59 protein-coding genes (2 of these 59 cut by a window edge) are annotated in these 54371 nt (G+C 69.5%); 20 read left to right on the plus strand and 39 right to left on the minus strand.

Annotated features, from left to right (window positions below; translation table 11 throughout):
* The 3 genes from ACYVIO_RS30625 to ACYVIO_RS30635 form a co-directional block, all read right to left on the minus strand.
* Positions 1 to 10, minus strand: partial view of a hypothetical protein gene (locus tag ACYVIO_RS30625; protein ID WP_460654392.1) — the beginning only. It extends 704 nt beyond the left edge of the window; the window shows 10 of its 714 coding nt (coding positions 1-10); it begins with the start codon at positions 8 to 10; its stop codon lies off the left edge, out of view.
* Between the two features lie 113 nt (positions 11 to 123).
* Positions 124 to 2226, minus strand: a complete 2103-nt coding sequence (locus ACYVIO_RS30630) for a 2,4-dienoyl-CoA reductase FMN-binding domain-containing protein (protein ID WP_460654393.1) — start codon at positions 2224 to 2226, stop codon at positions 124 to 126.
* Positions 2223 to 2768, minus strand: a complete 546-nt coding sequence (locus ACYVIO_RS30635; RefSeq protein WP_460654394.1) for a PadR family transcriptional regulator — start codon at positions 2766 to 2768, stop codon at positions 2223 to 2225. The genes ACYVIO_RS30630 and ACYVIO_RS30635 overlap by 4 nt, the downstream gene beginning before the upstream one ends.
* 145 nt (positions 2769 to 2913) lie before the next feature.
* Here ACYVIO_RS30635 and ACYVIO_RS30640 point away from each other — a divergent pair, with 145 nt between their 5' ends.
* Together ACYVIO_RS30640 and ACYVIO_RS30645 are read left to right on the plus strand one after the other, a co-directional pair.
* Positions 2914 to 3396 carry a cation:proton antiporter regulatory subunit gene (locus ACYVIO_RS30640; protein WP_460654395.1) on the plus strand — a complete coding sequence of 161 codons (483 nt, stop codon included), beginning with the start codon at positions 2914 to 2916 and terminating at the stop codon, positions 3394 to 3396.
* A 10-nt stretch (positions 3397 to 3406) separates the two neighbouring features.
* Positions 3407 to 4633 (plus strand): cation:proton antiporter, encoded by a 1227-nt coding sequence (locus ACYVIO_RS30645; protein WP_460654396.1) that lies wholly within the window; start codon positions 3407 to 3409, stop codon positions 4631 to 4633.
* Here ACYVIO_RS30645 and ACYVIO_RS30650 read toward each other — a convergent pair whose 3' ends face one another.
* Positions 4634 to 5230, minus strand: a complete 597-nt coding sequence (locus ACYVIO_RS30650; protein WP_460654397.1) for a YdeI/OmpD-associated family protein — start codon at positions 5228 to 5230, stop codon at positions 4634 to 4636.
* A gap of 98 nt (positions 5231 to 5328) precedes the next feature.
* Between ACYVIO_RS30650 and ACYVIO_RS30655 the strand changes: the two genes are divergently transcribed.
* Entirely contained in the window at positions 5329 to 5988 is a 660-nt protein-coding gene (locus tag ACYVIO_RS30655; protein ID WP_460654398.1) for a hypothetical protein, read from the plus strand.
* Here the strand turns inward: ACYVIO_RS30655 and ACYVIO_RS30660 are convergent.
* From ACYVIO_RS30660 to ACYVIO_RS30670, 3 genes are read right to left on the minus strand one after another with little or no spacing between them, the layout of a single operon-like run.
* Positions 5985 to 6470: a methylated-DNA--[protein]-cysteine S-methyltransferase gene (locus ACYVIO_RS30660; protein WP_460654399.1), complete on the minus strand. Its 486-nt coding sequence runs from the start codon at positions 6468 to 6470 to the stop codon at positions 5985 to 5987. The two genes, ACYVIO_RS30655 and ACYVIO_RS30660, sit on opposite strands and share 4 nt — an antisense overlap.
* A 1-nt stretch (position 6471) precedes the next feature.
* The gene (locus tag ACYVIO_RS30665; protein ID WP_460654400.1) at positions 6472 to 7011 is read right to left on the minus strand and encodes a GNAT family N-acetyltransferase; all 540 of its coding nucleotides are present in this window, start codon (positions 7009 to 7011) and stop codon (positions 6472 to 6474) included.
* Between the two features lies 1 nt (position 7012).
* Positions 7013 to 8461: an AlkA N-terminal domain-containing protein gene (locus ACYVIO_RS30670; protein ID WP_460654401.1), complete on the minus strand. Its 1449-nt coding sequence runs from the start codon at positions 8459 to 8461 to the stop codon at positions 7013 to 7015.
* Positions 8462 to 8659: 198 nt separating this feature from the next.
* Here ACYVIO_RS30670 and ACYVIO_RS30675 point away from each other — a divergent pair, with 198 nt between their 5' ends.
* The 5 genes from ACYVIO_RS30675 (at position 8660) to ACYVIO_RS30695 (ending at position 14496) form a co-directional block, all read left to right on the plus strand.
* Positions 8660 to 9400 (plus strand): SDR family NAD(P)-dependent oxidoreductase, encoded by a 741-nt coding sequence (locus ACYVIO_RS30675; protein WP_460654402.1) that lies wholly within the window; start codon positions 8660 to 8662, stop codon positions 9398 to 9400.
* A 152-nt stretch (positions 9401 to 9552) separates the two neighbouring features.
* Positions 9553 to 10347, plus strand: a complete 795-nt coding sequence (locus ACYVIO_RS30680) for an LLM class flavin-dependent oxidoreductase (RefSeq protein ID WP_460654403.1) — start codon at positions 9553 to 9555, stop codon at positions 10345 to 10347.
* A gap of 84 nt (positions 10348 to 10431) precedes the next feature.
* Positions 10432 to 10605: a hypothetical protein gene (locus tag ACYVIO_RS30685; protein WP_460654404.1), complete on the plus strand. Its 174-nt coding sequence runs from the start codon at positions 10432 to 10434 to the stop codon at positions 10603 to 10605.
* A 110-nt stretch (positions 10606 to 10715) separates the two neighbouring features.
* On the plus strand, positions 10716 to 11726 hold the full coding sequence (locus ACYVIO_RS30690) for a LacI family DNA-binding transcriptional regulator (protein ID WP_460654405.1): 1011 nt from the start codon (positions 10716 to 10718) through the stop codon (positions 11724 to 11726).
* Positions 11727 to 11769: 43 nt separating this feature from the next.
* Positions 11770 to 14496: a glucosidase family protein gene (locus tag ACYVIO_RS30695; RefSeq protein WP_460654406.1), complete on the plus strand. Its 2727-nt coding sequence runs from the start codon at positions 11770 to 11772 to the stop codon at positions 14494 to 14496.
* Between the two features lie 347 nt (positions 14497 to 14843).
* Here the strand turns inward: ACYVIO_RS30695 and ACYVIO_RS30700 are convergent, their stop codons facing one another.
* The 12 genes from ACYVIO_RS30700 to ACYVIO_RS30755 form a co-directional block, all read right to left on the minus strand.
* Positions 14844 to 15572: an ABC transporter permease gene (locus tag ACYVIO_RS30700; RefSeq protein WP_460654407.1), complete on the minus strand. Its 729-nt coding sequence runs from the start codon at positions 15570 to 15572 to the stop codon at positions 14844 to 14846.
* Positions 15572 to 16507 carry an ABC transporter ATP-binding protein gene (locus ACYVIO_RS30705; protein ID WP_460654408.1) on the minus strand — a complete coding sequence of 312 codons (936 nt, stop codon included), beginning with the start codon at positions 16505 to 16507 and terminating at the stop codon, positions 15572 to 15574. The genes ACYVIO_RS30700 and ACYVIO_RS30705 overlap by 1 nt, the downstream gene beginning before the upstream one ends.
* Before the next feature lie 52 nt (positions 16508 to 16559).
* Complete coding sequence (locus tag ACYVIO_RS30710) at positions 16560 to 17330, minus strand: hypothetical protein (protein ID WP_460654409.1); 771 nt, start codon at positions 17328 to 17330, stop codon at positions 16560 to 16562.
* Positions 17327 to 18238: an ATP-binding cassette domain-containing protein gene (locus ACYVIO_RS30715; protein WP_460654410.1), complete on the minus strand. Its 912-nt coding sequence runs from the start codon at positions 18236 to 18238 to the stop codon at positions 17327 to 17329. The genes ACYVIO_RS30710 and ACYVIO_RS30715 overlap by 4 nt, the downstream gene beginning before the upstream one ends.
* Positions 18235 to 18591, minus strand: a complete 357-nt coding sequence (locus tag ACYVIO_RS30720; RefSeq protein ID WP_460654411.1) for a GntR family transcriptional regulator — start codon at positions 18589 to 18591, stop codon at positions 18235 to 18237. The genes ACYVIO_RS30715 and ACYVIO_RS30720 overlap by 4 nt, the downstream gene beginning before the upstream one ends.
* Before the next feature lie 130 nt (positions 18592 to 18721).
* A complete protein-coding gene (locus ACYVIO_RS30725) occupies positions 18722 to 19411 on the minus strand; it encodes a GOLPH3/VPS74 family protein (RefSeq protein ID WP_460654412.1) in 690 nt (229 codons plus the stop codon).
* A complete protein-coding gene (locus tag ACYVIO_RS30730; RefSeq protein ID WP_344180934.1) occupies positions 19408 to 19611 on the minus strand; it encodes a type II toxin-antitoxin system antitoxin in 204 nt (67 codons plus the stop codon). Before ACYVIO_RS30730 ends, ACYVIO_RS30725 begins: the two co-directional genes overlap by 4 nt.
* Before the next feature lie 5 nt (positions 19612 to 19616).
* Positions 19617 to 20531 (minus strand): SPFH domain-containing protein, encoded by a 915-nt coding sequence (locus ACYVIO_RS30735; protein WP_460654413.1) that lies wholly within the window; start codon positions 20529 to 20531, stop codon positions 19617 to 19619.
* Between the two features lie 171 nt (positions 20532 to 20702).
* Entirely contained in the window at positions 20703 to 21407 is a 705-nt protein-coding gene (locus ACYVIO_RS30740; RefSeq protein WP_460654414.1) for an aminotransferase class IV, read from the minus strand.
* Positions 21404 to 22762, minus strand: a complete 1359-nt coding sequence (gene pabB, locus ACYVIO_RS30745; protein WP_460654415.1) for an aminodeoxychorismate synthase component I — start codon at positions 22760 to 22762, stop codon at positions 21404 to 21406. Before pabB ends, ACYVIO_RS30740 begins: the two co-directional genes overlap by 4 nt.
* Positions 22763 to 22804: 42 nt before the next feature.
* A complete protein-coding gene (locus tag ACYVIO_RS30750; protein WP_460654416.1) occupies positions 22805 to 23578 on the minus strand; it encodes a class I SAM-dependent methyltransferase in 774 nt (257 codons plus the stop codon).
* Positions 23579 to 23673: 95 nt separating this feature from the next.
* Entirely contained in the window at positions 23674 to 24387 is a 714-nt protein-coding gene (locus ACYVIO_RS30755; RefSeq protein WP_184798252.1) for a metal-dependent transcriptional regulator, read from the minus strand.
* A gap of 99 nt (positions 24388 to 24486) precedes the next feature.
* On the opposite strand from ACYVIO_RS30755, the gene ACYVIO_RS30760 reads away from it, so the two are divergent.
* The 4 genes from ACYVIO_RS30760 to ACYVIO_RS30775 all read left to right on the plus strand — a co-directional run bounded on the left by ACYVIO_RS30760 (position 24487) and on the right by ACYVIO_RS30775 (position 28201).
* Positions 24487 to 25794, plus strand: coding sequence for a cryptochrome/photolyase family protein (locus tag ACYVIO_RS30760; RefSeq protein ID WP_460654417.1), 1308 nt, complete (start codon positions 24487 to 24489; stop codon positions 25792 to 25794).
* Positions 25795 to 25866: 72 nt separating this feature from the next.
* On the plus strand, positions 25867 to 26259 hold the full coding sequence (locus ACYVIO_RS30765) for a GntR family transcriptional regulator (RefSeq protein ID WP_344180948.1): 393 nt from the start codon (positions 25867 to 25869) through the stop codon (positions 26257 to 26259).
* On the plus strand, positions 26256 to 27152 hold the full coding sequence (locus ACYVIO_RS30770) for an ABC transporter ATP-binding protein (protein WP_460654418.1): 897 nt from the start codon (positions 26256 to 26258) through the stop codon (positions 27150 to 27152). The genes ACYVIO_RS30765 and ACYVIO_RS30770 overlap by 4 nt, the downstream gene beginning before the upstream one ends.
* A complete protein-coding gene (locus ACYVIO_RS30775) occupies positions 27149 to 28201 on the plus strand; it encodes an ABC transporter permease (protein ID WP_460654419.1) in 1053 nt (350 codons plus the stop codon). The genes ACYVIO_RS30770 and ACYVIO_RS30775 overlap by 4 nt, the downstream gene beginning before the upstream one ends.
* Here the strand turns inward: ACYVIO_RS30775 and ACYVIO_RS30780 are convergent.
* The 3 genes from ACYVIO_RS30780 to ACYVIO_RS30790 form a co-directional block, all read right to left on the minus strand.
* Positions 28167 to 29543 (minus strand): APC family permease, encoded by a 1377-nt coding sequence (locus ACYVIO_RS30780; protein WP_460654420.1) that lies wholly within the window; start codon positions 29541 to 29543, stop codon positions 28167 to 28169. The genes ACYVIO_RS30775 and ACYVIO_RS30780 overlap by 35 nt on opposite strands.
* The gene (locus tag ACYVIO_RS30785) at positions 29540 to 30073 is read right to left on the minus strand and encodes a hypothetical protein (protein WP_460654421.1); all 534 of its coding nucleotides are present in this window, start codon (positions 30071 to 30073) and stop codon (positions 29540 to 29542) included. The genes ACYVIO_RS30780 and ACYVIO_RS30785 overlap by 4 nt, the downstream gene beginning before the upstream one ends.
* A gap of 79 nt (positions 30074 to 30152) precedes the next feature.
* Positions 30153 to 30710, minus strand: coding sequence for a TetR/AcrR family transcriptional regulator (locus ACYVIO_RS30790; protein ID WP_460654422.1), 558 nt, complete (start codon positions 30708 to 30710; stop codon positions 30153 to 30155).
* An 85-nt stretch (positions 30711 to 30795) separates the two neighbouring features.
* Here ACYVIO_RS30790 and ACYVIO_RS30795 point away from each other — a divergent pair, with 85 nt between their 5' ends.
* Positions 30796 to 31050 carry a hypothetical protein gene (locus tag ACYVIO_RS30795; protein ID WP_460654423.1) on the plus strand — a complete coding sequence of 85 codons (255 nt, stop codon included), beginning with the start codon at positions 30796 to 30798 and terminating at the stop codon, positions 31048 to 31050.
* Positions 31051 to 31055: 5 nt separating this feature from the next.
* On the opposite strand, the gene ACYVIO_RS30800 is transcribed toward ACYVIO_RS30795, so the two are convergent.
* The 5 genes from ACYVIO_RS30800 to ACYVIO_RS30820 form a co-directional block, all read right to left on the minus strand.
* The gene (locus ACYVIO_RS30800; RefSeq protein ID WP_460654424.1) at positions 31056 to 31892 is read right to left on the minus strand and encodes a class II fructose-bisphosphate aldolase; all 837 of its coding nucleotides are present in this window, start codon (positions 31890 to 31892) and stop codon (positions 31056 to 31058) included.
* 9 nt (positions 31893 to 31901) lie between these two features.
* Positions 31902 to 32825: a 1-phosphofructokinase family hexose kinase gene (locus ACYVIO_RS30805; protein WP_460654425.1), complete on the minus strand. Its 924-nt coding sequence runs from the start codon at positions 32823 to 32825 to the stop codon at positions 31902 to 31904.
* Complete coding sequence (gene nagA / locus ACYVIO_RS30810; protein WP_460654426.1) at positions 32807 to 33943, minus strand: N-acetylglucosamine-6-phosphate deacetylase; 1137 nt, start codon at positions 33941 to 33943, stop codon at positions 32807 to 32809. The genes ACYVIO_RS30805 and nagA overlap by 19 nt, the downstream gene beginning before the upstream one ends.
* Positions 33940 to 34893, minus strand: coding sequence for an ROK family protein (locus ACYVIO_RS30815; protein WP_460654427.1), 954 nt, complete (start codon positions 34891 to 34893; stop codon positions 33940 to 33942). Before ACYVIO_RS30815 ends, nagA begins: the two co-directional genes overlap by 4 nt.
* Before the next feature lie 136 nt (positions 34894 to 35029).
* Positions 35030 to 35659 (minus strand): TetR family transcriptional regulator, encoded by a 630-nt coding sequence (locus ACYVIO_RS30820; RefSeq protein ID WP_460654428.1) that lies wholly within the window; start codon positions 35657 to 35659, stop codon positions 35030 to 35032.
* A gap of 226 nt (positions 35660 to 35885) precedes the next feature.
* On the opposite strand from ACYVIO_RS30820, the gene ACYVIO_RS30825 reads away from it, so the two are divergent.
* Positions 35886 to 36617, plus strand: a complete 732-nt coding sequence (locus ACYVIO_RS30825; protein WP_460654429.1) for a hypothetical protein — start codon at positions 35886 to 35888, stop codon at positions 36615 to 36617.
* Here ACYVIO_RS30825 and ACYVIO_RS30830 read toward each other — a convergent pair.
* A complete protein-coding gene (locus ACYVIO_RS30830) occupies positions 36610 to 37905 on the minus strand; it encodes a hypothetical protein (protein ID WP_460654430.1) in 1296 nt (431 codons plus the stop codon). The two genes, ACYVIO_RS30825 and ACYVIO_RS30830, sit on opposite strands and share 8 nt — an antisense overlap.
* Positions 37906 to 38002: 97 nt before the next feature.
* On the opposite strand from ACYVIO_RS30830, the gene ACYVIO_RS30835 reads away from it, so the two are divergent.
* A complete protein-coding gene (locus ACYVIO_RS30835) occupies positions 38003 to 39421 on the plus strand; it encodes a dihydrolipoyl dehydrogenase family protein (RefSeq protein ID WP_460654431.1) in 1419 nt (472 codons plus the stop codon).
* Here the strand turns inward: ACYVIO_RS30835 and ACYVIO_RS30840 are convergent.
* From ACYVIO_RS30840 to ACYVIO_RS30855, 4 genes are all read right to left on the minus strand, one after another.
* Positions 39418 to 40041, minus strand: a complete 624-nt coding sequence (locus ACYVIO_RS30840) for a CGNR zinc finger domain-containing protein (RefSeq protein WP_460654432.1) — start codon at positions 40039 to 40041, stop codon at positions 39418 to 39420. The two genes, ACYVIO_RS30835 and ACYVIO_RS30840, sit on opposite strands and share 4 nt — an antisense overlap.
* 4 nt (positions 40042 to 40045) lie before the next feature.
* Positions 40046 to 40996 carry an SPFH domain-containing protein gene (locus tag ACYVIO_RS30845; RefSeq protein WP_460654433.1) on the minus strand — a complete coding sequence of 317 codons (951 nt, stop codon included), beginning with the start codon at positions 40994 to 40996 and terminating at the stop codon, positions 40046 to 40048.
* The gene (locus tag ACYVIO_RS30850) at positions 40996 to 41289 is read right to left on the minus strand and encodes a hypothetical protein (protein ID WP_460654434.1); all 294 of its coding nucleotides are present in this window, start codon (positions 41287 to 41289) and stop codon (positions 40996 to 40998) included. The genes ACYVIO_RS30845 and ACYVIO_RS30850 overlap by 1 nt, the downstream gene beginning before the upstream one ends.
* A gap of 286 nt (positions 41290 to 41575) precedes the next feature.
* On the minus strand, positions 41576 to 42286 hold the full coding sequence (locus tag ACYVIO_RS30855; RefSeq protein ID WP_460654435.1) for a TetR/AcrR family transcriptional regulator: 711 nt from the start codon (positions 42284 to 42286) through the stop codon (positions 41576 to 41578).
* A gap of 89 nt (positions 42287 to 42375) precedes the next feature.
* Between ACYVIO_RS30855 and ACYVIO_RS30860 the strand changes: the two genes are divergently transcribed.
* Complete coding sequence (locus tag ACYVIO_RS30860) at positions 42376 to 44556, plus strand: MMPL family transporter (RefSeq protein ID WP_460654436.1); 2181 nt, start codon at positions 42376 to 42378, stop codon at positions 44554 to 44556.
* Here the strand turns inward: ACYVIO_RS30860 and pdxH are convergent.
* Entirely contained in the window at positions 44525 to 45163 is a 639-nt protein-coding gene (gene pdxH / locus ACYVIO_RS30865; RefSeq protein ID WP_460654437.1) for a pyridoxamine 5'-phosphate oxidase, read from the minus strand. The genes ACYVIO_RS30860 and pdxH overlap by 32 nt on opposite strands.
* A gap of 10 nt (positions 45164 to 45173) precedes the next feature.
* Positions 45174 to 45845, minus strand: a complete 672-nt coding sequence (locus tag ACYVIO_RS30870) for a hypothetical protein (RefSeq protein ID WP_460654438.1) — start codon at positions 45843 to 45845, stop codon at positions 45174 to 45176.
* Positions 45846 to 45947: 102 nt separating this feature from the next.
* Between ACYVIO_RS30870 and ACYVIO_RS30875 the strand changes: the two genes are divergently transcribed.
* Positions 45948 to 47060, plus strand: coding sequence for a citrate synthase 2 (locus ACYVIO_RS30875; RefSeq protein WP_460654439.1), 1113 nt, complete (start codon positions 45948 to 45950; stop codon positions 47058 to 47060).
* Between the two features lie 114 nt (positions 47061 to 47174).
* On the opposite strand, the gene ACYVIO_RS30880 is transcribed toward ACYVIO_RS30875, so the two are convergent.
* Positions 47175 to 47969 (minus strand): helix-turn-helix domain-containing protein, encoded by a 795-nt coding sequence (locus ACYVIO_RS30880; protein WP_460654440.1) that lies wholly within the window; start codon positions 47967 to 47969, stop codon positions 47175 to 47177.
* A 79-nt stretch (positions 47970 to 48048) separates the two neighbouring features.
* On the opposite strand from ACYVIO_RS30880, the gene ACYVIO_RS30885 reads away from it, so the two are divergent.
* Positions 48049 to 48882: a phytanoyl-CoA dioxygenase family protein gene (locus ACYVIO_RS30885; protein WP_460654441.1), complete on the plus strand. Its 834-nt coding sequence runs from the start codon at positions 48049 to 48051 to the stop codon at positions 48880 to 48882.
* 1 nt (position 48883) lies between these two features.
* Here ACYVIO_RS30885 and ACYVIO_RS30890 read toward each other — a convergent pair whose 3' ends face one another.
* Entirely contained in the window at positions 48884 to 49354 is a 471-nt protein-coding gene (locus ACYVIO_RS30890; protein ID WP_460654442.1) for a YkvA family protein, read from the minus strand.
* 47 nt (positions 49355 to 49401) lie between these two features.
* A complete protein-coding gene (locus ACYVIO_RS30895) occupies positions 49402 to 49953 on the minus strand; it encodes a DUF6058 family natural product biosynthesis protein (protein ID WP_460654443.1) in 552 nt (183 codons plus the stop codon).
* 176 nt (positions 49954 to 50129) lie between these two features.
* On the opposite strand from ACYVIO_RS30895, the gene serC reads away from it, so the two are divergent.
* The gene (serC, locus tag ACYVIO_RS30900; RefSeq protein WP_460654444.1) at positions 50130 to 51254 is read left to right on the plus strand and encodes a phosphoserine transaminase; all 1125 of its coding nucleotides are present in this window, start codon (positions 50130 to 50132) and stop codon (positions 51252 to 51254) included.
* A 247-nt stretch (positions 51255 to 51501) separates the two neighbouring features.
* Complete coding sequence (locus ACYVIO_RS30905) at positions 51502 to 52422, plus strand: acyltransferase domain-containing protein (RefSeq protein WP_460654445.1); 921 nt, start codon at positions 51502 to 51504, stop codon at positions 52420 to 52422.
* Positions 52423 to 52491: 69 nt separating this feature from the next.
* On the opposite strand, the gene ACYVIO_RS30910 is transcribed toward ACYVIO_RS30905, so the two are convergent.
* Positions 52492 to 53697 carry a hypothetical protein gene (locus ACYVIO_RS30910; RefSeq protein ID WP_460654446.1) on the minus strand — a complete coding sequence of 402 codons (1206 nt, stop codon included), beginning with the start codon at positions 53695 to 53697 and terminating at the stop codon, positions 52492 to 52494.
* On the minus strand, positions 53694 to 54371 hold the 3' portion of the coding sequence (locus ACYVIO_RS30915; RefSeq protein ID WP_460654447.1) for a class I SAM-dependent methyltransferase. The gene runs 588 nt beyond the window's last position; the window shows 678 of its 1266 coding nt (coding positions 589-1266); its start codon lies off the right edge, out of view — the gene reads right to left on this strand; the stop codon is at positions 53694 to 53696. The genes ACYVIO_RS30910 and ACYVIO_RS30915 overlap by 4 nt, the downstream gene beginning before the upstream one ends.

Consider the following 54371-nt stretch of genomic DNA (forward strand, 5'->3'; position numbering starts at 1 on the left):
CTGAACTCATCCGCGCAGCCTGCCACGCGACTCCGACAGTCGGCGGAGTCTGAGCCCAGCCCAAAGCAAGCCGTCACCCAAAAGCCGGCAGCAACCAGGGCACCCTCTCTGTTCTTTGCTCTCTTACAGCTTGGCGGCCAGGCGGGTGCCTTGTTCGATCGCTCGTTTGGCGTCGAGTTCGGCGGCTACGTCGGCGCCGCCGATTACGTGGACGGATTGGCCTTGGGCGCGGAGGTCGTTGGCGAGGTTGTTCACCGATTCTTGGCCGGCGCAGATGATGACGTTGTCGACTGCCAGAGTGCGGGGGTTCTCACGTTTGGGGCCGAAGGTTAGGTGGAGGCCTTCGTCGTCGATGCGTTCGTAGTTGACGGCTCGGAGTTGGACTACCTGCTTGTTCTTCAGGGCGGCTCGGTGGACCCAGCCGGTGGTTTTGCCTAGGCCGGTGCCGATTTTGCCGGGCTTGCGTTGGAGGAGGTAGACCTCTCTTGGGGAGGGGTCGGGGTGGGGTTTGGTGAGGCCGGCTCGGTCTTCTACTGGGTTGCCTACGCCCCACTCGGATTTCCACAGCGCCAGGTCGAGGGTGGGGGAATCGGTGGTGGTGAGGTATTCGGTGACGTCTACGCCGATGCCGCCGGCGCCTATGACGGCTACCGATCGGCCGACAGGGCGGCCTTCGCGGACCAGCTCGGCGTACGAGAGGACGCTGGGGTGGTCGATGCCGGGGATGGTCGGGATGCGCGGGACCACGCCGGTGGCGAGGATGATCTCGTCGAAGCCTGCAAGGTCTTCGACACTCGCTCGGTGGCCCAGGTGGAGTTTGACGCCGGTGAGGTCGAGGCGGCGGCGGTAGTAGCGGATCGTTTCGGCGAACTCCTCCTTCCCGGGGATGCGGCGGGCGATTCCGAACTGGCCGCCGATCTCGTGGTCGGCTTCGAAGAGTTCGACAGCGTGCCCGCGTTCGGCCGCGGTGACGGCAGCGGACAGCCCGGCGGGGCCGGCGCCTACGACGGCGATCTTCTTCGTACGGCGGGTTGGCAGCAACACCAATTCGGTCTCGCGGGCGGCGCGGGGGTTGACCATGCAACTGGCCGGCTTCTTGGCGAAGACGTGGTCGAGGCACGCCTGGTTGCAGGCGATGCAGACGTTGATCTCGTCGGCGCGGGCATCGGTTGCCTTGAGCACCCAATCCGGGTCGGCGAGGAACGGGCGGGCGAGGCTCACCAGGTCGGCGTCGCCGCGGGCGAGGACCTCCTCGGCGACCTGCGGGAGGTTGATCCGGTTCGAGGTGACGACCGGGATGTTCACGTGCGGCCGGAAGGCGGCGGTGACGGAGGTGAAGGCGGCGCGCGGGACCGACGTGACGATCGTCGGGACGCGGGCTTCGTGCCAGCCGATGCCGGTGTTGATGATCGACGCGCCGGCGGCTTCGATCTCCTTGCCTAGGGCAATGACCTCGGTCCAGGTCTGGCCGCCTTCGACGAGGTCGGCCATCGAGAGGCGGTAGATGATGAGGAACGACGGGCCGACGCGTTCCCGTGTCCGGCGGACGATCTCGACGGCGAGGCGGCGGCGGTTCTCCGGCGTACCGCCCCATCGGTCCGTACGCCGGTTGGTGCGCTCGGCAAGGAACTGGTTGATGAAGTAGCCCTCGGAGCCCATGATCTCGACGCCGTCGTACCCGGCCTCCTGCGCGAGCGCGGCGCAGTCGACGTACGCGTCGATCTGTTTGCGGACGCCTCGGTCGGACAGAGCGCGCGGGCGGAACGGGTTGATCGGGGCCTTCAGGCGGGACGCGGAGACGCTGAACGGGTGGTACGCGTAGCGCCCGGCGTGCAGGATCTGCAGCGCGATCCGGCCGCCCTCGGCGTGCACGGCGTCGGTGACGATCCGGTGCTGGCGCGCTTGCCGGCGATTGGTCAGCCGGGAGCCGAACGGCGTGAGCCAGCCGGTCCGGTTCGGGGCGTAGCCGCCGGTGACGATGAGGCCGACGCCGCCGCGCGCGCGTTCGGCGAAGTACGCCGCAAGCTTCGGCAGGTCGCGCGCCCGGTCCTCGAGACCGGTGTGCATCGAGCCCATGATCACGCGGTTGGGCAGCGTGACGTGCCCGAGGTCGAGCGGCGCGAGCAGCGTCGGGTACGGCGAACCGCCGGTCGCCGAGGGCGACGGGCCGGCCGAGTCCGGCGAACCCGTCGAGGGCACGGAGGAGTTCGAGGGCACGGAGTTCATCGGGGGCCTTCCGGTCGTAGGGCCTGGAGGACCTCGTCGCACCAGTCGGTGAACGACTGCTCGGCGCGGACTCCGCCGCGGAGCACGAGGTACTGGTGCAGTTCGCGTCCCGACAGCTTCGAGGGCTTCGGGAAGTCACGCTGCTGGATCGCCTGGTACGCCGCGAGCCGCGCGGCGTGCTCGTCGCGGTGGCGCTCGACCTCACGTCGTACGGCGTCGAGATCGCCGAGGGACGCGCCGCGCAGCTTCACGCCCAACTCGTCGCGCAGCACGGTCGGTTCGATCGGCTCGGCCAGCCAGCGGGTGAGCTCGGCGCCCCCCGCGTCGGCGACCCGGTAGACCTTCTTGTCCGGCCGGCCCTCCTGCGCGACGTCGGTGTGGGTGACCCAGCCGGCCTCTTCCATCCGCCGCAGCACCCGGTAGATCTGCTGGTGCGTCGCCGCCCAGAAGAACCCGATCGACCGGTCGAACCGGCGGGCCAGCTCGTACCCAGAACCCTCCCGCTCGCTGAGCGAGACCAGCAGCGCGTGCTCGAGCGCCATCGCGACCACCTCCTGATGCCGTCAGCGTACCTATGCAACTGGTTGCAGTGCACCTGATTGCAGCACAGGTCACAGCGGCGGAACACCCCGTACGGGAGAATGGTTGTTGCAACTGATTGCTGTTTTCGAGCCGAAGGACTAGCTGATGGACCACGCCCACCCGACCCGGACCACGCTGCCCGGGATCGGCACCCGCTACGACCTCGTCACCGAGGGCGGCAAGCACGTGTCGATCGTCGTCCACGAGGACGGCCGCCGGTTCCTGGGTTTCCACGATCCCGAGGACGACGACAACTGCACGAACTCGGTCCCGCTGGACCCGGCCGAGGCCGGCGCGCTGGCCCAGCTGCTGGTCCCGACGCCGATCGACCCGCTGCGCAACGACCTCGAGATCGACCTGGTCACCGAGCAGATCCCGATCACCAGCCGTTCGCCGTACTCGGGCCGGACGCTCGGCGACACGCAGGCCCGGACGCGGACCGGCGCCTCGATCGTGGCCGTACTCCGGCGGACCGGCGCGACGCCGTCGCCGACACCAGACTTCCGGTTCACGATCGGCGACACGCTCGTCGTGGTCGGTACGCGCGAAGGTGTGGACGCCGTCGCCGACCTGATCTCGGGAGGCTGATGTGCACGACATGACGATGCTGCTGATCGAGCTCGGTGCGGTGATCCTTGCCCTGGGCATCCTCGGCCGGATCGCCGGCCGGGTCGGCTTCTCGCCGATCCCGCTGTACCTGCTGGCCGGGCTCGCGTTCGGCCACGGCGGGCTGTTGCCGCTCGACGCGAGCGAGGAGTTCGTTGCCACCGGCGCCGAGATCGGCGTGATCCTGCTGCTGTTGCTGCTCGGGCTCGAGTACACAGCGGCTGATCTGGTCAGCACGCTGAAGACGCAGTACCTGTCCGGCGTCGTCGACTTCGTTCTGAACGCTTTGCCGGGTGCAGCCGTCGCGCTGATGCTCGGCTGGGGTCCGGTCGCCGCGGTCGCGCTGGCCGGTGTCACCTGGATCTCGTCGTCGGGCGTGATCGCGAAGGTGGTCGGGGATCTGGGCCGGCTGGGTAATCGCGAGACGCCGGTGATCCTCGGGATCCTGGTGCTCGAGGACCTGTCGATGGCCGTCTACCTGCCGATCCTGACCGCGCTGCTGGCCGGCGTCGGACTGGCCGGTGGGAGCATCACGCTGCTGATCTCGCTGGGCACGGTGAGCATCGTGCTGTTCGTCGCGCTGCGGTACGGGCGGGTGATCAGCCGGGCGGTCTCGTCCGACAACCCGGAGATGCTGCTGCTCGTCGTACTGGGTCTGACGCTGCTCGTCGCGGGCATCGCGGCGAAGCTGCAGGTGTCGGCGGCGGTCGGGGCGTTCCTGGTCGGGATCGCGCTCTCGGGCGAGGTCGCGCACGGTGCGCGGAACCTGCTGAGCCCGCTGCGGGACCTGTTCGCGGCGGTGTTCTTCGTGTTCTTCGGGTTGAGCACGGATCCGGCGGACATCCCGCCGGTGCTGGGTGTCGCGCTGGCGCTCGCGGTGTTCACCGGGCTGACGAAGGTTCTGACCGGCTGGTACGCCGCGAGGCGCGCGGGAATCAAGCCAGCTGGGCGTTGGCGAGCGGGCGGGACGTTGGTCGCGCGTGGGGAGTTCTCGATCGTGATCGCGGGGTTGGCGGTCGGGGTCGAGCCTCGGCTTGGGCCGCTGGCGACGGCGTACGTGCTGATCCTGGTGATCCTCGGGCCGATCGCCGCGCGGTACACGGAGCCGGTCGCGAAGAAGCTGTCCGGCCTGCGGAAGACCACGCCTGCCCCGCCGGCGATCCCCGCTGGTGGACCTGCCGAGGAGCGCCTGGACGACCCGGCCAACACCGGGAGCTGATCACCGCGGGTGGTTGGCGCGCTGGTTGACCTCGGCGAGCTCGACCGTCTGCTGGATGCGCCGGGCGCGCGTCTCGGGGCGCTTGGCGAGCGCGATCCACTCGAGGATCAGGCGCTTGGACGACGGCGGGAACTTCGCGAAGTGCGTGCCCGCTTGCTCGTTCCGGTCGAGCTCCGTCTGGAGGTCGGCCGGGACGACCAGGTTCTGCGCCTCGGCGAGCACGTCCCACACGCCGGTCGTCTTCGCCCGCTCGATCACCGCGGCACCCGCCGGCGCCATCAGGCCTTCCGCCGTGAGCCGGGCGACGCGCTCGCGGTTCACCTTGCTCCACGTGCTGCGCGGGTTCCGCGGGGTGAAGCACTGGTACGTCGTGGTGTCGTCGCGCTTGATCGTCTTGCTGTCCACCCACCCGAAGCACAACGCGTGCTCGACGGCCGCCACGTAATCCACCACGTCCTCGGCGCCTCGGCCGACCACGAGCCAGACGGCCCGCTCGCTCTGCCCGTGGTCCGAGAGCCAGCTCCGCCACTCGTCCACGTCCGCCAGCCGCACCGCCAGCTCGTCCGACATGTCCACCTTCGCCATCGTGCTGTTCATCTCCGGGGTCCTCTCCCTCGCCGTTGATCCCACTCTCCCGCAGATAAGTGCTCACCCAATGAGCACTTATCCGACGGACTTCGGAGGATGATCGCGGCATGGACGAGACACCGGACATCGAGCAGTACTCCGACGAGAGCCGCGCGGCACTCCGCCTGCGCACCGACGAGTTGATCGAGGGCCTGCGCGCCCATGCCGAGGTGCTGGTCGGTCTGCGCGGCGGCAGCGCCGAGAGCGAGGACCTGTTCACCGAGAACGAAGCCCTCGGGAAGCTGCTCGGCGCCTGGGACGACGCCGTGCTCGACCACACCGGGACCGTGGTGTCGTCCGGCGGGTACGACGAGGACGACGACCTCGACGACGAGCCGGAGGACGACGGACCTGTCGCCGTACTGTCGCTGATCACTCGGGTCGATCTCGGGGTCCGCGACACCGCCGAATTGCTGAACGCCGGCCGCGCGGCGCATCGGCGGCTTCAGCCGGAGGAGAGCGAGGCGGACGCGCTCGTCGCGATCGGCGACGAGGCGCAGGCGGTCTACGCGTTGCTGCACGAGGCGGGTGAGCCGTGGCTGGAACTGCCGGGGACCGGTCTGCTGGCGGCGACCCGCCTCTACGTCGAACCGGAGGACTACGCGCCTCCGGGCGACGAGGACGACGGCGACGACGCCAGCGCGGACGACGACTTCTCCGCCGAGGCGATGGTCGAGGAGGTCGCCGTCCCCGAGGGGACCCTGTTGTTCAGCGAGTCCTGGGCCTAGAACAAGGCGTCGCCGCGTTCTAGGTCGAGGAGTTGCTGTTTGCGGGTCAGGCCACCGCCGTACCCGGTGAGGCTGCCGGACGCGCCGATGACTCGGTGGCAGGGGACGATGATGCTGATCGGGTTCTTGCCGTTGGCGAGGCCGACTGCCCTCGAAGCCGTCAGCGGCTTGCCCAGGGCAACGGCCAGTTCGCCGTACGTCGTGGTGGTGCCGTACGGGATGTCGAGCAGCCCGGTCCAGACCTCTTGCTGGAAAGGCGTTCCGGCGGGAGCGAGCGGGACGTCGAAGGTGGTGCGGTCGCCGGCGAAGTACTCGGCCAGCTGGTGCACGACCTTGGGGAGGATCGAGTCGTCGCGGGTTCCAAAGGTCTCGATAGGAGGCCGGTGGCGATGCTGCTCCATGTAGAGACCGGCCAGTTCGTCGTCGGGCGTGCCGACGAGGGTGAGGTCGCCGATCGGGCTCTCGAGTACGGCGTACGGCATGTCAGGGCTTGGTGATGCGGTAGAGGACGTGCCGCTGCAGCCGGTGGCCGTCGGGCAGGCGCGGGTGGTCGAAGTCGCCGGGCTCGTCGTGGGTCATGCCGATCTTCTGCATCACGCGCTGGGACGGCAGGTTGGTCGTCGCGGTGAACGAGACGATCTCGTCCAGCCCGGCCGGGCCGAAGCCGTGGTCCAGCGCGGCCCGTGCCGCCTCGGGTGCATAACCGTTGCCCCAGGCATCCTTCGACAGCCGCCAGCCGATCTCGACGGCGGGCATGAAGTGCGCGTCGAACGACGGCCGCGACAGCCCGGTGAAGCCGATGAACTGCCCGGTCTCCTGGATCTCCACGGCCCACAGGCAGAAGCCCCAGGCGTCGTACTGCTTCATGATCCGGTCGACCAGTTCGTCGCTCGCCTCGCGGGTCGCCGGCGCCGGGAAGTGCTCCATCACCACCGGGTCGGCGTTCAGCGCGGCGAACGGCTCCCGGTCGGCGTCACGGAAGGGCCTGAGCAGGAGCCGGTCGGTCTTCAGGGTCTCGGTCATCTCACTCCGTCGGAATCTTGTTGATGGCATGGTCGCCCGTCGCCCACAGGTACTGGACGGCGTACGCACGCCAGGGGCGCCAGGCCCGGGCGTGCTCGATCAGCGGTTTGGGGGCCTCGGGCAACCCGAGGTCGCGGGCGGCGTACCGGATGCCCAGATCGCTGGCCACGAAGGCGTCCGGGTCACCGAGCGCGCGCATCGCGATCGACTCGACCGTCCACGGGCCGATCCCGGGCAGCGCGGCGAGCTGTGCGCGGGCCTCGTCCCAGTCGCTGCCGGCGCCGAGGTCGATCTCGCCGGCGGCGAGGGTCGCGATCAGCGTGGTCAACGTCGTACGGCGGGACTTCGGGAACGCCAGAGTCTCCGGATCGAGCCCGGCCAGTGCCTGCATCGTCGGGAACAAGTGCGTGAGCCCGCCGGCCGGGTCGTCGATCGGTTCGCCGTACGCCTGGACGAGACGGCTCGCGTGCGTCCGAGCAGCGGCCGTCGACACCTGCTGACCGAGCACAGCCCGTACGGCGAACTCCTCGCCGTCGACGGTCCGCGGCACGCGCCGGCCGGGCGCCTTCGCGATGAGCGGCGCGAGGAACGGATCCTCGGCGAGCAGTTCGTCGACCGCGATCGGGTCGGCGTCCAGGTCGAGCATGCGGCGGCAGCGGCTGATCGCGATCGCGAGATCGCGCTGGTCGGTCAGCGACAACTGACAGGCGATGTGATCGGGCATCGGGCGGAGCGAGACGACGCCGTGTCCGTGCGGGAGTCGCAGGGTGCGACGGTAGGCGCCGCCGTACCACTCCTCGACACCCGGTACGCCGGTGGCGATCAGGTGGCCGAACAGGTTGTCCGGAGTGAGCGGCGCGCGGAACGGGAGGCGCAGCGAGATCGTGCCCGGGGCTGTCGGGTGTGAGCCGCGCTTGGCCCGGCCGCGCAGCTCGCTCGGTGAGAGCGCGAAGACCTCCTGCACGGTCTCGTTGAACGTGCGCACGCTGGAGAACCCGGAGGCGAACGCGACGTCGGCCATCTGCAGGTCGCTGGTCTCGATCAGCATCCGCGCGGTCTGCGCGCGCTGGGCCCGCGCGAGGGCGAGCGGGCCGGCGCCGAGCTCGGCCTGGAGCTGGCGCTGGACCTGGCGGACGCTGTACCCGAGTTGGGTCGCGAGGCCCGGTACGCCGTCGCGGTCGACGACGCCGTCGCTGATCAAGCGCATCGCGCGGGCGACCAGGTCGGCGCGGTCGTTCCACTCCGGGGAGCCCGGGCTGGCGTCGGGGCGGCAGCGCTTGCAGGCGCGGAAGCCGGCCTGCTGGGCCGCGGCGGCGCTCGGGTAGAACCGCATGTTCTGCACCTTGGGCGGAACCACCGGGCAGCTCGGGCGGCAGTAGATCTTCGTGGTCAGGACGGCGGTGAAGAACCACCCGTCGAACCGCGCGTCCTTGGACTGGACCGCTCGCACGCACCGCTCGACACATTCGTACACCTCCCCAGCATCCCTGGTGGCGCCACCATCTCCTAGCGGTTTTACGCCATCAAGGTGGAGGGTCCGGTAGCGGGAAAACGACGGCAGGATCCGGCGGCGCGAAACCGCCAGCTTCCGGGGGCCGCGGCGGCTGAAGTGGAGGGGTAGCGACGGACAACCAGGAAGTTGATGATGATGAACGAGCTTGTGGGCAAGCGGGCGCTGGTGACCGGTGGGAGCCGTGGGATCGGCGCCGCCTCCGCGATCGCGCTGGCTGTGGCCGGCGCCGATGTGGCGATCACGTACCAGAGCGCGGCTGAGGACGCGGCCCGCGTGGTGAAGCAGATCGAGGCGGCTGGGCGGCGGGGGTTCGCGTTCCAGGCTGACGCTGCCGATGCGGCTGCTGTCGAGGAGACGGTCGCGCGGGCGGTCGACGCGTTGGGCGGGCTCGACGTGCTGGTGAACAACGCGGGCGTCGGTACGAGCGGTTTCATCTCGGACGTCGCCTTGGAGGAGCTCGATCGGGTTCTTTCGGTGAACGTGCGCGGGGTGTACGTCGCCGCGCGGGCTGCTGCTGCGCGGTTGTCGGACGGTGGGCGGATGATCCACGTCGGCAGCACGATCGCCGAGCGGAACGCCGGGCCGGGGATGACGCTGTACGCGCTGAGCAAGTCGGCGGTGGTCGGTCTCAGCAAGGGGCTGGCGCGAGACCTCGGTCCGCGAGGGATCACGTCGAACGTCGTACAGCCCGGCCCGACGGACACGGCGATGAACCCGGCCGACGGCCCGTACGCCGAGGCCCAGCGCGGTGCGCTGGCGCTGCCGCGTTTTGGCACGCCGGAGGAGGTCGCGGGCCTGATCGTCTACCTGGCCGGGCCGACCGCGGGATACATCACGGGGACGGAACTGACGATCGACGGCGGCCACGCGGCCTGAGCCGCAGACTGTGCGGGACGCCGGGCGGAGCCTGCCGCGGAGCGTGCAGCCGGCGGCGAAGCCTGCCGTCGGGGGCCGCCGCCCTCCCCCTCCCCCAGTCCCTGGTGGTGACACTGGCGGGGTATGTCGGTGGGGCCATTTAGCGTGACCGGATGAAGTTCTCGGTGACTTTTGGGGCTGTGGGGGACGGGCGGGATCCGCGTGGGCTGGCGGATCTCGCCCGGATTGCCGAGGACGCGGGGTGGGACGGGGTGTTTTTGGAGGACTACCTCGCCTATCAGGGGGATGTCTCGCTTCCGACGTACGACCCGTGGATCTGTCTGGCGGCGATGGCTTGTGCGACGAGCCGGGTGCGGTTGGGGACGACGGTGACGCCGCTCCCTCGCCGGCGGCCGTGGAAGGTTGCGGCTGAGGCGGTGGCGTTGGATCACCTGTCGGGTGGGCGGATGATTCTTGGCGTCGGGATCGGGGATCCTGCGGATCCGTTCCTCGGCGGGGTTGGCGAAACGACCGATCCGCGCGTGCTGGCGGAGATGCTCGACGAAGGCCTGCAGGTGATCGACGCGCTGTGGTCCGGTGAGGCTGTTCATCACCAGGGGAAGCACTATCAACTCGACGGCGCCCAACTGACCGCGCGCCCGCTCCAGCAGCCGAGGATCCCGATCTGGATCGGCGGCAACCTGCTCGTCCCCGCCGTACGCCGAAGAATCCTGCGATGGGACGGCTCCTGCGCCTACAAAGGCCCGACCACGGCGTCGCTCCCGATCCTTCCCGAGGACGTCCGAGCACTGAGAGCCGAACGAGGCAACGACTTCGACATCAAGGTCAGCGGCGGCGATCCACAGGAGTTCGCCGAAGCCGGCGCCACCTGGTGGGGCCGCTGGATCGCCCCCGGCCCTCGCGCCGACGCCGAGCAGATCCTCCGAGCCGGCCCACCAAAGCTCTGACATGCCGAACCACCCGACCTCGACGGGCCCCGACCTGATCATCATCCGAGGCAACTCCGCCGTCACGAGCTCAAGCCGATAACAGTGCCCGCCGGCAAGCTCCGCGAGTGGTATCACCATCTCGATCTGCTGGGCGTCGACGGCGAGGTCACCATCGACGGATCGCGCAGTTTGCAGGAGGTCCTGGGTGACCTGCTCGAGCGGATCGGCCCGCTCGTCTGCGAGCGGCGGGACCTTGATCCGGCGCGCTTCCTGTAGGCCGTTACCGAGAGCGAGGGGGTCGGCGGACTGTTGACAACGCAGGTTCGGGCGGGTGAGACTGCGGGGGAATTTTAACGTTCAAACGGTCGGCTGGTGAGGGGGTCCTGGTGGCTACGCTCAAGCAGGTCGCGGCGCACGCCGACGTTTCCGTGCAGACCGTTTCCAATGCGTTGAACGCTCCGCACCGGTTGCGGCCGGACACTCTCGAGCGGGTGACCCGGTCGATCGAACTGCTCAACTACCGTCCCAATCGTAACGCCCGATCGTTGCGGACGAGTGCTGTCGAGTTGATCGGGTACTGCGTGCCGAGCTGGCACGGTGGGCAGGCTCATCTGGTGATGGACCAGTTCCTGCACGCCTTGTGTGCGGCGGCGGAGACGACCGGGCGGCACATTTTGTTGTTCACGGCACCTGCCGGCGCGGACGGGATGTCGGTGTACGACGACCTGCACGCGCGGCGGCTGGTGGACGGGTTCGTGCTGTCGCAGACCGAGACGCACGATCCGCGGCACGGGTGGTTGAAGGACCAGCGGATTCCGTTCGTGTCGTTCGGGCGGGTGTGGAAGGAGTCCACGCAGCCTGGGCCGTACGTCGATGTCGACGGTGCCGGTGGGTGTGCGATGGCGACGCGGCACCTGTACGACGGTGGGCGGCGGCGGATCGGGTTCCTCGGGTGGCCGCGGACGTCGGGGCTGGCGGAGGACCGGCTCGCCGGCTGGCGTGATGCCTGCGTCGAGCTGGGGCTGCCGGTGGACGGGCTCGCGGTGCACTGCATGGAGGACACCTTCGACGAAGGCGCGCGTGGTGCCGCTTCGTTGCTCGACGCATCCGAACCTGTCGACGCGATTGTTGCCTTGAGCGACGTACTGGCGCTCGGTGCGTTGCGTGAACTGAACCGGCGTGGGCTGGCCGCCGGGACCGATGTCGCGCTCACTGGTTTTGACGACTCGCCGTTGGCGTCGGTCGTCTCCCCCGCGCTGACGACGTTGCGCCAGCCGATCGACCTGATCGCCAACGAACTGATCAACATCCTGACCGGCCCGGCCGACTCCGAGGAGCCGACCGAGCGCCTGCTGCAACCCGAACTGATCGTCAGGGGCAGCTCAGCCCCCGGCTGATGACGCGGCGCGAGAGAGTGCCGCGAGAAGGAGGAATCCTGTCATGGAACCCCGCCCGACAACCTCCCAACCACCCGGTCGTCGTCGAACCCGTACGGCGGGCGCCGGACTGATCGCCGCAGCTCTCCTGGTGAGTGTGGCGACGCAAGCCTCCGGCGCACCACCCACCGCAGACCCCGCGCTCACCGCGCTGCGCGCGGAGAGCGCGGGGAAGGGGGTAGGGGGAGCCGGCGCCCCCGACGCCACCGCAAGCGGGGCGAAGAGCGGCGCTGCCGCACCGGGCACCACCGCAAGCGGGGCGGAACTCTCTGAAAGCACTCGGCTCTCCGATCGGCGTTCGCTGGTGGTGGGCGATCGGGCCTATGCGATGGGTGACGAGAACGGCCTTTATCCCGCGACCGGTTGGCACACGCGCGGTGAGATGGGCGGCATCTGGTCGCAGCCGATCAAGTTGCTGGACGGGATCTGGTTCGGGGTCGACGGAGGCTGGCTCGGGAAGCAAGTTCCGGCGAGCAAGTACACCAGCGGCTACGGGTACCAGCGGATCGACTACGGGAACGGGGTTCAGCGGACGGACTTCGTGCCGGACGGGGTCCGCGCAACAGTCGTCGGGCTCACCTTCAAGTCGACGCAGGACAAGACCGTCAAGCTCGACGTCGACGCGCACTCCGAGCTGATGCCGGCCTACCCGTGGGGTGGGACGACGCCCAACGCCGGTCAGGCCAACCTCCCGGACACAGGCGCGTACGGCGATGGCGTGCTGAAGTTCCGGGATCAGGGGACCTCCCCGATCCCCAACGCGGAAGCCCATGACTACAACGCGCTCGTCGGCTCGTCGCTCAAGCCAACGGCACACACGCTCGGTGCCAACCACCGAGGCCCGCAGGACCCGGCCGTGGTCTGCCCGATGGACGGCACTCCCCCGGCGCGCTGTGACGACTCGGCGGTCGGCAAGGGCACCGGCGGGCGGCTCACGTACAGCGTGAAGCTGAAGGCCAACCAGAAGACCACCGTCTGGTTCGCCGTCGCCGGGTCGGACGAAGGACAACAGAAGGCCGAGCGCGAGTACAAGAAGGCGATCAGCAACCCCGAGAAGTTGCTCCAAGCAAAAACCAAGACTCGCGCCGAGATCGCCGGCCAGTCCGCCGTCGACCTGCCCGGTGACAAGCTGCTGCAGCAGAGTGTCGAGTGGAGCAAGCAGAACCTCGCCGACTCCGTCCAGGAGGCGCACGATCTGCAGATCCGTGACGTCAACGAGGGCAAGGCCTACCCGACCCCGGTCGGCACCGTCGACAGCGCTCGCTGGTTCGGCGCCGGGTTCCCGGACTACCCGTGGCTGTTCGCGACGGACGGCGAGTACACCTCGTACGCCGCGGTCGCGGCCGGTCAGTTCGACACGGTGAAGGCGCATCTCAAGTCCCTGCAGGAGATCAGCGATCTGCTGAACGACGGCAGCGGCAAGGTCGCGCACGAGATCGTGCCGACCGGTGACGTCTACTTTGGCTCGAACCAGAGTGCGGGCAACACCGACGAAACGGTGAAGTTCCCGAGCATCGTCGCGCTGCTGTGGCGCTGGACCGGCGACGACCGGTTCCGCGACCAGCTGTACGACTTCAGTGTGCGCAACCTCAAGTACGTGTACCGCGAGCTCGACAAGGACAACGACGGTTGGCTCGAAGGACTGGCCAATGTCGAGCGCAACGGTATGGGCGCCGAGAAGCTGGACAGCACCGTCTACCTGGCCCGCGGTCTGCGCGACCTCGCCGACCTCGCAGCGTCGAAGCGCGACAAGCAGACCCAGCAGTGGGCGACGGCGAAGGCCGACGACCTGGAGAAGCGGTTCGAGACCCAGTGGTGGGTGCAACAGGCCTTCGGGTACGCCGACTCGGTCGACGACCCGGCGGATCCGACGAACGACAACAAGCCGATCTTCCAGCGGCACTGGACCGGTGTCACCCCGATGGAGGCAGTGCTCACCAAGCCCGGCAAGCCGGATGCCCCGCTGGCCTCCGCCGAGCACGCGAAGATCGCGCTCGACCAGCGCGAGAAGGCTTGCTACACAGGCGAGTTCGGCCTGTTCCACACCGGCACCGGTCCGACCGCGGACGCGGCCGGCAACCCTGGCGCCTCCTGCGACAGCGTCGTGTCGGCGGTGAAGAGCGAGCGCGCGATCTTCTCGCTCAACACCTCGATCATGGCTGTTGCCGAGGGCAACTTCGGTCGGCTGGGCAAGAACCAGCAGCAGGTCTACACGACCGGCAACGCCCGGATCCAGCTCGACCCGAAGGTCTGGGAGACCCCCGGTGCGATGCCGGAGATCGCTCCCTCACCGGACGCGCCGGCGAACATCGATCGGCCGTTCACGGACCGCTCGATGGCGCTCCAGGCGTGGGGTGCGTACGGCGTCCTCTGGCCGGTCGTGCACCAGCAGCTCGGTGTGGACCCGGACCTGGGTCACGGCAAGCTGGTCGTCGTACCGCAGATTCCCGGCGGACAGCAGAAGGTGGCTGGCAGCAACATCAAGGTCGGACGCGGTGCGGTCGATGTGTCCGCACGCCTTGAAAACAAGGAGTTGCGGACCGATGTCAAGGTCAAGGGTGTGCACGCCGACGTCACGATCGGCGCCGTGCTGCCGGCCGGGGCGAAGGTCGCGAAGGTTTCGGTCGACGGCCGCGGTGCGTCGTACACGGTGGTGACTACCAGTCGAGGCACAGAGGTCCGGACCGCTGCGCACGGCTCCTCGACCAGCCTGAGGATCACGTTGAAGTAGTCAGGCGGACAATGAAGCTGGGCCCCTCAGAGTATGAGTCGGAGGGGCCCAGCAGAGCTGAAGGAAGGTGACGTCTCCAGCTTCCCGAAGCGGATCCGTGGAGTCCGGCAGACCCCGTCACCGGTCTACCTCGGTGGGGATCCCCACCGCAAGGGGCCTCGGTTTCCGTTCGACCCGCCGTTCCGGATGGAACAGCGTGTCGACCTTTCTACCGCCGTGACCACGTGCCGCACAACCCTTTCCCGAAAGCTGGTACGGCGAGTTCGCGACTTGCCGCGTGTCGTCCACAGTGTGTGCTCGCCCGTCCACAGAAACCGTTGCGGTTATGCACACCCCCTGTGCATAAGTCACTCCCAACGGAAGAACCGGGACGCCGCGGCAACACACGCGACGATCGCGACGAGCAGCGCGATCAGGCTGACCGTTCCCGGCCACTGCCCGGACCACGCGTCCTGCATGCTGGTCATCCCCGCGCCCATCGGTGTCACGTCGCGCAGCCAGCGGATCGACTCCGGCATCAGGTCGCCGGGCGTCCAGACCCCGGCGAAGAACATGCTCGGGAAGAGCAGCAGGTTGCCGATCACGCTGGCCGCCTTCGCGGTCGAAACCAGTCCGGCGATCAACAGTCCGATGCTCAACTGAGCGACCGAGTAGAGCAGCGCGGCGACCACGAAGGGCAACGGCGCACTCGGCAGCGCGGCGTCGAAGAAGACCGCGCCGGCTCCGAGGATCAGGACGATCACCAGCGCCGCGGCGGCCAGGTGCAGCAGCAGTTGCGCGACCAGCAGCTTGACCGGCTTGACCGGCGTGGTCGACATCCGCCGCAGGACGCCCTTCTCCCGGTAGCCGGCCAGGATCATCGGCAGCGTCGCGAACCCGAGCAGGCCGATGCCGATCCCGATCGCCATCGTGGGCAGGAAGCTGACCGGGATCCCGTCTCCGGGGGCCTCGTCACCGCCGATCAGCGAGAAGATCGTCAGCAGCGCGAGCGGCAGCACGAAGACGAAGAACAGTCCGGCGGGCTCGCGGACGAACAGCTTGGTCTCGATCCGGGTCAGGGTCAGGGTCTGGCTCATCAGTTCGCTCCTTCGAAGTTCTTGCCGGCGAGCAGCAGGAAGGCGTCGTCCAGCGTGGTCTGTTCGGTGTGCAGGTCGATCGGGGCCAGCCCGCGGGCCGCCAGTTCGGTGACCACGGCCACCAGGAGGTCATCGTTGCCCGAGACAACGAACCGGTCGTTGACGACGGTCACGGTCTTGACCGCGGGCAACGAGGTCAGCACGGTCTCGTCGGTCAGCGGCGCGGGCAGCCGGAAGCTGATCCGCTGCTCGGACCGGGCGGCGTCGATCAGGCCGGCCGGGGTGTCCAGCGCGACCACGCGACCGCCGTCGATGACGGCGATCCGGTCGCAGAGGTGCTCGGCCTCCTCCATGAAGTGGGTGACCAGGATGATCGTCACGCCGGTGTCGCGGATCTTGCGGACCAGCTCCCACGTGTCGCGCCGGGCCTGCGGGTCCAGGCCGGTGGTGAGCTCGTCGAGGATCGCGACCTTCGGGTTGCCGACCAGTGCGAGCGCGATCGAGAGCCGCTGCTTCTGGCCGCCGGACAGCTTGGCGAAGGCGGTGTTCTGCACCTTCGTCAGGCCGAGCTCGGCGAGCAGTTCGGCCGGGTCGCGCGGCGCCGGGTAGAACGAGGCGTACAGCTCGAGCGCCTCGCGGGCCTTGATCTTGTCGGGCAGTTCGCTCGACTGCAGCTGGACGCCGATCAGCGAGGTGATCTCGCCGCGGCTGCTGTGCGGGTCGAGGCCGGCGACGCGCACCGTGCCGCCGTCCGGCGTACGGAGTCCGGCGATCGACTCGACCGTGGTGGTCTTGCCGGCGCCGTTCGGGCCGAGGATGCCGAAGATCTCTCCGGGGTGGACGGTCAGCGAGACGTCGGCGACGGCAACGGTCGCGCCGTAGGTCTTGCGCAGGTTCTTGACGACGACCAGGTCGTCGAGGGTGTTTTCGGGCATGGCGAAGCCTTCCGTCGTACAGGTGAAGGTGAGAGTGAAGGGGTGGGAGGGATCAGCCCTTGGTCGGCCGGACGCCGAACGAGCGGATCATCAGGTAGCCGAAGTACAGGCCCAGGGCACTGACCGCCAGCACCCCCGGTACGGCGACCGCCAGCGAGGGTCGGTGGTAGCCGGTGTTGGCGAGCGCCTCGGCGAGCCACTGCGCGACCAGCAGGAACTCCGCGGCCGCGGCCGGGAGCAAGGTCACCGGCAGCAGCAGGAGACCCTTCCAGACACCGAAGCGCAGGAAGCTGATGCCGGTCAGCCAGCCCGCGACCTCGTGCGACAGGACCAGCAGGAAGAACTCGGTGAAGATCAGTCCGACCTGCGAGGACTTGGTGAACAGGTGCGGGTTGGCCAGGGCCTGCGTCCAGCCCTGCCAGGCGTAGATCACGTGCTCGATCTGGTAGACGACCACCCAGAGCACCGCCGTACAGGCCGCGGCTCCGACCAGGAAGATGCTCGCGGCCACCGACAGCATCTTGCGGGTGATGCCGAGCGAGACCATCAGCGTGAAAAAGGCCGGCGCCAGCGTGATGCCGACCGTCAGCGAGAAGTACTTCGGCGACTGGGTGCCGTAGTCCCAGATCGAGTGGTTGTCACCGTCGCTGACCAGCTGGACGAACATGCCGATCACCAGGAACGCCAGCACCATCACGGCCCAGTAGCCGCCGAGCATCGGCGTCATGCCGACGCGCATCGCGTGCAGCACCCGGAGCAGCCGCTGTCCCGAGGTGACGCCGTTCGGCAAGGTCGCGGCCGGGCTGGTGGTCGTGGCGGTCATCGGTTCCCCTCCTTCGAGGAGGTCGGTGCGGTCAGGTGGACGAACAGTTCCTGCAGGCCGACCGGCCCGACCTCGAGTCCGGCCGAGCGGGCCTTGGCCAGCAGGGCGTCGTCGAGATCGCCGAGCACGGTCACCGACTTGGTCCCGCCGAGCCGCTGCTCAGCCAGTACGGCGAGACCCGCGGTCAGCTCGTCGACAGCGGCCGCCGGTCCGACCAGCGAGGCTCCGCGGCCGCGGAGGGCATCCACCGGCGACTGCGTGACGAGCTTGCCCTGGTCGAGGATGACAACCTCTTCCAGCAGCGCGCTGACCTCGCTGACCAGGTGCGTCGACAGCAGGATCGTGCGCGGGACCTCGGTGTAGTCGGCCAGCAGTACGTCGTAGAACAGCTCCCGGGACGGCACGTCCATGCCCAGGTAGCTCTCGTCGAAGATCGTCAGCGGCGCCCGGCTGGCCATCCCGAGGATGACCCCCAGAGCAGACCGTTTGCCGCGGGAGAGCTTCTGGACCTTCTTGCCGGTCGGCACCTCGAACTTGTCCAGCAGCTCACCGGCCAGGTCCTGGTCCCAGTACGGCCGCAGGCTCGCGGCGTAGTCGAGGACCCGCTTGACCGGCACCTGGTCGACCAGGTCGCCGGACTCCCGGATCAGGCAGACCCGACTCGTCACGATGGCGTCCTCGTACGGCGTACGCGCCGCTCCGAGGTCGCCGCCGCTGATCAGGACCCGGCCTTCGTCGGGCTTGCGGAAACCGGCCAGGAGGGCGGCCAGCGTGCTCTTGCCGGATCCGTTGCGGCCCAGCAGGCCGTGGATCTTGCCCGGCGCCAGCCGGAGGTCGAGGCCGTCCACGGCGGGGACTCCGCCGAACCGGACAGTGAGATTCTCGGTCCGCACTTCCAGGGCGTTCACTGCTCCTCCTTCTGGATGTGCTGGACGATCTCGGTGAGCGGGACGCCGATCGCCTTCGCCTCGGCGATCATCGGGTCGACCACGCCGGAGAAGAACGCTTCCCGGCGGCCACCGCGCAACAGCTCGCGGGCGTTCGGACTGACGAACATCCCGATCCCGCGCTTCTTGTAGAGCACGCCCTCGTCGATCAGCTGGGCGAAGCCCTTGGCGGCGGTGGCGGGGTTGATCCGGTAGAAGGCGGCGTACTGGTTCGTCGACATGACCTGCTCGTCCTCGGCGAGAGCACCCGTGACGATGTCGTTCTTGATCTGCTCCGCGATCTGGAGATAGATCGGGCTGCGATCGTCGAACATCGTGGTCCCTCTTCTCTCCGGTCGTGGGCGACGTCAGGGTAGCGTGGTTCGTAGGTTCATTACTTGACTAATGAACCGTAGCACCGACGAACCCCCTGACGTCAAGCCCTGACCGTCAAGCCCCTCGCCGCTAGGCCGCTCCGGCTGCCGAGCTCTGCGCCTGGATCGCCTTCCGCAGCGCCGGCACGGGCGGACCCGCCAGCACGGCGAGCTGGGCGAGGCGGTCCTTGTGCTGCTTGCGCTGCGCTCTGGTCAGCACGTGCTTGAGCTCACCGGTGGACGCCAGTACGACGAGCGCGGCGTCGCGCGGGTCGACGCGGCTGACCAGACGGGCGGGCCGGAGCGTGTCCGTCGCCGCCTGCAGCAACTGCCGGCGTACCAGGGGCTGACGGAGAGAGATCCGCTCGGCGGGAAAGAAACCGAAGCGGCGGTAGCGCTCGACCTTGATCAGGTGGCGGCGCTCGAGCTCGTCACGGACCATCGGTACGGCCTGCCGGGCCTTGCGCTCGACCCAGTACTTCCAGCGCTTACGACCGCCGGTCTCGATCTGGGTGAGGACGCAGGCGGCGAGTGGGGACGAGGTCGCGCCGCTGGAGGCGACGACTCGGCCCTCCTGGTCGGCCAGCCGTCCGTCGAGCTGGAGGTCGATCAGCGCGGCGGCGCGCAGCATCAGGCCGAGGCGGGACTTGTTGGTGAGCTTGGCGGTCGTGGGGTTGAAAGCCAGCAGGTAAAGGCGTTCCGGCAGAGCGGGGTGCGTGCTCTTGTCGGCGGCAACTACCTGCTGGGGACGCTCCGGCTTGCGGATCGAACGAGCGTTCATGATTCCTCCTTGCGAGGGCGGCCCGGGCGGCGCATCTTGCCGACCTCGCCGGGCAGCCGGCCGGCGTCCGCGAGGGCGCGCCGGAGCAGGAACTCGATCTGGGCGTTGGTGCTGCGCAGCTCGTCGGAAGCCCAACGAGCCAGCGCGTCGTGCACCACGGGATCCAGCCGGAGCAGGATCTTCTTGCGTTCGGTCGCCATCGGAACTACTGGTACAGCGAGCCGGTGTTCACGACCGGCTGCGCGTCACGATCGCCGCACAGCACCACCAGCAGGTTGCTGACCATGGTTGCCTTGCGCTCCTCGTCGAGGTCGACGACGTTGTTCTCGGACAGCCGGTCCAGCGCCAACTCGACCATGCCGACCGCGCCCTCGACGATCCGGGCCCGGGCCGCCACGATCGCACCGGCCTGCTGGCGCCGCAGCATCGCCTGGGCGATCTCCGGCGCGTACGCCAGGTGGGTGATCCGGGACTCGATCACGTGCACGCCGGCCGCCTGGACGCGGACACCGATCTCGGTCGACAGGGTCTCGGTGATCTCGTCGGTGCTGTCGCGCAGCGACAGGCCACCGTCCTCGGTGTGCACGTCGTACGGGTAGGAGTTGGCGATGTGCCGGACCGCGGTCTCGGTCTGGATCGCGACGAACTCGACGAAGTCGTCCACCTCGAACAACGCCTGCGCGGTGTCCTCGACCTGCCAGACCACCACCGCGGCGATCTCGATCGGGTTGCCGTCGGCATCGTTGACCTTGGCAACGGCCGTCTCGTGGTTGCGGATCCTGGTGGAGACGGGCTGGCGGACCGAGATCGGGTTCACCCAGCGGAGGCCGTCGGTGCGAATCGTTCCGGCGTACCGGCCGAGGATCTGCAGCACGCGGGCCCGTCCGGGCGACACCGCGGTCAGGCCGGCTGCGAGGATCACGCCGGCGACGAACAGGACCGCCGAGACGATGATCAGCGCCAGGTTGCCCTGGCTGATCCCGAGGATGAACAGCACCACTGCTACGAGCACCAGCACGAACGACAGGCCCAGGATCGGCCAGCCGTTCAGGTCCCGCGCCGATCGCTCGGTCACCTTCGGCTTGGGCATTTCCACCATCACGTCAACGTCAGCAGTCATCGTTCAGCTCCTCCGGGATTCGATGTCTTGAAGGTAGCATAGTGATATCAGTTTTTGGAAGTGATGGGTTGGGCAGGTCGGGGCTGCGAGGGGACTACTTGAGGGGCCCCGGCGGGGAAAGCTGGGCGGGCAGGGTGGGGCCGCGAGGGGACTACTTGAAGGGCGTTGGGGTCAGCTGATGGGGCGGGCCAGGTCTGTGAGGGCCTGTTGCCAGGTGGTGGCGGCGGAGGCGGGGAGGGGGTCGATCGGGCCGTCGTGCCAGGCGTGGACGGGGCGGATGCCGTGCAGGGCGTTGAGGAGCCAGAGCTCGTCGACCTCGGCGAGGTCCTCGGGGCGGCGGGCGGTTTCGGCGACCTCGACACCTCTGGCGATAGCCAAGTCTCGGACCAGGTGAGCGGTGACCGACGGCAGGAACGCCCGGTCGGACGGCGGGAAGTGGAGGGTGTCGCCTTCCCACCAGGCCAGCGCCGAGTACGCCGCTTCGACGGCGATGCCGTCGGGGTCCATCAGCAGGACCTCGTCGGCGCCGCAGTCGGCGGCAGCCTCGGCCTTCAGCGCACCGAGTGCTGCGAGGTCAGGTCCTTTGACGAACGGCTGCGTCCGCGGATCGGCGCCGCTGTGCACGGCGATGCGGATCCGGCCGCCCTGAGTAGGGGCCGGACGCAACTGAACGGACAGACCCGATTCGGACAGCTCGAAGCGAGGGAACCACCGGCCGAAGCCAGGAAAGCGACCGACCTGATCGTCGAAGTACGCCTCAGCCCCGGACTCCCCCAGCGCGGCACACGACGAAGCGAATCGCTCGCGGTGCAGCGCCAGCCCCCGGACCTGCCCGTTGTGCACGAGAAACGAATCGGCGACCAGCACGGACTTCACCCCGACCTTCCCAGCGTTGCAGCGGCTTTCAGCACCATCTCGTCGTACTCGTCGTCAGGATCCGAGTCGAGCACGATCGCCCCGCCCGCGCCGATCACCGTCTCGTGCGGAGTCAGGACGGCGGTCCGGATCACCACGCTCAGATCGGCCCGTCCGTCGACCGTCAGGTAGCCGAGCGCACCGGAGTACACCCCACGCGCACTCGACTCCAGCGCGTCGAGGATCTCCATCGTGCGGATCTTCGGTGCCCCGGTCATCGATCCCGGCGGGAAGCACGCCCGTACGGCGGCCACCGCGTCCACACCGTCGCGCAGCTTGCCCCGCACAGTCGTGACGAGCTGGTGCACGGTTTGGTAGCTCTCGACAACCATCAGCTGCGGGACCTGGACGGTCCCCGGTTCGCTGACCCGGCCGAGGTCGTTGCGGATCAGGTCGACGATCATCAGGTTCTCGGCGCGGGTCTTCTCGTCCTCGGCCAGCGCCTTGGCGACCAGCTTGTCCTGCGCCGGGTCGTCCGAGCGCGGCGCGGTGCCCTTGATCGGCCGGCACTCCGCCCACCCGTCGCCGTCGACCGCGAGGAACCGCTCCGGCGACGAACTGGCGATCGCGAGTTCGCCGTACCGGAGGAAGGCCGAGTACGGCGCGGGATTGGTCGCGCGCTGCCACAGGTAGAAATCGAGCGGCTCCGGGACCGGTGGGAGGCGGACGCGGTTCGTCAGGCAGACCTCGTAGGTCTCGCCGGCTTCGAGCGCGGTCATGCAGGCGTCGATCCCGGCCAGGTACGTCGCGCGGTCCTGCTCCAGGTGCTGCTCGACGTCGAGCAGCGAGATCGCCGGCGGATCGACCCAGCCCATCCACCACGACGCGGCGGCCGACGACGCGGTCTCGAGCCAGGCAAGCGCCTCCGCATCGCCAGGCGCGTGGACGGCGACGAGGTACGAGCGGTCCCGGTCGTGGTCGATGACGACGAAGCGGTTGGCCCAGATCCACAGGGCGTCCGGAGTCTGCGCTTCGTACGCCGTGACGCCGCCGGTGAGGGACTTGAGCTCGTAGCCGAAGTAGCCGACGTACCCACCGTTGAAGACCTGGGAAAGCTCGGCCGGTCCGTCGGTCAGGCGGTCGGCGAGGCGGGCCTGAAGTTCGGTGAAGACATCCCCGTCGGAAACGTCCCGGACGATCACTTCCGCGTCCGGCCCGGCGCTCGTCCCGAGCACGGAGATCCGCCGCAGCGACCGGTCGGTGAGGCTGCCGTCGAGCCAGAACGCGACCGGCTCGGCGGCGAACAGCTCCCGGTAGACCGACTCGCCACCGAGTGCGTGATCGACCGAGCGAACGGACCAGGTCAGAGCGGGCACAGCAGAACGGTACCTACTGCTGCGGCCCAACGGTGAGTGGTCTCAGCTCAGCGCGAGGGTGGTCCGCATCGCGGTGATGCGGCGGATCGGGATCGCGACCTCGAGGCCGTCCCGGTCATGGGCGCGCTGGGCCATCCAGGCGGCGGCGTGCTCGCGCCGCTTCTCCGACGTACCGGGCAGGTAGAGCGCGCCGACCATCCGGCGGGCGTCGTCGATGCTGCGGACCGTGTACACGTACCGCTCGCGCTGGCTCTCCATCACGATGAAGCCGGCCTCGCGCAGCTGCTCCTTCAGCCCGGTGATCTCGCCACCCGCCGGGAACTGCGGCCGCGACCGCAGCCGTGTGGTGAGCCCGGTCAGCGTCCGCAGGTCACCGCGCCGCAGCGGCCGCACCGCCGGGATCGTCGCGGCGAGCACTCCCCCACGCCGCAGGACCCGAGCAGCCTCAGCCAGTACGTCGGGCAACGGCTGCAGCACCATCAGACCCATCGAGCAGGTCACGACGTCGAAGGCCTCGTTGGCGAACGGCAGGTGCAGCGCGTCGGCCTGCACCTTCGGACCGGGCGCGCCGTCGAGCTGGATCGCGTTGCTGTCGACGCCCACCACCCAGCGCCCGTACAGCTCCCGGGCGACCGGGCCGTTGCCGCAGGCGAGGTCCAGCACCCGCTTGGCCTCCCCCGACACGGCGCGGACGAGCCAGCGGTACGGCGTGTGGTCGCCTGCTACCGCCCGGGACAGCAGGGCTTCCGTACTGCCCGGGGTGGCGGAGTGGAACTCCCGCAGGTACCCGGGCCAGTCGATCTGGTTCTCTGACATCGCGGACAGACGTTACCCCGTGACCACTGCCCGTACATCATCGAGCGCAGGCAGTGGCCGCATTCTTGACGCAGGTCTGACCGGCTTGCCCGGATTCAGACCAGGGAGACGAAGATGTGCCCGGCGGTCTCGTCGCTGATCACACCGCCGGCGTCACGGCTGCCGACCAGGACACCCTCGGCGTCCAGCATCGAGTCGACCTCGCGGCCCGGCAGCGCGCCGGCCCGGCGCAGCACGGCCATCGCGAAGTCGTCGGTCTGCACGGGCTCGGCGATCCGTCGTACGAGCACGCGCACGGCCGCGCCGGTCGCCTGGTCGAGCACCTTGTCCAGCGGCTCGACACCGTCGCGGAACTCGCCGATCGGCGTCGCGAGGCTCTCCTTGTGCAGCTCCTCCAGGCCCGGGATCGGGTTGCCGTACGGCGACTCGGTCGGGTTGTCGAGGATCTTCATCAGCCGGAGCTCGACCGCGTCGCTCATCACGTGCTCCCAGCGGCAGGCCTCGGCGTGCACGTCCTCCCACTCGAGGCCGATCACGTCGACCAGCAGCCGCTCGGCCAGCCGATGCTTGCGCATCACCCGCGTGGCCTGCATGCGGCCGACGTCGGTGAGCTCCAGGTGGCGGTCGCCCTCGACCGTGACCAGCCCGTCGCGCTCCATCCGTGCCACCGTCTGACTGACCGTTGGCCCGGACTGGTGCAGGCGCTCGGCGATCCGCGCGCGCAGGGGCAGGATGCCCTCTTCTTCCAGTTCGTAGATGGTCCGCAGGTACATCTCGGTGGTATCGATCAGCTCGCTCACGACAACCATTCTCGCCTACCCAGGCAAGCCTTACCCAATCGGCGGGCCGATCCGGTCATTGAAGGTTCAAGCTCACTTCAAAGTTGTTCATCGGCAAGACTGGGCCGGATGACTGCGTTGATGTGGTTCAGACGTGATCTGAGGCTGACGGACAACCCCGCACTGCTCGACGCGGTGGCAGCGGGCGACGGCCAGGTGGCCGGATTGTTCGTGCTCGACCCGGCCCTGTGGGACGCGGCCGGCGACCCGCGCCGCGATCACCTGATCAGCTCGTTGAAGAGCCTGTCCGACGCGATGGGCGGCAAGCTCGTCGTACGGCGTGGAGATCCGGCGGACGTCGTACCGGCACTGGCCGCCGAGATCGGCGCGGCCAGTGTGCACGTCGCCCAGGACTACGGCCCGTACGGCGGCCGCCGGGACGCCGCGGTCGAGAAGGCGCTCGACTGCCCGCTCGTCGCGACCGGTTCGCCGTACGCCGTGGCGCCGGGCCGCGTGCTGAACGGTCAAGGCAACTCGTACCAGGTCTTCACGCCGTACTTCCGCGCCTGGCTCGAGCACGGCTGGCGGCAGCCGGTCGACGCGCCGGCGACCGTCGACTGGATCGGGAAGCGGAGTGACGCGCTGCCGAAGGTCTCGCTCGTCGAGGGGGCGGGCGAGGCCGCGGCACGCGAGCACTGGCAGGACTGGCTCGACGGCGTCGCGGCGTACGACGACGAGCGCGACCGGCCGGATCTCGACAGCACGTCGCGGATGTCGGTCCCGCTGAAGTACGGCGAGATCCACCCGCGCACGATGCTCGCCGACCTGGCCCGCCTGCGCAGCAAGGGCGCCGAGGCCTACCGGCGCGAGCTGGCCTGGCGCGAGTTCTGCGCGGACCTGCTCGCGCGGTACCCGGAAGCGGCCTGGAAGCCGCTGCGCTCCGAGTTCGCCAAGATGGCGTACGACGAACCGGACGACGCCTTCACCGCCTGGTGCGAGGGCCGGACCGGCTACCCGGTCGTCGACGCCGGGATGCGCCAGCTCGCGGAGTCCGGCTTCATGCACAACCGGATCCGGATGGTCGTCGCGTCCTTCCTGGTCAAGGATCTGCACGTGCACTGGAAGTACGGCGCGCGCTGGTTCATGGCGCGACTGCGCGACGGCGACCTCGCGTCGAACAGCCTGAACTGGCAGTGGGTCGCGGGCTGCGGCGCCGACGCCTCGCCGTACTTCCGGATCTTCAACCCGACCACGCAGGGCAAGAAGTTCGACCCCGACGGCGCCTACGTCCGGCGCTGGATCCCGGAGCTGGCCGGCATCGAGGGCAAGGCCGTCCACGAGCCCTGGCTGCTCGACGGCCACGACTACCTGGCGCCGATCGTCGACCACGCCGAGGCCCGCCAGGAGTCCCTGCGCCGCTACGACGCGATCAAGTAGTCCACCGAGGCCTTGACCGCGGGATCTCCTGTACCCCTATAGTGCTAGGTAACTAGATCAATGGGGTGACAGATGATTGAGTTCCACCTGGACGGGCGGTCGGGGGTCTCGCCGTACCAGCAGGTCGTGCAGCAGGTCCGCAACGCGTTGCGGCTCGGGCTGCTGCGCGAAGGAGATCAGCTACCGACGGTGAAGGACGTGGTCGCGAGCCTCGCGATCAACCCGAACACCGTCCTGAAGGCCTACCGCGAGCTGGAGCACGAAGGGCTCGTGGCAGCGCGACCGGGTCGCGGCACGTTCGTGACCCGGACCCTGACCGATCACAGCCTCGCCGCGCACGGCCCGCTCCGCGCGGACCTGCAGCGATGGTTGTCCAAGGCCCGTAAAGCGGGACTGGACGACGAGAGCATCGAGGCGTTGTTCAAGGCCACGTTTCGGTCCGCCGCTCAGGAGGACATAGCATGACCGCCGCTCTCAGGGCCCAAGGACTGGGCAAGAAGTACGGGCGCCGCTGGGCGCTGACCGACTGCACCCTCGACCTCCCGGCCGGCCGCGTCGTCGGCCTCGTCGGCCCGAACGGCGCCGGCAAGAGCACCTTGCTGAACCTCGCCGTCGGCATGCTCACCCCGACCGCCGGCAGCATCGAGGTGCTGGACGCGCCGCCCGGCGGGCCGCAGCTCGCCAAGGTCGGTTTCGTCGCCCAGGACACCCCGACGTACAGCAGGCTGTCGATCGCCGACCACCTCAAGCTCGGCGCGCACCTCAACCCGGGCTGGGACGATTCCCTTGCCCAGCAGCGGATCGAGCGTCTCGGGCTCGACCCGAAGCAGCGGGCCGGTCGACTGTCCGGTGGTCAGCGTGCGCAGCTCGCGCTCACGCTGGGCATCGCGAAACGGCCCGAGCTGCTGATCCTCGACGAGCCCGTCGCCGCGCTCGACCCGCTCGCCCGGCGCGAGTTCCTGCAGGATCTGATGGAGGCCGTCACCGAGCAGGAGCTGAGCGTCGTCCTGTCCTCGCACCTGGTCTCCGACGTCGAACGGTCCTGCGACTACCTGGTCGTCCTGGTCGACTCGCGAGTCCAGATCAGCGGCGACATCGAGACGCTGCTCGCCACGCACTACCGGCTGGTCGGTCCGCGGCGCGACGAGAAGTCGATGCCGCAGAACCAGTACGTGCTCTCGGCCAGCCACACCGATCGCCAGTCCACGTTCCTGATCCGCACCGACGAGCCGGTGCTCGACCCGGCGTGGTCGATCTCGCAGCTCACGCTCGAGGACATCGTGCTGGCCTACATGGGCCGCTCGGCGTCGACGAAACCCAAGTCCAACGACCGGCCCGTCCTGGAGGTGCAGCGATGATCTGGCTGACCTGGCGGCAGTTCCGCCTGCAGGCGTTGGTGGTCGTCGGCGCGATCGTGCTGCTCGGCGTCTTCCTCGCCGTGACCGGCCCCGGCCTGGTCGACACGTACAAGCTCAGGCCCGAGGAGTTCCTCAAGCAGATCCAGTTCGACCGGATCAACCAGTACCTGTACGTCGCCGGGCAGGCGCTCGTGTACGCCGCTCCCCCGGTGATCGGCGCCTTCTGGGGTGCGCCCCTGATCGCTCGTGAGCTCGAGGCCGGCACGCACCGGCTGGTCTGGAACCAGAGCATCACCCGGACCCGCTGGCTGGTCACGAAGCTGGCGGTCACCGGACTCGGCGCGATGGTCGTCACCGGTCTGCTCAGCCTCGCGGTGACGTGGTGGTCCGACCCGATCGACGACGCGATCGACTCGGGTCAGTCGGCGGGCATCTTCAACGTTCCCCGGCTGCTCCCCGCGGTCTTCGGCACGCGAGGGGTCGTGCCGATCGGCTACGCGGCGTTCGCCTTCGCGCTCGGAGTGGCTGTCGGGCTGCTCGTACGGCGCAGTGTGGTCGCGATCGCGATCACGCTGGCCGGGGTGATCGCGATCCAGATCCTGTCGCCGATCCTGATCCGGCCGCACCTGATGACGCCGGTCGAGACCAATGTGATTGTCACACCCGAGAACATGCGCGGGCTGCAGCTGTCAGGTCCGGAGGACAACGCGGTCGTGATGCGCGTCGAGGCGAAGATCCCGGGCGAGGGCAACTGGAAACTGTCGGAGCAGACGGTGAACTCCGCCGGGCAGGTTCAGAAGACCCTGCCGAGCTATCTCGCCGAGTGCGGGCCGCCTCCGCCGAACGCCACTCCGGAGGAGGCAAGCAGCCGGCAGCCGATGAGCGTCTGCTTCCAGCGTCTCGCCGACGACGGCTACAAGCAGCACATCAGCTACCACCCGGCCAGCCACTTCTGGGGACTGCAGTGGCGCGAGTTCGGGCTGTTCCTCCTGCTCGCTCTCGGCCTGACCGGCTTCAGCTTCTGGCGGATCCGGCGCGACCTGACCTGATCGACCACCGCACCAGCACAGCAAGCGCCAGTACGACGGCGGCGCCGACCGCCGATGCGGGCGGCAGGGTGAGGGCGAGCACGACACACCCCAGCAACCCGACGACACTGACGGCCCGGGGCCAGCGACGCTGGTCCCGGGGCTGGGTGAAGGCGGCCGCGTTCGCGACCGCGTAGTACAGCAGGACACCGAACGACGAGAAGCCGATCACACCGCGCAGGTCGACGGTCAGCACCAGGACTCCGACCACGACGGCGAGTGCCACCTCGGCGTGGTGCGGAACGCGGAAGCGTGGATGAACCGCCGCGAGCCAGCCCGGCAGGTCGCCGTTGCGGCCCATCGCCAAGGCGGTGCGGCTGATCCCCGCGATCAAGGCCAGCAACGCGCCCAGGCTGGCCAGGGCAGCGCCGATCCGGACGATCGGGACCGCCCAGGCGGCCTCGGCGGCGCGGACCGCGGTCACCAGCGGTGCGTTGGAGGCAGCGATCTCGGAGGCCCCCACGGACCTGAGCAGCATCAGGCCGATCAGAAGATAGATGCCTACGGCAATCAGTAGGGCGATCGAGACAGCGCGTGGGATGGTCCGGCTCGGGTCGCGGACCTCCTCCCCCATCGTCGCGATCCGGGCGTAGCCGGCGAAGGCGAAGAACAGCAGGCCGGCGGCCTGGAGAACGCCGTACACGCTGGTTCCGCCGGGCCACACTGGCGGGAGCGGATCGGTGCCGGACGAGGCTTGCAGGAGCACCAGGATCAGGGCGAGGACGGCCAGCGAGCAGGCGACGAGGACCCGGGTCAGGCGAGCGGTCCGGGTGACGCCGCGGTAGTTCACCGCCGCCAGCAGGATCACCGCGAGCAGCGCTACGCCGCGGCGCAGCCACCCGGGATCCGGGACCGCGTAGGTGGCGAAGGTCAGTGCCATGGCGGCGCACGAAGCGGTCTTCCCGAGGACGAAGGCGGAGCCTGCCAGGAAGCCGACGGTCGGTGAGAGCCGCTCGCGGCCGTAGACATAGGCGCCACCGGACACCGGGTACTGAGCCGCCAGCTGGGCCGAGGACGCTGCGTTGCAGTAGGCGACTGCGGCGGCGATCAGCAGGCCGACGAGCAGCGCGCCGCCGGCGGCCTGGGCGGCCGGCGCCCAGACCGCGAAGACGCCGGCCCCGATCATCGAGCCCAGCCCGATCACCACCGCGTCCGTCACCCCGAGCCCACGCACCAGCCCCGGCTGAGGCTGCGCCGGGGCAGACCTCCCAGACCCCGGGCGCGACTTCCCCGGGCCGGGCGCCGGGTCCGGCTTTCCCGGGCCGGACTCTCCCGGGTCCGGCTTCTGCTCGGTCGGGCTCATGACCGTGGGTCGCCGGCTCTCATCGCCGCGGCGATCTTCTGCTCGGCTTCGGCTACGACGGCGGCCGGGGCCTCCGGCATCAGGTCCGCCCAGAGCGGGAGCATTTCGCGACGGGCTTCGAGCATGCCGAGCGGGCGCGGGTAGAACCAGATGTGGAAGTGCGACGAGCCGTCGCCCCAGCGGTAGACGTGCACCCGAGCGATGTCGCCGAGCGCCAGGATGGCCCGTTCGATCCGGGCGACGACGCCGCCGTAGCTCGCGGCGACCCGGTCGGGCAGATCGGCGAACGAGTCGTGGTGCTCCCGCGTGGTCAGCCAGACGATGCCCGGGACGGTGACCTCGGTCGCCCGGCACAGCACCCAGTCCTCGTTCTGCCACAACGGCGGTTGGTGGCCGGACGCGGCCGGGTCGGCGATCCACGTACAGAGGCCGCACGGGTCTCCGCCGGGCTCACCGACCCGCGGCGGCTCGGGGATCACGCGCGGTCCGGGCGACCGGCGGGTGAGCGGTTCGGCGTACGGCAGTGTCATGGCGGTTCCCCTCGACGGCACGGTCAGGCAGATCTCCATGTAACGCCTATGTTGCAGAAATTGCAACAGCCCTGTTGCATCAGGGTTCGACCAGACCACGCAGGATCAGGTCCAGGGTCAGCCCACGGACCCGGGCCTTGGACCAGTGGTGCCGGCCGCGCATGTGCACGTAGGTCGTGGTCGCGCTCACCATCACGATCTCCGCGACGTCGTCGACCCGGCCGCGCGGATGCAGCGAGCCGTCGTCCGCGCCCTCACGCAGGAACCGCTCGAACGGCTCCAGGTAGACCACCGAGCCGTTGCGTTCCTGCTCGCGGTGGAAGACCAGGTCCGACGACATCATCAGCGGAAGATGCCGGTCCAGTACGTCGAACAAAGCGTTCAGCGCCTTGACCAGTCCCTGCCGGCCGGTCCCGGTGGCGGTCAGCACCGGCCACATCGCGTCGCGGTAGTCGGTCGCCAGCGCGTCGAGCAGCGAGTTCAGCAACGCCTCCACGGTGAAGCCCTGCCGCCACAGCGTGACCCGCGACCGGCCGACCTGCTCGGCCACCCGCTCCAGCGTGACGCCGTCCCAGCCGTGCTCGGCCAGCACCGCGACCGTCGCCGCCCGCAGCGTCTCGTCGACCGTGACCGTCATCGCGCCGAACTCCTCACTACCGGGCCTCTTGTGAAACACCGGCGTTGCATCCACGATGACTGTACCAAGGCACCAGGAGGTCCAGATGGAATCACGCACCGAGGTCCGTCTCCAGCTCACCGCGCCGGAGGCGACCGCGCTGACGGCACTGGCCGAAGGCGTTGCCGGGATCTGCGAGTCCCCGGTGACCGAGGAGCAGGCCGTGGTGGCCGCCCTCGAACTCGCCCTGCGCCGGTTGCTCGAGGACTTCGAGGTCCCGGACCCGGCGGCTCGAGCCCGAGCCCAGACCGCGCACGAGGAACTCCGGCGCGGCTGGGTCCGCGGCAACGCTTCGCTCTGACCTGCCTAGACGGCCTTCAGGATCGTCAGCAGGCGAGCGACCTCGGCTCCGACCGCGGTGCGGGCGGGGCCGAGGTACTTGCGGGTGTCGACGAGCTTCGGCTGGTCGGCGAGGATCTCGCGGACGACGCCGGTGAACACGTTGTTCAGGTGGGTCGCGATGTTCACCTTCGTCATCCCGGCCTCGACCGCGCGGGTCAGGTCCTCGTCGGCGACGCCCGAAGAACCGTGCAGCACAAGGGGAACCGGTACGGCGGCCCGCAGCTCACCGATCAGCGCGAAGTCCAGCTCGGCCGTCCGCTCGGTCATCGCGTGCGACGACCCGACCGCGACCGCGAGCGCGTCGACGCCGGTCGCCTCGGCGAACGCGAGCGCCTCGTCGGGCCGGGTCCGGGCGCCAGGCGCGTGCACGCCGTCCTTGCCGCCGACCTCACCGATCTCCGCCTCGACGAACACGCCGTGCTCGTGGCAGAACGCGGTCACCTCGCTGGTCGCGGCGACGTTGTCGGCGTACTCGAGCTTGGACGCGTCGAACATCACCGAGGTGAAGCCGAGCGACACCGCCTCGGTGACCAGGTCGCGATCCATCGCGTGGTCGAGGTGCACGACGACCGGCACGCTCGACGCGGCCGCGGCCGCCAGGGTGGCGACCCCGATCGGCTTGAGCGCGCCGTGGTACTTCACGGCGTTCTCGCTGATCTGCAGGATCACCGGCGCACCGACCTGCTCGGCCCCGGCGATCAGCGCGGTCGCGTGCTCCAGCTGGATCACGTTGAACGCGCCGACTCCACGGCCCGCCTGGGCTGCGGCCAGCACGACCTCGGCTCCGGACACCAACGGCATGAGCTTCTCCTATCGAACGACGACCTGCGGCTGCCACCGCCGGTACGCCGCAAGGTCGATGTCACCGGCAACCGGTGTGAGGACGGCGGCGGCCGACGCGGCCACCGCGGACTTGAGGACCGTCGGCCAGTCGGGTTGGGCCGACTCGGCGATCGCGGCAGCGACGACGGCGGTGCACGCATCCCCTGCACCAGTGGGGTTTCCGGCCACACGCTCGACCGGGTCCGCACGCCAAACGCCGGTCCGGCTCGCGGCGACCATGCCGCGCGGGCCGTCGGTGATCACGGCGGCGGTGGCCCCGAAGTCGACCAGTCGGCGAGCGCCGTCCTCGACGGACATGTCGTCACCGAGTGCTTCGTGCAGCTCGGCCGCGTTCGACCGAACGACAGCGCCTGCCTCGGCAGCGGCGAGCAAGGCCTGCCCGCCGGTGTCGATGACGGTCCGTACGTCGCGTTGCCACGCGAGCGTCGCGATCTCGGAGTACGCGTTGGCGGGCAGACCGGGCGGAAGACTGCCCGAACAAGCCAGTACGCCGAGGCGCTGCCACGGCATCCGCTCGGTCAGCGCCCGCCACTCGTCGGCGGCGACCGAAGGCCCGGCCTCGTTGAAGATCGTCGCGTCCCCGTCGACACCGTTGACGATGGCAACGGTCCGCCGGGTCTCGCCCTTGATCGGCGTGAGCAGTGAAGTCAGGCCGGCGTCGAAGAGCTCCTCGGCGACCTGCTCGCCGGTGACTCCGCCGACGAAGCCGAGCACCAGCACCGGGTGGCCGAGCGTCGCGGCGACCCGGGCGACGTTCACACCCTTGCCTCCGGCCCGCATCCGGACGTCACCGACGCGGTGACTGCCGCCGACCACGAGCTCGTCGACGGCGTACGTGACGTCGAGCGCCAGGTTGAGCGTGACGGTGCCGATCACGTGGTCTCGAGCCACTCGCCGCCGCGCATCACCTTCTGGACGGTGTAGTCGTCGTCGAGCACGACCAGGTCGGCACGCTTGCCGGTCTCGATGCCGCCGACGTTGTACCAGCCGAACGCCTCGGCCGGCGTCGTCGACGCCATCCGCGACGCGTCCACCAGCGAGACACCGGCGTTCACCGCGTTGCGGTAGGCAACATCCATCGTCAGCGTGCTGCCCGCGATCGAGTGCGAGCCCTGCGCGAGCGTGGCCAGTCCGTCCTTCACGTCGACCTCGAGGCTGCCCAGCATGTAGCGCCCGTTGGGCATGCCGGTCGCGACCATCGCGTCGGTGATCAGTGCGATCCGGTTCACCCCGGCGGCGGCCAGGGCGACGCGAACCACCTGCGGGTCCAGGTGCATGCCGTCGTTGATCACCTCGAGCAGCAGCCGCGGATCGTTGAGCGCGGCACCGACCGGACCGGGGTCGCGGTGGTGGAACGGCCGCATCCCGTTGAACAGGTGGGTCGCGACCGTCGCCCCGGCGTCCGCCCCGGCGATCATCTGCTCGTACGTCGCGTCGGTGTGCCCGAGCGCGGCGACCACACCCGCGTCGACGACCTGACGGATCGCGTCCAGCCCGTGCTCCAGCTCCGGCGCGATCGTCACCATCTTCACCGCGTCGCTGAGCACCTTGGCGACATCGCCCTCGACCGGGTCGCGCAGCAACGTCGGCTCGTGCGCGCCGCAACGCGCCGCGGAGAGGAACGGGCCCTCCAGGTGAACGCCCGCGATCACGCCGTCGGTGACCAGGTCGGCCAGGCACGCGGTCTGCGACACGAGCTCGTCGAGCGGCCCGGTGACCAGGCTGGCCATCGTCGTCGTGGTCCCGTGCCCGGCGTGGAAGGCCGCGACCTTGCGCGCCTCCTCGGGATCGGTCGTCGAGTACGTCGAACCGCCGCCGCCGTGGGTGTGGATGTCGACGAACCCGGGCACGACCGTGGTGTCGCCGAGGTCCTGCGGCCGCAGCCCGTCGGCCGGCATCCCCTCGGACCGGCGGCCGAAGGCGATGATGTCGCCGTCCTCGATCTGGATCCAGGCGCTCTCCAGGACGTCGTCCGGCGTCACCAGCCGGCCCACCCTGTACGTCGTCATTCGGTCTGCTCCCCGCTCTCGTCCACAGTCACTCGGTCCCAGGCCAGCAGCGCGGCGCCGAGACATCCGGCCTCCTCGCCGAGCTCCGCGGCGACGATCTCCGGCTCGCGCTGGAACGTCAGCCGCTCGTGCACCCCGGCGCGCAAGGGCGCGAGCAGGGTCTCCCCCGCGCCGACCAGTCCGCCGCCGATCGCGATCCGGGTCGGCGCGACCAGGGTCGTGTAGAGCACGAGCGCGTCGATCAGCGCGGCCAGCGCCTCCTCCCACACGATCGCGGCGTCGGGATCGCCTTCGGCCAGCAGCTCCAGGACCTCGCGGGCTCCGTCGACGACACGACCCGTGCGGGCGCCGTACCGGCGGGCGAGGGCGGCAGCGGAGGCGACCGTCTCCAGGCAGCCGTACTGGCCGCAGGCGCACAGCTCGGCGGCTTCGCCGTGCACGAACCGGGTGTGGCCGAGCTCACCGGCGTACCCGTCGCCGCTGACCAGCGAGCCGTCGACGACCATCGCGGCCGCGATGCCGGTGCCGAGCGGGAGGAAGAGTGAGTTCGTGGTGCCTCGGAGGGCGCCCTGGCGCAGCTCGGCGTAGCCGCCGGCGCGGACGTCGTGGGCGAGGTACACCTGGTGGTCGGGGCCGAGCGCGGCCTGGATCTCGGCGCGGACCGGGGTCTTCACCCAGAGCAGGTTCTCGGCGCTGACCGTGCCCTGCTCGGCATCGATGATGCCCGGTACGACGACGCCGACCGCGCGGACGTGGTGCCCGTCGGCGGCCGCCTTCTGGCTGAGCTCGACGACGGTTTGCAGCAGCGCGTCGAGCACGGCACGAGCACCAGCGTCCCGGGGCGTCGACCTGGTCTCCCGGTGCAGCACGGCACCGTCGGCGGCGACCAGGCCGCACTTCATCCGGGTTCCACCGAGATCGACGGCAACCACGACTTCACAGGGCTCCACGGAGCGCCATTATGCAGCGTTACCCGGGGGTTCGAACATCCGTGAGCAATTGATGGACAGGAATCGCCAGACCAGTTGGGTCAGTGGCCCGCCGCTTCGAGCGCTGCGACGGGCCCGTCGTACACGGTGTGTCGCGTCAGGCGCGCAGGCCGCGGTCGAAAGCCGCCACCAGGAAGGCGATCAGGTTCTCGGCCAACCTACTGGCGTCGTCGACGTCCTCGGTGCCCGGGGCTCGCGACAGCGCCTGCGACTGGTGCAGCGCGAGCAGACCGAGCATGTTGACGTAGCCGAACGCGACCGACTCGGGCGCCGCTCTCGGCAGCGCCGCCTGCAGTGCCGCCAGGTAGCGGGCCTCGACCGGATCCGCCTCCGTGGCGTACAGCTCACGGATCCGCCGGCTCGGGTCGAACGCGACCCGGCCGATGAACCGGGCCACGATCGCGCCCCGCTCGCCCCGGCGCAGGACGAGATCCAGCCCGGGCTCGATGAAGGCCCTGATCAGCTGCTCGGCGGTCGGGTGCCCGGTCGCCTCCAGCTGGTCGAGCCGGCGGCGCCGTTCGGTGTTGACCGGTGCCATCGCGCGCGCCACCGCGGCCCGGAGCAGGGCCTCCTTCGAACCGAAGTGGTAGTTCACCGCCGCGATGTTCGCAGCCGCGGCGACCGTGATCGCGCGCAGTGACGTTCCTTCGTAGCCGCCCTCGCCGAACCGCTGCTCGGCAATGTTGAGCAACCGTTCCCGGGTCGATTCCACGGGTGGTGTTTCCACAGAGTTCTCCTTCCCCCCGGCCACCGCTCGCGCAGGCACCCCACCTGCTCACGCGCCGTAGCCTGCAGTCAGCATAGTTCAAACGGACGTTTGAATGAGAGTGGTCGGACCAGTAAATCTGCGGGAACGCGGGAAAACCCTTCACTTTGCAGATCAACAGGCCTGATTCGGGCCATTCCGGGACTCCCCGTCCCACTGGGCGGACGGGGAGTTAGGGTCGGTGGGCATGAGTACGCACGAGGTGCTGCGGATCGAACGACGGTTCCGGGGCCCGGACAAGTCCGCCAACGGCGGCTACACGGCCGGTCTGCTCGGCACCCGCCTGGGCGGGTCCGACGACACCGTCCCGCAGGTCACCCTGCGGATGCCGCCGCCGCTCGAGACCGACCTCGACCTCACCTTCGCCGAGGGCAGCGCGTTCCTGCGGGCAGCCGACACGGTGGTCGCGGAGGCCGAGCCGGTGCCGGCCGATGTGCTCGGCGACTCGGCGATCGACCCGGTCCAGTACGACGAAGCGCAAGCCGCCGAAGCGTCGTACCGGGGACTGCAGAACCACCCCTTCCCTGGCTGCTACACCTGCGGCCCGGACAACCAGGACGGCCTGCGCCTGCGGCCCGGCCTGCTCGGCGACGGCCGGACCGCCTGCACCTGGACGCCGGCGGCTTCGCTGGCCGACGCTGACGGTGACCTGGTCGCACCCGTGCACCTGTGGGCGGCGCTCGACTGCCCTGGCGGCTGGAGCATCGACCTGGACGGACGGCCTTCGGTGCTGGGCCAGATGACCGCCTGCGTCGACGCGCAGCCGCAACTCGGCGAGCCCTGCGTGATCATGGGCCGCAACCTCGGCGAGTCCGGCCGCAAGACCTTCACCGCCACCACGCTGTACGACTCCGACGGACGGATCCTGGCGCGCGCTCGGCACACGTGGATCGCCGTCGACCCGTCGCTGTTCAACTAGCCGTCAGCACGAAGTTCGGCGACACCTGCCAGGCGATCGGGCGGCCGCCGTACGTGAAGGACGGCACGAGGAACCGGTACGCGTGCGACCCGCGCTGCGTCGCGGCGAACGTGTAGTCGCCCCAGCCGCTCTTCAGGTCGACCCACTTGAGATCCCGCCAGACGTTGCCGTCCCAGCGCTGCAGGGTGGACCGGACGTTCACCGCCGGCGACACGGAGATCCGAGCCCGCGCGGCTTGGCCCAGCTTGACTGTCGTGGCTGCGAACGACGCGACCACTCGTGGCCGGGTCAGCGTGTTCACCGACTTGCTGATCGCTCCCATGCCGAGGCTGCCGTCGGCGAAGTAGTCCGGTACGGCGACGCGGTACTCCCTGGTCCCCCACGCCACCGGCGCGAACCGGAACGCCCCGTCGGTCTGGACCGTGCCGACGACGTACCAGGGCGACGCCGCGTTCGCCCGTGCCTGCAGCGCGACCGTCCGGGGATGCTGACCAATCGGCCCCGACCAGCAGCCCTCCTTGTCGCACCGCCGTCCGGACCGCACGAACCACCCACTGATCACCGTCGCTTGCCCGTACGTCGTACTGGCCGGGATCGTGACGCTGTCCAGTGCGCCGCCGTCGACATCGAGGCTGGTCCACGCGGGCACGCCGGACCACTCGTTGTAGTCCCGGACGCCGACGTTGATCGGCGGTGCGTCCGGCGTCGTGAAGGTCGCCGTGGTCGCCGGTCCGGTCTGGGAGACCGCGGACCACTCGACGTAGTTCGGCTTGCTCGCGAACACCTGGTAGCGGTGCGGGCCGACCGCCAGGTCGAGCGCGTCGCCGGGGTTCGGGTCGACCGGATCGGGTCCGGAGTGCCACTTCATCGTGAAGGTGTTGCCGCCCGGTACGGCGGTCAGTTGGTCGATGTCGATGACCCCGCGCTGCAGGGTGTCGAAGGGAGCGGACAGACCGCCCGGACTGGTCGTCGAGGCCCCCGACGAGGTGACGGCCACCGACATCCGCACCGACGTACTGGCCAGGAAGTCGGAGACCGGTACGTCGACCTGGTTCGGTGCACCCGCAGCCGTCTCCGACGAGTGGGGCGCCGAGCCGCCCGGGTACGTCGCGATGATCCAGTTGGACCTGTCCCCCACCTCGTCCCACGTCACCCGGACGTGGGTGTGCGCGGCACTGGACCACGCGACCTTCACGTTGGTGGGCGCAGGGTCGGCGGCCGCGGCCGGGCTCACCAGGCCGAGTGTCAGGACCAGTCCGGCCACAGCTGTCAGCGCGACTCTTCGCACAGGACCCACCTCCCACGGATTACCGGTTACGAACTAGATGCAGGTGGGCAGGCGGAAGTTACCGATCGGCAGTGGGAGCGGGTGATATGCAGGGGGCATGGAGACGACGGACTACGACCTGATCGTGCTGGGCGCCGGAGCTGTCGGCGAGAACGCGGCCGATCGGGCGGTGCAGGGTGGGCTGACGGTCGCGCTGATCGAGAGCGAACTGGTCGGCGGCGAGTGCTCGTACTGGGCCTGCATGCCGTCGAAGGCGCTGCTCCGATCGGGCCAGGTCCTGCGGGCCGCGCAGCACGTCGGGGGCGCGGCTCAGGCCGTGACCGGCAAGCTCGACGTACAGGCTGTGCTGGACCGGCGGAACTCGTTCGCCAGCAACTGGGACGACGCCGGGCAGGTGAAGTGGGTCGACGGCGCCGGCATCACCCTGGTTCGCGGTCACGCGCGGCTGTCCGGCGTCAAGGAGGTCACGGTGACCGGGGCCGACGGCGGTACGACGGTGCTCACGGCCCGGCACGCGGTCCTGGTGTCGACCGGCTCGGACCCGGTGATCCCGGACATCGAGGGCCTGCACGAGTCCGAGCCCTGGGCCAGCCGGGAGGTCACCAGCGCCAAGTCGGTGCCGGACCGGATGGTGATCATCGGCGGTGGCACGGTCGCGGTCGAGATGGCTACGGCGTACGCCGGTTTCGGCACCGAGGTCACGGTGATCGCGCGTGGCAAGCTGCTGACCTCGCTGGAGCCGTTCGCGGGCGAGATGGTCGGCGACGCGTTGCGCGAGCTCGGCGCGACGGTGCTGACCGAGACCGGGACGAAGAGCGTCCGGCGGACCGACGGCACGGTGTCCGTGGAGACGTCGGACGGGAAGACGATCGAGGCCGACGAGCTCGTGGTCGCGACCGGGCGGCAGCCGCGGACCGACGACATCGGGCTGGAGACGATCGGGCTGACGCCGGGCGACTGGCTGCCGACCGACGACACCATGCTGGTCGAGGGATTCGACTGGCTGTACGCCGGTGGCGACGTGACGCATCGGGCGTTGTTCACCCACCAGGGCAAGTACCAGGCCCGCGCCGCCGGTGACGTGATCGCCGCTCGCGCGAACGGCAAGCCGGTGTCGGACAAGCCGTGGGGCACGCACGTCGCGACGGCCGACCACGAGGCCGTGCCACAGGTGACGTTCACGGATCCCGAGGTCGCCTCGATCGGGCACACGGAGAAGACCGCGCGCGAGGCCGGGTACAACACGCGGACGGTCGACTACGAGATCGGCAACGTGGCCGGCGCGAGCGTCCGGCAGGACGGCTACAAGGGCAAGGCGCGGATGATCGTGGACGAGGACCGCAAGGTGGTTCTCGGCGTCACGTTCGTCGGGCCGGAGGTCAGCGATCTCTTGCAGGCGGCGACGTTCGCGGTCGTCGGTGAGATCCCCTTGGACCGCCTCTGGCACGCCGTACCGGCGTACCCGACGGTGAACGAGATCTGGCTGCGGCTACTGGAGACGTACGGGCGTCCCTAGCGAGTGCGAGCTGCGTGCGCCCGGACCTTCGCGCGGTTGCCGCAGGTGGCCATCGAGCACCAGCGGCGGCGGCCGCGGGCGTCGAGGAAGAGCCAGCCGCAGGCGTCGCCCGGGCAGCGCCGGACGTAGGCCCGCGACGAGCCGGTGAGCAGGTCGGCGGCCAGCAGCGCCAGGTGATCCAGCGGGAGGTTGAGGTCCTCCGGCAGGTCCCAGTTGGCGCTCAGGCCGTGCAGGGTCGGCATCGGCAGCAGCCGCCGGTGCGCGGTGGCACGGGCGATCACCCGCTCCACCGCGGCGAACGACGACGTCGCGGTCGAGTCGGTCAGTACGTCGTACAGGTCGGCTCTGAACTCCAGCGCCGCCTCGAACCGCCGGGCCGCGTCGGTCGGGCGGCCGGCGGCCTGCTCGATCAGCCGGAAGACTCCGGCGTCGGAGAGCAGGCCGACGTACCCCGTCCAGATCACGAGCGTCTCGAAGCTGGTCAGCCACTCCGTGCGGGCCGGCCCACGGTCGGTCCAGTCCGACCGGGTGTTGAGGAAGTCCAGGACGGGATCCGCACCGACAGGTTTCGGCAGGACGACGCCCTGGACGAGCTCGAGGTGGGACGGCAGCGCGGACATCGGATCAGCGCGGGGTCTGCGTGGTCGTCGTCGGCACCGGGAGGCTGATGTTGCCGTTCTGCGGGATCACCATGAACTGGATCTTGCCCGACTCGATCGCGGTTTTCAGCAGGTAACCGTTCGAACCCAGCATCGCGACCTGCTGCTTGACCGACTGCAGCTCGACGTTGACCTGCTGGTTCTTCTGCTCCTGGGCCTGCTTGGCCAGCTCGGCGCGCTGCTTGGCCTCGAGCCCGTCGATGATGCCCTTGTCCAGCGGGTTCGGCTTCTGGATCGTGAACGACAGCTCGCCGCAGGCGTTGTTGCCCGTGTACGACGGGCCGCAGAAGTAGTCGCCACCGACGGCGGCCGGCAGCAGCCGGGTGAACTCCTTGGCCGCAGCGGTCTGGAAGGCGGACTTCTTCGCCTCGTTGTTGTAGAGCTCGGCCCAGTTGTAGTTCGTGCCGACGGCGGCCAGCGCACGGTCGATCTGCGGGCGGAAGTAGGACTGCAGCATGTCGTTCCAGCCGCTGTCCTCGTACGCCTCGGTCTTCAGGCCGATCCGCTCGTGGAACGACTGGAGCACGGCCTCCTCGCGGTTCAGCGTGAAGTAGACCTGAACGCGGACGCCGAGCCGGACGTTGTCCTTGCTGACGACGGTCACCTCGTCGGCGTTGTCGGTGTCCGCACCCGCGCCGCCGATGATGTACGAGCGCTGGTCGATCGGGTAGCTGTAGACCGTGTCACCGGGACCGATCAGCTGGTTGGTCGCGCCCGGCGGGATGATCGACTTGAACTTCTTGTCCTCGACCACGCCGCCGCCGTAGTGCAGGCCGATCTTGTTCGCGTCGGTGTCGGCGAAGTTGAACAGGTTGGCCAGCACGATGATCAGCAGGACGAGGACGACGCCTCCGCCGATCAGCTTGCCCGCGACGCCGCCCTTCTTCGTGACGGTGGTGGTCCCCAGCTTGGCCATCAGGTGTCGAGCTCCTTGCGTTCGGTCAGCCGCCGGATGTCGGCGAGCGTCAGATCTGCGGTGACCGCGACATCACGCGGTACCGACGGGTGGGAGCTGAGCGTACGCAGGCCCTGCTCCGCCGCCGCGACCGCCTTCTCGAGCGACCGGACCTCCTGCACCAGCGCCTTGGTCTCGCCGGTCAGTTCGATCACGGACCGCTCCGCGAGGGTGGCCCGGCGGTACGACGCCCACGCGAACCAGGCGGTTCCGACCAGCAGGATCAGTACGGGCAGTCCGAGCCTGAACACCATGCCTCCCATGGGACCACGAACCGCGTTCATCTGTCGGCGAAAACTGGTTGAACGCGCCCGGGTCGCGACGTAAGTTCTGAGTACACGCGAAGGGAGGTGGTCCTTGCATGATGTGCAACCGGACTCGTGAGGTGGCGGCGGTCTGACCGTCAACCACTAGCAGTAGGTGGGCTATGTGGTCAGGCAATTCAACGCCTGCCACCGGACCCGCAGGCAGCCAGGAAAGTCCGCCTGGCCCAGCGTTCGACCACCCGGTCGTGTCGATGGAAGTGTCTGCGGGTCTTTTTTATTCTGCCGGCGGGCAGTCCAGGCCCAAGGCTTCGCCGATCTCCCGGAGCTGAGCCTCGAAGTACGCGCCGGCGTCGTCGAGCGCCCAGTGCAGCTGGCCGAAGACCTCCATGCAGATCAGGCCGTAGAGCCGGGTCCAGTAGGTCAGCGACAGGTAGACCGCGCCCGGCGGCATCCCGTCGAAGAACTCCGACTTCTGGCAGAGCTGCTCGACCAGCTCCGGACCGAGCAGCTCCTCCGGCGGACTCGGGAACGGCTGCTGCCGGTAGACCTTCGCGACCAGGTCCTTGAACACGGCCCCGAACCGCATCGCCGCCTGATGGCTCGGCGTGAGCTCGTGGTCGTCGGCGCCCGGGTTCGGGACCGGCGCTCCGAACAGCAACCCGAACTCGGCCGGGTGCTCGAGCGCCCAGGTCCGGAGACCGCCGGCGACCAGGAACAGCTGCTCGCCCAGGTCGCCGCTCGTGTCGCGTTGGGCGATCAGGTACGCCGTCAGCTCGTCGTACAGATCGGCGATGACGGCGGAGATCAGGTCCTCGTGGCTCGCGAAGTACCGGTAGAGGGCCGGTGCGCTGAGGCCGAGCTCGCGGGCGACCGCGCGCAGCCCGACCGCGCTCGCGCCGCCGGCGACCAGCAGCTTGCGGGCGGCCGCCTTGATCTCGATCACCGTCGCGGCGCGCTGGCGATCCCGTCTCGTTTCCACGCTCATCTCCCTTGACAACTGCGTGAACACCGTTAACAGTTAACGGTGTTCACCATCGCGACCACTGTTCAATGTACGCCCTCGGGAGGGGTCCTGTGTTCGAGACGCTCGGACGGTTCACGTATCGGCGCCGTCGCCTGATCCTCGCCCTGACCAGCGTGTTCGTGCTGGCCGCCCTGGTCTGGGGCACGGGCGTCTTCGGCTCGCTGGCCAACGGCGGGTTCGAGGCCCCGAACACCGAGGCCGCCCGGGCGGTGAAGACGATCGAGCAGACCGTCGGCCGGACCGGGACCGACGTGATCGTGCTCTACCGCAGCTCCGAGCTGACGGTGGCCGATCCGGCCTACCGGCAGAGCGTCGAGAAGCACCTGAACGGCCTGCCGCGGGAGGACGTGGTCAGCAGTGCGACGTACTGGTCGACCAAGTCTCCGGCGTTCGTGGCCGACGACAAGCGCACGACGTACGCCGTACTGACGCTGGCCGGGGCCGATCCCGAGCAGCGACTCGAGTCGTTCCACAAGGTCGCCGACGCGGTCCGGGCGGCGCCCGCCGGGCTGGACGTGCAGGTCGGCGGCGAGACCGCGGTCTTCGACGAGGTGAACACGCAGACCGAGCACGACATCGTCCAGGCCGAGACGATCTCGCTGCCGATCGTGCTGGTGCTGCTCGTGGTGGTCTTCGGCGGTCTGGTCGCGGCGAGCCTGCCGCTGTTCGTCGGCGGGCTGTCGATCCTCGGCGCGTTCGTGGTGCTGCGCGGGCTGAGCCTGGTCACCGACGTGTCGGTGTTCTCGATCAACATCGTGACGATGATCGGCTTCGGGCTCGCGATCGACTACGCGTTGTTCGTGGTGACGCGGTTCCGCGAGCAGCTCGCGGCCGGCGACGACGTCGAGGCCGCGCTGGTCCGGACGATGGGTACGGCTGGGCGGACCGTCGCGTTCTCCGGGATCACTGTGGGGGTGGCGATCTCGAGCCTGGTGCTGTTCCCGGTGATGTTCCTGCGTTCGATGGCGTACGGCGGCGCGGCGGCCGTCGCGGTCGCGATGATCGCCGCGCTCACCGCGTTGCCGGCGCTGCTCGGCGTACTCGGGCATCGGGTCAACAAGCTGCGGCTGCCGGTCTTCCGGCGTCATGCCGGCGTCTCCGATCACGGCGCTTGGTACCGGCTCGCGCAGAACGTGATGCGGCGTCCGGTCCGGTACGTCGTCGTACTGGTGCCGTTGATGCTGGTGCTCGGGATTCCCTTCCTGCAGGCGCAACTGGGCGGGGTGGATCACCGGGCGCTGCCGGACGGGGCTTCGAGTCGTGAGGTGACCGAGACGTTGCAGCAGGACTTCGCGGGGGCGGGCGGATCCGACGTACTGGCGGCTGTGCGGTTCTCGTCGCCGCCTGCTGATGTTGCTGCTGCGTTGACTGGGTATGTCTCTGAGCTGCAGCGGGTCGGGGATGTGGAGAGCGTTCGGGTCGGCGGTTACGCCGACGGCGTGGCGTCGGTGATCGTGCACACGCACTACACGGCGCAGGAGTTGCCGGCGCGGGATGTCGTGCACGGGGTTCGTGCTGTGGCCGCGCCGCCGGGAACGTCTGTGGAGGTTGGTGGCGAAACCGCTGCGCTTGTTGACCTGCTGGATGTGTTGGCGGAGCGGGCGCCGTGGATGGCCGGGTTCATCGTGCTGATCACGTTCGTGCTGCTGTTCGTTGCCTTCGGCTCCTTGGTGCTGCCGGCCAAGGCGCTGCTGATGAACGTGCTGTCGCTGTCCGCGTCGTTCGGGGCGATGGTCTGGATCTTCCAGGACGGCAATCTGTCGGGGCTGCTCGACTTCACCCCGGCGGGGTTCCTCGACGCGACCAACCCGGTGCTGCTGTTCGCCGTACTGTTCGGGCTGTCGATGGACTACGAGGTGTTCCTGCTCAGCCGGATCCGCGAGGAGTACGACCGGACCGGCGACAACACGCAAGCGGTCGCGCTCGGGCTGCAGCGGACGGGCGGGATCATCACCAGCGCCGCGTTGCTGCTGATCATCGTGGTCGGCGCGTTCGCGACGTCGGGCATCGTGTTCGTGAAGATGATCGGCGTCGGGCTGGTGATCGCGATCCTGCTCGACGCGACCGTCGTACGGGCGTTGCTGGTGCCGGCGACGATGCGCCTGCTGGGCAAGGCGAACTGGTGGGCGCCGGCGCCGCTGGCGCGGTGGTGGCAGCGGCACGGCTTCCGGGAGGAGCCTGCCGCGGAGTCGCCGAAGGTCACGGTTGGAGCCGGAGCAGCTCCCAAGTAGTCCCCTGGCGGCGGTAGGCCAGCCGGTCGTGCAGGCGACCGGTTCGGCCTTGCCAGAACTCGAAGGCGGTCGGCTCGATCCGGTAGCCGCCCCAGAAGTACGGGGTGGCGATCTCGGTGCCCTCGGGCCACTGCCGTTCGTACGACGTGTACTGCAGGTCCAGCTCCTCGCGGGACTCGACCGGCTGGGACTGCTGCGAGGCCCAGGCACCCAGCTGCGAGCCGCGCGGGCGGCTGCCGAAGTACGCGTCGACCTCCTCGGCGGGGAGCTTGGTCGCGGTGCCCTCGACGCGGACCTGGCGTTCCATCGCGTGCCAGGGGAAGACCAGCGCGCACGCCGGATTGGCAGCGAGGTCGTCGGCCTTGCGGGACTGCTGGTTGGTGTAGAAGGCGAAGCCGCGCTCGTCCAGGCCCTTCAGCAGCACGGTCCGGGCCGAGGGTTTGCCGTCGGCATCGACGGTGGCGAGCACCATCGCGTTGGGCTCGGTCAGACCGGCCTCGGTCGCCTGAGCGAGCCAGAGGCCGAACTGCTTGATCGGATCGGCGTCGACCTGGTCCTCGAGCAGTTCACCGAGTCCGTAGGTCTGCCGCATCTCTGCTAGGTCCACACCGCTGAGACTAGTGCGGGCGGTCCTGGGAGCCGGGGAAGGTGTTGCCTGGCTGCCGGCCGGGGCGCTGGCCGGGCTGTTGGCCCGGCTGCTGGCCTGGCTGGTACTGGCCGGGCTGGTACTGGCTCGGTGGCTGCTGGCCGGGGTGGTACTGCCCCTGCGGCTGTTGGCCCGGCTGGAACTGCCCGGGCTGGTACTGACCCGGGTGGAGGCCGGGCTGGGCCTGGCTGTCCAGGTAGGCCCGCGGCATCTCCCGCTTCGAGTCGGTCACCATCCGCCGTAGACCGACCACCAGCAGCACGATCCCGAGCACCACCAGCGCGCCGTCCACCAGCAGGAGACCTCCTCCCCCGCGGTACCGTACGCCCGGCAGCTCGAACAGCTTGATCAGGTCGATCACCGACCTGATCGGCAGCACCTGGATGGCCGTCGCGGCGACCGTCATCAGCAGCCCCGCCCCGGCCATCACGCCCGCGCCGAACGAGCGGATCGACATCAGCCCGCCGAGCACCAGCCCGATGACGACCAGCAGCACCAGCCAGGGCAGCGTCTCGGACTGCGCGTCGTCGAACCGCTGCAGCCGCCGCGTGTACAGCTCGGTCCCGGCGTACGAGCCGAGTGCCACCGTCAACCAGCCGAGCAGGATCCCGGCCACCACGCCGATCAATGCTTTCGGGTTCATCTGTCGAGGGTAGGCGCCGAACCGGTCACAGATCTGTCCGCGCGGCGAGGCTGCGAACTATGCTGCCGGAGCGCCTATCCGAGACAAGGGAGTCACAGGCTGATGTCAGATCCGAAGACCGAAGTCCAGCACGGCCTCGAGGGAGTCGTCGCGTTCGACACTCAGATCGCCGAGCCGGACAAGGAAGGGTCGGCACTGCGCTACCGCGGCGTCGACATCGAGGATCTGGTCGGCCGCGTGCCGTTCGAGAACGTCTGGGGCCTGCTGGTCGACGGCGCCTTCACCCCCGGCCTGCCGCCGGCCGAGCCGTTCCCGCTGCCGGTGCACACCGGTGACGTCCGCGTCGACGTCCAGTCCGCGCTGGCGATGCTCGCTCCCGCCTGGGGTCTGCGGCCGCTGTACGACATCGACGACGTACAGGCCCGCGACGACCTGTCCCGCGCCGCGGTGATGGCGCTGTCGTACGTCGCCCAGGCCGCCCGCGGCATCGGTCAGCCGATGGTCCCGCAGCGCGAGGTCGACAAGGCCACCACGATCACCGAGCGGTTCATGATCCGCTGGCGCGGCGAGCCCGACCCCAAGCACGTGAAGGCCGTCGACGCGTACTGGACGTCGGCCGCCGAGCACGGCATGAACGCCTCGACCTTCACCGCCCGCGTGATCGCGTCCACTGGTGCGGACGTGGCCGCTGCGTTGTCCGGTGCCGTCGGCGCCATGTCCGGCCCGCTGCACGGCGGCGCGCCGGCCCGGGTGCTGACGATGATCGAGGGCGTCGAGAAGAGCGGCGACGCCCGCGCGTACGTGAAGGGCCTGCTCGACGACGGCGAACGCCTGATGGGCTTCGGCCACCGCGTCTACCGCGCCGAGGACCCGCGCGCCCGCGTCCTTCGCCGTACGGCCCGCGAACTCGACGCGCCGCGCTACGAGGTCGCCGAGGCCCTGGAGAAGGCCGCCCTCGCCGAACTCCGCGAACGCCGCCCGGACCGCGTCCTCGAGACGAACGTGGAGTTCTGGGCCGCGATCGTCCTGGACTTCGCCGAGGTCCCGCCGCACATGTTCACGTCGATGTTCACCTGCGCGCGGACCGCGGGCTGGAGCGCCCACGTGCTGGAGCAGAAGCGCACCGGCCGCCTGATCCGCCCGTCGGCCATCTACTCGGGCCCGGCAACGCGGCCCGCCACGGACATCGAAGGCTGGAAGGACACCTGGGCCTGAGCACCAGGCGCCGCCTGTGGATAACTTCGGTCGTCAGCGGCCCACCGCTTGTACCCTCAACATGGAAGAAGGGGGCGGCGGGCGGCGGCGCAGTCCCCGGCCCCGAGCAGTCATTCATCGCACCGGTCGGTCGTCGCTCGGCGACCGACCGGTGCGTTGTTTGTACTGTCGGCTGAAGTACGGAACGTCCGTGTAGCCAAGCGCCGCGGCTGTCTGCGTGACGGTCATGCCGCTCTCGGCCAGCAGTTGGTGGGCGCGATCGATCCTCGCCTGGATCAGGAACTGCGCCGGCGCTCGGCCGTGCTGGGACACGAACCGGCGGGTGAACTGTGCGCGGGACAGCGCGGCCGCCTGCGCCATCTCCGCGACCGACCAGTCTCTTCCGGGGTCCTGGCGGATCGCCTGCGCCACGTCGTCGACCGCTTGGTCGCCCGCGGTGCGCCCGGTGTCGTGCGCGGCTTCCCAGACGGTGGCAAGTAGTTGCTCCAGGCAAAGTTCCGCTTGTCTGGCGCCCAGCGCGTCCTGCCTCCTGTACGCCGCGTCGGCCGCCTTGGCCAGTGCACTGAGCAGCACGCGATCCTGCACCTCTCCCCACCGGGTCATCGGCACAACGTCTGCCGTACGCCAAGCCTTGTCCACCGGCTCGAAGTGCATGCCGAAGACCAGCAGCCGGCGCTTCGGATCGTGGCCTGCGGTCGGTGCGTCGCCCGGCGCGAACACCGCGCAGCTTCCCGGTGTCAGCTCCTTGACCCGGCCGTCCAGCTCGAGCCGGCCGATCCCGTCCAGCACGCACCACAGCAGGTGATCGCCGAGCGGCGGCGACACCCACGTCCAGCCCGGCTCGCACCGCCAGAAGGTCGGCGGCGAGAGCAGCCGCACGCTGCTCCGGAGCCCGATCGGTTGCGTCAAAAGTTCAACCTCTTGCGTCGTTCGTGCATCGCCGTTCGCGTTGTCGGCTTACAGACTAGAGGCAACGGAGGAGGCTGGGATGAGCGTTTCGTTCAAGGACGAGTTCGAGCGTGACGGGTACACGATGGCGCGCGGGCTGTTCGGTGCCGCGGAGGTCGAGCAGCTGCGCGAGCACTACATGGTGCTGCGCCGGCGCGACCGGTACGCCAACGACGTCGTCGGTGTCGACTCCGGCAACCGCGACCCGCTCAAGCGGTACCCGCGGATGGCGCAGATGCACCGCTGGGACGAGCTCTCGCTGCAGTGGATGATCGACGACCGCCTCGACCAGGTGATGACCGCGATCCTCGGGCGTTCGCCGTACGCCGTGCAGACGATGATCTACTTCAAGCCGCCGGGCTCACGCGGGCAGGCGCTGCACCAGGACAACTTCTACCTGAAGGCCGAGCCGGGCACGTGCGTGGCCGCGTGGATGGCGCTGGACCGCGTCGACGTCGCGAACGGGTGCCTTCAGGTCGTCCCCGGGAGTCACCGCTGGCCGATCCTGTGCACGGAGAAGGCGGACACGAAGGTCAGCTTCACCGACATCACCGTGCCGCTGCCCGCGCCGGCCGCCGCCGTACCGGTGGAGATGGAGGCGGGCGACGTGCTGTTCTTCCACGGCGCACTCGTCCACGGCAGCGCGCCGAACGTCACCGAGGACCGCTTCCGGCGCGCGCTGATCGGCCACTACATCCAGGGCGAGGCCGAGGCAGTCGCCGAGTACTACCACCCGGCGCTCCGGATGGACGGTACGGCGCTGGAGCTCGGCGTCTCGGAAGGCGGCGGCGCCTGCGGCGAGTGGGTCGAGACGGACAACGGGCCGGTCGCCGTACTGACAGGCACGGAGTCGACGACCCGCAAGCACGAGTAGCTCAGCGACCGAGGCGCTTCTCCTGGTCCCGCTCGTGCCGCAGGTAGAGCCCCGCAGCGGTCGACACGCTGGTGAACAACCAGGCCGCAACACCAGCGTCGTCGGCCACCCCGATGATCGGCAGCAGCTCAGGCAGTACGTCGATCGGCGACACCAGGTAGAGCACCGCAAACCCCCACAGAGCCATCCGGCTCGTCGGCAGCCCCGGGTACTCCCCTTGCCGCGCCGCCCGAATCAACCGAGGCAACGCCTTGGCCCGCTCGAACACGTCCCCCACCGGCTCCGGCTCCCCCCGCTCCCGCCGACGGCGCCGCACAACCTTCTTCCGCCAAACCCCCAGCCCGATCGCAGCCGCCCCCACCACGAGCAGCCCGACCCCAAGCCCCACCGCCGGCACACCGGCCACGTCACCGTCCCGGAAGACAAGCGTCACCAGCCCGATCAACGCGAGCAGCCCACCGAAGAACACCATCCAGCAACTCTAGGGCTCCGGCCCCTCACGGGCTGCTCCGCAGCGGGTCACAGCAGGCGATCCCGTACAGCGGTGATGTGAGTGTCCCGGGAGACCGGGCCGCCGAACCGCAGGCGGTCGTAGTCGGTGAACTCCGGTTCGAGCGCGTCCAGCTCATCCACCAGCGGCGCGAGCTGCACCGCGTCGGTCGTCCGGTCGATGGCCTGGACGAGCTCGCCCTTGCGCTGGATCGTCGTCGGCGTGACCGAGTGCAGACACACGTACTGGCCGCTGAGGTACGCCTCCCACTCCTCCTGACCCGTGGCGGGATCAGGCCAGTGCGCCACGAACCACTCGCGGACGTGCTCGAGCCCGACCTTCGCCGCCGGCTCGAACAGATCCGACGGCACCATCTCCGCGCCGTCCGAGCGCAGGTAGCTCGGCATCGGCAGCCGCCGGTCCAGCATCCAGCCCCGAACCTCGTCCACGTCGTGCCCGGTCTCCTCGCACAGCTCGCCCAGCACCCTGTACTGGCGGGTGACGTACGCGTCGTCCGCGGCCGTCATCGGGTGGGTGCCGTTGACCTCCAGGTACCGGTGTCGTACCGCCTCTTGACTCATGCCTGCACAGTAGGCCCGGGTTGCTTCGGCGTACGGCGAAGTGTGCGGGGACCGCGCCCGGCTTCCGTGTCCGGGATTTGGGGTGGGTGGAGGGGCGTGTCGGGGGTGTGGAAGACTGGAGAGTGCTGACAGCGTCGTCGGCGAGGAACCAGCCAGACGACGAAGGGACACCGCTGGTGACCAGCGACATTGTCATTCCCGCAGAGCTCAAGCCCGCCGACGGACGGTTCGGCGCCGGGCCGTCGAAGGTCCGGCCCGAGGCTGTTGCCGCGCTGGCGACCGAGGGCGCGAAGCTGCTCGGCACCTCGCACCGCCAGGCCCCGGTGAAGAACCTGGTCAAGCGCGTCCAGGACGGCGTCGCCGACCTGTTCAACCTGCCCGACGGGTACCAGGTCGTGCTCGGCAACGGCGGTTCGACCGCGTTCTGGGACATCGCAACGTTCGCGCTGATCCGGGAGAAGAGCCAGCACCTGAGCTTCGGTGAGTTCTCCTCGAAGTTCGCCAAGGCGTCCCAGCAGGCGCCGCACCTGGGTGAGCCGTCGGTGATCAAGGCCGACCCGGGCACCCGTCCGGTCGCGGTCGCCGAGGCCGGCGTCGACCTGTACGCCTGGCCGCACAACGAGACCTCCACCGGCGTGATGGCGCCGGTCAAGCGCGTCCAGGGTGCCGACGAGGGTGCGCTGGTCGCCGTCGACGCGACCTCCGGTGCCGGCGGTCTCCCGGTCGACCTGAACGAGGTCGACGCGTACTACTTCGCCCCGCAGAAGTGCTTCGCCTCCGACGGCGGCCTGTGGATCGCGATCCTGTCCCCCGCCGCGCTGGCGCGGGTCGAGGAGATCACCGCGAGCGGCCGCTGGATCCCGGCGTTCCTGGACCTCGCCACCGCTATCGACAACTCCAGCAAGAACCAGACGTACAACACGCCGTCGCTGTCCACGCTGTTCCTGATGGCCGAGCAGACCGACTGGATCAACAGCCAGGGCGGCCTGGAGTGGAGCGTCGCCCGCACCACCGACTCCAGCAACCGGCTGTACACGTGGGCCGAGAAGTCCGACTACGCGACGCCGTACGTCGAGGACGCCGACGCCCGCTCGCTGGTGATCGGCACGATCGACCTCGACGACTCCATCGACGCCGCCGCGGTCGCCAAGACCCTGCGCGCCAACGGCATCGTCGACACCGAGCCGTACCGCAAGCTGGGCCGCAACCAGCTCCGCGTCGCCATGTTCCCCGCCGTCGACCCCGACGACGTGGAGAAGCTCACCCAGGCCATCGACTTCACCGTCGACGCCCTGCGCTGACCTGTACGTCGAGGGGCCCCCGACCCTGTGGTCGGGGGCTTCTCGCATTCCTGCTGGGCAGATGAGCCGCAGCCCACTGCCGGCCCGCGGCGCTCGGCGGTGCGCTAGGCGACGGCCGCTGGGAACAGCAGATGTACGCCGATCTCCGCGTTCTACGACATCCGGCGCTGGACCACGGAGTACAAGAATCACCCGGGTGCTGCGGAACTCGACGCCGGTCCCCGCCGATCAACGCCATACTCGGCTGGTGGCCGATGACGAGCTGAACGTCGTACTGCCGACGCCCGACGACCTTCCGGCACTGCTGCTGAAGCTGGCGGTACCGCACGAGGACATCGATCCGCTGATCGCGCACCTGCCGGACAGGGATTCCCCGTCGTGGCGCGAGGTGGAGCGCTGCACCCGGTTGCTGGTGCGGGAACTCGGCAAGATCGCCGGTCCTCCCGTCGCGCCCGTGCTGCCGGCTGGGTCGGACATCCCGCCCGCGTACTTCCCCGTCTACGTCTTCCTGGCGGCGTACCCGCACATCACGGCGTTCCACCGCGACCGCGGAATCTCCGACGAGATCTCCTGGCGCACGTTGACCGACCTGGGCCGAGCCCTCGCCAACCATCGCTACTGGCACGGTGGAGGTGGTCTCGACGCCGAGTTGACGACCTGGCTGACGCTGCACTTCCGCGGGGAGATCTATCAGCTGGGCCGGCTGCAGTTCCAGCGGGTACGACTGGGGCAGCGCACCGGTCGCGCGGTCTCCGCCGCGGGGCTTCCTTTCGGACCAGGTGATCCGGCGCTGTCGGTCCATGTCCCCGCGTACTGCGGACCTCTCGGCGCCGAGGCCTGCTCGCGCTCTTTCACCGCCGCGCGGGTCTTCTTCGACCGTCATTTTCCCGGGAGAACCTACGGTGTCGCGGTCTGCAGGTCCTGGCTGCTGGACGAGCAACTCGGCGACTACCTCCCGGCCGACGCGAACATCCTGCAGTTCCAGCGGCGATTCCACGCCGTCTACCAGCCGGAGCCCGACGACGAGACGACCCTGCGCTTCGTCTTCGGCGGTCCTCGCTCCGATCGCGGCGCCCTTCCCCGTCGTACCGCCCTCGAACGAGCCGTCGTCGACCACCTGGACGCCGGCCGCCACTGGCACGGCGGCATGGGCTGGACGTTCGTCTGAGCAGTTCCCCGGCCCCAGGTGCTGACGCAGGCGGCGGCCGTGCGGGGGTGAGTTCGCCGGCCGGGTGGGTCAGGCCGCTCGGCGGCGGCCGTGGGGGTCTGGTGGGGGCTGGCCGGTGAGGCGGGCGTTTTCGGCCATGCGGTCCAGGCGTTCTCGGCGGCCTGGGGGGAAGGTGAAGAAGGTGATGATGATGGCGAAGAGGGCGGCGCCGATGAGGATCCAGCGGAGGTTGTGGGACTTCTTGGTGGTGCCGCCGGAGTCGGCTGCGTCGGCTGCGGGGGTTGGGGTTGCTTTGGGGGTGGTGGGGGTGGCGGCCGGTTTGCGGGACGGGACGGCTACGTCGTACACGGCGGAGGTCTTGCTGCCGATCAGGATCGAGTTGCCGGAGTCGCTGAGGCCGACCGACTCGCCTTGGGCGGTGGGGGTGGCGGCTCGGGCGATGACATTGGGTTCGTCGGACCACTCGACCGTCGCGACGTCGGTCATGCTGCGCAGGACGGCCTGGCTGCCGTCGGGGACGAAGACGCCGTCGGTGACGCCGGCGGGGGCGTCGGCGATCTTGCTCAGTTCGTTGGTGCCTTCGCGGGAGGCCTGCTCGGGGGCGGCGTAGATGCCGGCCTTGCCGGAGCTGACCTTGGTGACGAAGAACAGGCGGCGGGACTCGGGGTCGATCAGCAGCGTCTCGGCGTCGTGCGCGCCGTCGGGGTACTCGAAGTCGTAGCGGTGGAACCTCACGCTCTCGCTGTCCTCGAGGTTGCTCGGCTCGGGGATCGTGAAGACCTCGATCATGTCGCGGTTCTTCTTGTTGTCGCCGATGTCGGCGATGTAGATCGTGCCGTCGTGATCGACCGCGATCGCCTCGACGTCCTTGACCTGCGTCTTCAGTCCGAGCACGGCCCGGACCTTGCCCTCCTTGTCGACGCCGATCACCTCCGGCGTCTCGCCGGAGTCGTTCACCGTCCACCAGATGCCGTCGTAGTTCTGGCTCCTGGCCAGGCCAGAGGACTGGTCCACCCGGTCGTCCTTGATCGTGAACCGCTTCTTCGGCGCCGGCGGCGGATCTGCCTCGACCGAGGAACCGACCGCGGGCGCGATCAACCCGGCGGGGGCACCCGCGGAACCGGCCGCGCGGAGTCCGTCAGGTGCGAGACCGGTGCTCGCGAGGGCGGCAGCCGCGGAGGTCGCCGGAGTCGCAGCGTCGGCGGAGATGGCCGTGCCGGTCAGGCTGAGCAGGCTCGCCGCCGTCACGGTCAGGACTGTGCGCAGCAAGCTCACGACACCGCCTCGCGGTCGAGATCCTGGACCAGCGTCGCCAGGCGTGGCGTGACCTGCCACGCGCCGACGAGCTCCTCGTACTCCGCCCGGACCTCAGGCCCCGCGGTCGCTCCGGTCCGGGCGGCGCGCAGCAGCAGGTTCCGCGGCGTGTGCTCACTGTCCACGAACTGCACCACCTCCACCCGGTAGCCGACCTGTCGCAGCACCGCCGCACGCAACGAGTCCGTCAGCATGTCGGCGAGCCGCTCCCGAACGATGCCATACCTCGTCATCAAGGCGTAAGGCGCCGGTGGTACGACGCTCTTCAGCTGCTTTTGGATGTCGTGGTGGCAGCAAGGTGCCGCAAGGATCAGCGGCGCCTCCCAACCGACCGCCCGGGCGAGCGCGTCGTCGGTCGCGGTGTCGCAGGCGTGCAGAGCCAGTACGACGTCCGGCCGGACCTCCAGCGTCGCGTCCGCGATGGTCGCGTCGACGAACTGCAGGTGGTCCTGCCAGCCGAGCGCCGCCACCCGCTTGGTGTTGCGGGCGCGGGCCGCCGGGTTGTGGTCGATGCCGGTCATCCGGACGTCGTGGCCGGCTGCCGTCAGCAGGTGGTACGCCGCGAGCGTCAGGTACGCGTTGCCGCAGCCCAGGTCGACCACCTGCATCGGCCGGCCGGTCGCGATCCGGCCCGC

The organism is Kribbella endophytica, assembly GCF_054781295.1.

Bases quoted from the DNA above. Each gene is read 5' to 3' on its own strand.
- ACYVIO_RS30710 (WP_460654409.1), bottom strand. From the start codon at position 17,330: ATGACCGCCACGACCACCAGCCCGGCCGCGACCTTGCCGAACGGCGTC.
- ACYVIO_RS30655 (WP_460654398.1), top strand. From the start codon at position 5,329: ATGGACGAGACACCGGACATCGAGCAGTACTCCGACGAGAGCCGCGCG.
- ACYVIO_RS30825 (WP_460654429.1), top strand. From the start codon at position 35,886: ATGAGTACGCACGAGGTGCTGCGGATCGAACGACGGTTCCGGGGCCCG.
- ACYVIO_RS30760 (WP_460654417.1), top strand. From the start codon at position 24,487: ATGACTGCGTTGATGTGGTTCAGACGTGATCTGAGGCTGACGGACAAC.
- ACYVIO_RS30855 (WP_460654435.1), bottom strand. From the start codon at position 42,286: ATGAGCGTGGAAACGAGACGGGATCGCCAGCGCGCCGCGACGGTGATC.
- ACYVIO_RS30650 (WP_460654397.1), bottom strand. From the start codon at position 5,230: ATGAACAGCACGATGGCGAAGGTGGACATGTCGGACGAGCTGGCGGTG.
- ACYVIO_RS30870 (WP_460654438.1), bottom strand. From the start codon at position 45,845: ATGAACCCGAAAGCATTGATCGGCGTGGTGGCCGGGATCCTGCTCGGC.
- ACYVIO_RS30790 (WP_460654422.1), bottom strand. From the start codon at position 30,710: ATGACGGTCACGGTCGACGAGACGCTGCGGGCGGCGACGGTCGCGGTG.
- ACYVIO_RS30660 (WP_460654399.1), bottom strand. From the start codon at position 6,470: ATGCCGTACGCCGTACTCGAGAGCCCGATCGGCGACCTCACCCTCGTC.
- ACYVIO_RS30680 (WP_460654403.1), top strand. From the start codon at position 9,553: ATGAAGTTCTCGGTGACTTTTGGGGCTGTGGGGGACGGGCGGGATCCG.
- ACYVIO_RS30665 (WP_460654400.1), bottom strand. From the start codon at position 7,011: ATGACCGAGACCCTGAAGACCGACCGGCTCCTGCTCAGGCCCTTCCGT.
- ACYVIO_RS30775 (WP_460654419.1), top strand. From the start codon at position 27,149: ATGATCTGGCTGACCTGGCGGCAGTTCCGCCTGCAGGCGTTGGTGGTC.
- ACYVIO_RS30890 (WP_460654442.1), bottom strand. From the start codon at position 49,354: ATGGTGTTCTTCGGTGGGCTGCTCGCGTTGATCGGGCTGGTGACGCTT.
- ACYVIO_RS30675 (WP_460654402.1), top strand. From the start codon at position 8,660: ATGAACGAGCTTGTGGGCAAGCGGGCGCTGGTGACCGGTGGGAGCCGT.
- ACYVIO_RS30645 (WP_460654396.1), top strand. From the start codon at position 3,407: ATGACGATGCTGCTGATCGAGCTCGGTGCGGTGATCCTTGCCCTGGGC.
- ACYVIO_RS30845 (WP_460654433.1), bottom strand. From the start codon at position 40,996: ATGGCCAAGCTGGGGACCACCACCGTCACGAAGAAGGGCGGCGTCGCG.
- ACYVIO_RS30705 (WP_460654408.1), bottom strand. From the start codon at position 16,507: ATGCCCGAAAACACCCTCGACGACCTGGTCGTCGTCAAGAACCTGCGC.
- ACYVIO_RS30750 (WP_460654416.1), bottom strand. From the start codon at position 23,578: ATGTCAGAGAACCAGATCGACTGGCCCGGGTACCTGCGGGAGTTCCAC.
- ACYVIO_RS30730 (WP_344180934.1), bottom strand. From the start codon at position 19,611: ATGGCGACCGAACGCAAGAAGATCCTGCTCCGGCTGGATCCCGTGGTG.
- ACYVIO_RS30720 (WP_460654411.1), bottom strand. From the start codon at position 18,591: ATGTTCGACGATCGCAGCCCGATCTATCTCCAGATCGCGGAGCAGATC.
- ACYVIO_RS30725 (WP_460654412.1), bottom strand. From the start codon at position 19,411: ATGAACGCTCGTTCGATCCGCAAGCCGGAGCGTCCCCAGCAGGTAGTT.
- ACYVIO_RS30635 (WP_460654394.1), bottom strand. From the start codon at position 2,768: ATGGCGCTCGAGCACGCGCTGCTGGTCTCGCTCAGCGAGCGGGAGGGT.
- ACYVIO_RS30785 (WP_460654421.1), bottom strand. From the start codon at position 30,073: ATGACACTGCCGTACGCCGAACCGCTCACCCGCCGGTCGCCCGGACCG.
- ACYVIO_RS30640 (WP_460654395.1), top strand. From the start codon at position 2,914: ATGGACCACGCCCACCCGACCCGGACCACGCTGCCCGGGATCGGCACC.
- ACYVIO_RS30695 (WP_460654406.1), top strand. From the start codon at position 11,770: ATGGAACCCCGCCCGACAACCTCCCAACCACCCGGTCGTCGTCGAACC.
- ACYVIO_RS30700 (WP_460654407.1), bottom strand. From the start codon at position 15,572: ATGAGCCAGACCCTGACCCTGACCCGGATCGAGACCAAGCTGTTCGTC.
- ACYVIO_RS30800 (WP_460654424.1), bottom strand. From the start codon at position 31,892: ATGCCGTTGGTGTCCGGAGCCGAGGTCGTGCTGGCCGCAGCCCAGGCG.
- ACYVIO_RS30885 (WP_460654441.1), top strand. From the start codon at position 48,049: ATGAGCGTTTCGTTCAAGGACGAGTTCGAGCGTGACGGGTACACGATG.
- ACYVIO_RS30765 (WP_344180948.1), top strand. From the start codon at position 25,867: ATGATTGAGTTCCACCTGGACGGGCGGTCGGGGGTCTCGCCGTACCAG.
- ACYVIO_RS30850 (WP_460654434.1), bottom strand. From the start codon at position 41,289: ATGGTGTTCAGGCTCGGACTGCCCGTACTGATCCTGCTGGTCGGAACC.
- ACYVIO_RS30895 (WP_460654443.1), bottom strand. From the start codon at position 49,953: ATGAGTCAAGAGGCGGTACGACACCGGTACCTGGAGGTCAACGGCACC.
- ACYVIO_RS30835 (WP_460654431.1), top strand. From the start codon at position 38,003: ATGGAGACGACGGACTACGACCTGATCGTGCTGGGCGCCGGAGCTGTC.
- nagA (WP_460654426.1), bottom strand. From the start codon at position 33,943: ATGACGACGTACAGGGTGGGCCGGCTGGTGACGCCGGACGACGTCCTG.
- ACYVIO_RS30795 (WP_460654423.1), top strand. From the start codon at position 30,796: ATGGAATCACGCACCGAGGTCCGTCTCCAGCTCACCGCGCCGGAGGCG.
- ACYVIO_RS30770 (WP_460654418.1), top strand. From the start codon at position 26,256: ATGACCGCCGCTCTCAGGGCCCAAGGACTGGGCAAGAAGTACGGGCGC.
- ACYVIO_RS30780 (WP_460654420.1), bottom strand. From the start codon at position 29,543: ATGAGCCCGACCGAGCAGAAGCCGGACCCGGGAGAGTCCGGCCCGGGA.
- ACYVIO_RS30630 (WP_460654393.1), bottom strand. From the start codon at position 2,226: ATGAACTCCGTGCCCTCGAACTCCTCCGTGCCCTCGACGGGTTCGCCG.
- ACYVIO_RS30735 (WP_460654413.1), bottom strand. From the start codon at position 20,531: ATGACTGCTGACGTTGACGTGATGGTGGAAATGCCCAAGCCGAAGGTG.
- ACYVIO_RS30875 (WP_460654439.1), top strand. From the start codon at position 45,948: ATGTCAGATCCGAAGACCGAAGTCCAGCACGGCCTCGAGGGAGTCGTC.
- ACYVIO_RS30755 (WP_184798252.1), bottom strand. From the start codon at position 24,387: ATGGTTGTCGTGAGCGAGCTGATCGATACCACCGAGATGTACCTGCGG.
- ACYVIO_RS30840 (WP_460654432.1), bottom strand. From the start codon at position 40,041: ATGTCCGCGCTGCCGTCCCACCTCGAGCTCGTCCAGGGCGTCGTCCTG.